Source organism: Bacillus sp. E214 (assembly GCF_008087365.1).
Taxonomy (GTDB): Bacteria; Bacillota; Bacilli; order Bacillales; family Pradoshiaceae; genus Pradoshia.
Genome location: NZ_VENN01000009.1, coordinates 1 through 55945, shown reverse-complemented (window position 1 = coordinate 55945; position 55945 = coordinate 1). Strand labels below are relative to the sequence as shown.

At 40.2% G+C, this 55945-nt stretch carries 73 protein-coding genes, 1 rRNA gene and 2 other annotated features (1 of these 76 cut by a window edge); of the genes, 72 read left to right on the top strand and 2 right to left on the bottom strand.

What is annotated here, in order from left to right:
• The 69 genes from radA to FHY47_RS17755 all read left to right on the top strand — a co-directional run.
• Positions 1–934, top strand: the 3' portion of a protein-coding gene (radA, locus tag FHY47_RS18095) for a DNA repair protein RadA (protein ID WP_066103066.1). It extends 446 nt beyond the left edge of the window; 934 of the gene's 1380 nt are visible here — the last part of the coding sequence; the start codon falls outside the window, past its left edge; its stop codon occupies positions 932–934.
• 4 nt (positions 935–938) lie between these two features.
• A complete protein-coding gene (gene disA / locus FHY47_RS18090) occupies positions 939–2009 on the top strand; it encodes a DNA integrity scanning diadenylate cyclase DisA (protein ID WP_066103063.1) in 1071 nt (356 codons plus the stop codon).
• A 195-nt stretch (positions 2010–2204) separates the two neighbouring features.
• A complete protein-coding gene (locus FHY47_RS18085) occupies positions 2205–3299 on the top strand; it encodes a PIN/TRAM domain-containing protein (protein ID WP_066103060.1) in 1095 nt (364 codons plus the stop codon).
• 33 nt (positions 3300–3332) lie between these two features.
• Entirely contained in the window at positions 3333–4034 is a 702-nt protein-coding gene (ispD, locus tag FHY47_RS18080; protein WP_140462333.1) for a 2-C-methyl-D-erythritol 4-phosphate cytidylyltransferase, read from the top strand.
• A complete protein-coding gene (gene ispF / locus FHY47_RS18075; RefSeq protein WP_066103055.1) occupies positions 4027–4503 on the top strand; it encodes a 2-C-methyl-D-erythritol 2,4-cyclodiphosphate synthase in 477 nt (158 codons plus the stop codon). Before ispD ends, ispF begins: the two co-directional genes overlap by 8 nt.
• Positions 4504–4583: 80 nt before the next feature.
• Positions 4584–6041: a glutamate--tRNA ligase gene (gltX, locus tag FHY47_RS18070; RefSeq protein WP_066103052.1), complete on the top strand. Its 1458-nt coding sequence runs from the start codon at positions 4584–4586 to the stop codon at positions 6039–6041.
• A 42-nt stretch (positions 6042–6083) separates the two neighbouring features.
• Positions 6084–6325 (top strand) — a binding site (T-box leader).
• 181 nt (positions 6326–6506) lie between these two features.
• Complete coding sequence (gene cysE / locus FHY47_RS18065) at positions 6507–7172, top strand: serine O-acetyltransferase (protein WP_066103049.1); 666 nt, start codon at positions 6507–6509, stop codon at positions 7170–7172.
• Positions 7153–8550, top strand: a complete 1398-nt coding sequence (gene cysS, locus FHY47_RS18060) for a cysteine--tRNA ligase (protein WP_066103047.1) — start codon at positions 7153–7155, stop codon at positions 8548–8550. The genes cysE and cysS overlap by 20 nt, the downstream gene beginning before the upstream one ends.
• A gap of 5 nt (positions 8551–8555) precedes the next feature.
• Entirely contained in the window at positions 8556–8975 is a 420-nt protein-coding gene (locus FHY47_RS18055; RefSeq protein ID WP_066103044.1) for a Mini-ribonuclease 3, read from the top strand.
• Positions 8972–9715 carry a 23S rRNA (guanosine(2251)-2'-O)-methyltransferase RlmB gene (gene rlmB, locus FHY47_RS18050; RefSeq protein ID WP_066103041.1) on the top strand — a complete coding sequence of 248 codons (744 nt, stop codon included), beginning with the start codon at positions 8972–8974 and terminating at the stop codon, positions 9713–9715. Before FHY47_RS18055 ends, rlmB begins: the two co-directional genes overlap by 4 nt.
• Positions 9716–9717: 2 nt before the next feature.
• On the top strand, positions 9718–10230 hold the full coding sequence (locus FHY47_RS18045; RefSeq protein ID WP_066103038.1) for an NYN domain-containing protein: 513 nt from the start codon (positions 9718–9720) through the stop codon (positions 10228–10230).
• A 90-nt stretch (positions 10231–10320) separates the two neighbouring features.
• On the top strand, positions 10321–10938 hold the full coding sequence (gene sigH, locus FHY47_RS18040; protein WP_066103081.1) for an RNA polymerase sporulation sigma factor SigH: 618 nt from the start codon (positions 10321–10323) through the stop codon (positions 10936–10938).
• Between the two features lie 105 nt (positions 10939–11043).
• The gene (rpmG, locus tag FHY47_RS18035) at positions 11044–11196 is read left to right on the top strand and encodes a 50S ribosomal protein L33 (protein ID WP_077248002.1); all 153 of its coding nucleotides are present in this window, start codon (positions 11044–11046) and stop codon (positions 11194–11196) included.
• A 43-nt stretch (positions 11197–11239) separates the two neighbouring features.
• Entirely contained in the window at positions 11240–11422 is a 183-nt protein-coding gene (gene secE / locus FHY47_RS18030) for a preprotein translocase subunit SecE (RefSeq protein WP_066103034.1), read from the top strand.
• A gap of 219 nt (positions 11423–11641) precedes the next feature.
• Entirely contained in the window at positions 11642–12175 is a 534-nt protein-coding gene (nusG, locus tag FHY47_RS18025) for a transcription termination/antitermination protein NusG (protein ID WP_066103031.1), read from the top strand.
• Between the two features lie 178 nt (positions 12176–12353).
• Positions 12354–12779 carry a 50S ribosomal protein L11 gene (rplK, locus tag FHY47_RS18020; RefSeq protein ID WP_066103028.1) on the top strand — a complete coding sequence of 142 codons (426 nt, stop codon included), beginning with the start codon at positions 12354–12356 and terminating at the stop codon, positions 12777–12779.
• Positions 12780–12872: 93 nt separating this feature from the next.
• Positions 12873–13562 carry a 50S ribosomal protein L1 gene (gene rplA, locus FHY47_RS18015; protein ID WP_066103025.1) on the top strand — a complete coding sequence of 230 codons (690 nt, stop codon included), beginning with the start codon at positions 12873–12875 and terminating at the stop codon, positions 13560–13562.
• Between the two features lie 60 nt (positions 13563–13622).
• Positions 13623–13767, top strand: a sequence feature (ribosomal protein L10 leader region).
• A 30-nt stretch (positions 13768–13797) separates the two neighbouring features.
• Positions 13798–14304 carry a 50S ribosomal protein L10 gene (gene rplJ, locus FHY47_RS18010; protein WP_066103022.1) on the top strand — a complete coding sequence of 169 codons (507 nt, stop codon included), beginning with the start codon at positions 13798–13800 and terminating at the stop codon, positions 14302–14304.
• A 60-nt stretch (positions 14305–14364) separates the two neighbouring features.
• Positions 14365–14727: a 50S ribosomal protein L7/L12 gene (gene rplL / locus FHY47_RS18005; protein ID WP_066103019.1), complete on the top strand. Its 363-nt coding sequence runs from the start codon at positions 14365–14367 to the stop codon at positions 14725–14727.
• A 128-nt stretch (positions 14728–14855) separates the two neighbouring features.
• Positions 14856–15464, top strand: coding sequence for a class I SAM-dependent methyltransferase (locus FHY47_RS18000; RefSeq protein ID WP_066103016.1), 609 nt, complete (start codon positions 14856–14858; stop codon positions 15462–15464).
• A 249-nt stretch (positions 15465–15713) separates the two neighbouring features.
• On the top strand, positions 15714–19277 hold the full coding sequence (rpoB, locus tag FHY47_RS17995) for a DNA-directed RNA polymerase subunit beta (RefSeq protein ID WP_066103012.1): 3564 nt from the start codon (positions 15714–15716) through the stop codon (positions 19275–19277).
• 39 nt (positions 19278–19316) lie between these two features.
• Entirely contained in the window at positions 19317–22913 is a 3597-nt protein-coding gene (rpoC, locus tag FHY47_RS17990; RefSeq protein WP_148631316.1) for a DNA-directed RNA polymerase subunit beta', read from the top strand.
• A 175-nt stretch (positions 22914–23088) separates the two neighbouring features.
• Entirely contained in the window at positions 23089–23337 is a 249-nt protein-coding gene (locus FHY47_RS17985) for a 50S ribosomal protein L7ae-like protein (protein ID WP_066103006.1), read from the top strand.
• Positions 23338–23439: 102 nt separating this feature from the next.
• Positions 23440–23862: a 30S ribosomal protein S12 gene (gene rpsL / locus FHY47_RS17980; protein ID WP_049672552.1), complete on the top strand. Its 423-nt coding sequence runs from the start codon at positions 23440–23442 to the stop codon at positions 23860–23862.
• Between the two features lie 44 nt (positions 23863–23906).
• Entirely contained in the window at positions 23907–24377 is a 471-nt protein-coding gene (rpsG, locus tag FHY47_RS17975) for a 30S ribosomal protein S7 (RefSeq protein ID WP_066103004.1), read from the top strand.
• 48 nt (positions 24378–24425) lie between these two features.
• Entirely contained in the window at positions 24426–26504 is a 2079-nt protein-coding gene (gene fusA, locus FHY47_RS17970; protein ID WP_066103001.1) for an elongation factor G, read from the top strand.
• Positions 26505–26627: 123 nt separating this feature from the next.
• Positions 26628–27815 carry an elongation factor Tu gene (tuf, locus tag FHY47_RS17965; RefSeq protein ID WP_066102999.1) on the top strand — a complete coding sequence of 396 codons (1188 nt, stop codon included), beginning with the start codon at positions 26628–26630 and terminating at the stop codon, positions 27813–27815.
• Between the two features lie 269 nt (positions 27816–28084).
• Positions 28085–28747, top strand: a complete 663-nt coding sequence (locus FHY47_RS17960) for a hypothetical protein (RefSeq protein WP_066102996.1) — start codon at positions 28085–28087, stop codon at positions 28745–28747.
• Positions 28744–29994, top strand: coding sequence for an efflux RND transporter periplasmic adaptor subunit (locus FHY47_RS17955; RefSeq protein ID WP_140462331.1), 1251 nt, complete (start codon positions 28744–28746; stop codon positions 29992–29994). Before FHY47_RS17960 ends, FHY47_RS17955 begins: the two co-directional genes overlap by 4 nt.
• A 324-nt stretch (positions 29995–30318) precedes the next feature.
• Positions 30319–30627 carry a 30S ribosomal protein S10 gene (gene rpsJ / locus FHY47_RS17950; protein ID WP_066102989.1) on the top strand — a complete coding sequence of 103 codons (309 nt, stop codon included), beginning with the start codon at positions 30319–30321 and terminating at the stop codon, positions 30625–30627.
• A 44-nt stretch (positions 30628–30671) separates the two neighbouring features.
• The gene (rplC, locus tag FHY47_RS17945; protein WP_066102983.1) at positions 30672–31301 is read left to right on the top strand and encodes a 50S ribosomal protein L3; all 630 of its coding nucleotides are present in this window, start codon (positions 30672–30674) and stop codon (positions 31299–31301) included.
• 26 nt (positions 31302–31327) lie between these two features.
• A complete protein-coding gene (gene rplD / locus FHY47_RS17940) occupies positions 31328–31954 on the top strand; it encodes a 50S ribosomal protein L4 (protein ID WP_066102980.1) in 627 nt (208 codons plus the stop codon).
• A complete protein-coding gene (rplW, locus tag FHY47_RS17935) occupies positions 31954–32238 on the top strand; it encodes a 50S ribosomal protein L23 (RefSeq protein ID WP_066102977.1) in 285 nt (94 codons plus the stop codon). Before rplD ends, rplW begins: the two co-directional genes overlap by 1 nt.
• 26 nt (positions 32239–32264) lie before the next feature.
• Entirely contained in the window at positions 32265–33095 is an 831-nt protein-coding gene (gene rplB, locus FHY47_RS17930; protein ID WP_066102974.1) for a 50S ribosomal protein L2, read from the top strand.
• A 60-nt stretch (positions 33096–33155) separates the two neighbouring features.
• Positions 33156–33434: a 30S ribosomal protein S19 gene (gene rpsS / locus FHY47_RS17925; RefSeq protein ID WP_066102971.1), complete on the top strand. Its 279-nt coding sequence runs from the start codon at positions 33156–33158 to the stop codon at positions 33432–33434.
• 20 nt (positions 33435–33454) lie between these two features.
• Positions 33455–33796, top strand: a complete 342-nt coding sequence (gene rplV, locus FHY47_RS17920) for a 50S ribosomal protein L22 (RefSeq protein WP_066102967.1) — start codon at positions 33455–33457, stop codon at positions 33794–33796.
• 3 nt (positions 33797–33799) lie between these two features.
• Entirely contained in the window at positions 33800–34456 is a 657-nt protein-coding gene (gene rpsC / locus FHY47_RS17915) for a 30S ribosomal protein S3 (RefSeq protein WP_066102964.1), read from the top strand.
• A 1-nt stretch (position 34457) separates the two neighbouring features.
• Positions 34458–34892, top strand: coding sequence for a 50S ribosomal protein L16 (gene rplP, locus FHY47_RS17910; protein WP_066102961.1), 435 nt, complete (start codon positions 34458–34460; stop codon positions 34890–34892).
• Positions 34882–35082: a 50S ribosomal protein L29 gene (gene rpmC, locus FHY47_RS17905; RefSeq protein ID WP_066102959.1), complete on the top strand. Its 201-nt coding sequence runs from the start codon at positions 34882–34884 to the stop codon at positions 35080–35082. Before rplP ends, rpmC begins: the two co-directional genes overlap by 11 nt.
• A 21-nt stretch (positions 35083–35103) precedes the next feature.
• Positions 35104–35367 carry a 30S ribosomal protein S17 gene (gene rpsQ / locus FHY47_RS17900; protein WP_066102957.1) on the top strand — a complete coding sequence of 88 codons (264 nt, stop codon included), beginning with the start codon at positions 35104–35106 and terminating at the stop codon, positions 35365–35367.
• A 44-nt stretch (positions 35368–35411) separates the two neighbouring features.
• Positions 35412–35780, top strand: a complete 369-nt coding sequence (rplN, locus tag FHY47_RS17895; RefSeq protein ID WP_066102954.1) for a 50S ribosomal protein L14 — start codon at positions 35412–35414, stop codon at positions 35778–35780.
• A 39-nt stretch (positions 35781–35819) separates the two neighbouring features.
• Positions 35820–36131 carry a 50S ribosomal protein L24 gene (rplX, locus tag FHY47_RS17890; protein WP_066102951.1) on the top strand — a complete coding sequence of 104 codons (312 nt, stop codon included), beginning with the start codon at positions 35820–35822 and terminating at the stop codon, positions 36129–36131.
• A 26-nt stretch (positions 36132–36157) separates the two neighbouring features.
• Positions 36158–36697: a 50S ribosomal protein L5 gene (gene rplE, locus FHY47_RS17885; RefSeq protein ID WP_066102948.1), complete on the top strand. Its 540-nt coding sequence runs from the start codon at positions 36158–36160 to the stop codon at positions 36695–36697.
• Positions 36698–36721: 24 nt separating this feature from the next.
• Positions 36722–36907: a 30S ribosomal protein S14 gene (gene rpsN, locus FHY47_RS17880; RefSeq protein ID WP_053591330.1), complete on the top strand. Its 186-nt coding sequence runs from the start codon at positions 36722–36724 to the stop codon at positions 36905–36907.
• A gap of 29 nt (positions 36908–36936) precedes the next feature.
• On the top strand, positions 36937–37335 hold the full coding sequence (gene rpsH / locus FHY47_RS17875) for a 30S ribosomal protein S8 (RefSeq protein ID WP_066102945.1): 399 nt from the start codon (positions 36937–36939) through the stop codon (positions 37333–37335).
• 33 nt (positions 37336–37368) lie between these two features.
• Positions 37369–37905: a 50S ribosomal protein L6 gene (gene rplF, locus FHY47_RS17870; RefSeq protein ID WP_066102944.1), complete on the top strand. Its 537-nt coding sequence runs from the start codon at positions 37369–37371 to the stop codon at positions 37903–37905.
• A gap of 32 nt (positions 37906–37937) precedes the next feature.
• Positions 37938–38300 (top strand): 50S ribosomal protein L18, encoded by a 363-nt coding sequence (rplR, locus tag FHY47_RS17865; RefSeq protein WP_066102942.1) that lies wholly within the window; start codon positions 37938–37940, stop codon positions 38298–38300.
• A gap of 23 nt (positions 38301–38323) precedes the next feature.
• Entirely contained in the window at positions 38324–38824 is a 501-nt protein-coding gene (rpsE, locus tag FHY47_RS17860; protein WP_066102939.1) for a 30S ribosomal protein S5, read from the top strand.
• A 13-nt stretch (positions 38825–38837) separates the two neighbouring features.
• A complete protein-coding gene (gene rpmD / locus FHY47_RS17855) occupies positions 38838–39020 on the top strand; it encodes a 50S ribosomal protein L30 (protein WP_066102935.1) in 183 nt (60 codons plus the stop codon).
• A gap of 32 nt (positions 39021–39052) precedes the next feature.
• Positions 39053–39493 (top strand): 50S ribosomal protein L15, encoded by a 441-nt coding sequence (gene rplO / locus FHY47_RS17850; RefSeq protein WP_066102932.1) that lies wholly within the window; start codon positions 39053–39055, stop codon positions 39491–39493.
• A complete protein-coding gene (gene secY, locus FHY47_RS17845; protein WP_066102930.1) occupies positions 39493–40785 on the top strand; it encodes a preprotein translocase subunit SecY in 1293 nt (430 codons plus the stop codon). Before rplO ends, secY begins: the two co-directional genes overlap by 1 nt.
• A 56-nt stretch (positions 40786–40841) precedes the next feature.
• The gene (locus tag FHY47_RS17840) at positions 40842–41495 is read left to right on the top strand and encodes an adenylate kinase (protein WP_066102927.1); all 654 of its coding nucleotides are present in this window, start codon (positions 40842–40844) and stop codon (positions 41493–41495) included.
• Entirely contained in the window at positions 41492–42238 is a 747-nt protein-coding gene (gene map / locus FHY47_RS17835) for a type I methionyl aminopeptidase (RefSeq protein ID WP_066102924.1), read from the top strand. Before FHY47_RS17840 ends, map begins: the two co-directional genes overlap by 4 nt.
• A 16-nt stretch (positions 42239–42254) precedes the next feature.
• Positions 42255–42560 (top strand): KOW domain-containing RNA-binding protein, encoded by a 306-nt coding sequence (locus FHY47_RS17830; protein WP_140462330.1) that lies wholly within the window; start codon positions 42255–42257, stop codon positions 42558–42560.
• Complete coding sequence (gene infA / locus FHY47_RS17825; RefSeq protein ID WP_040372572.1) at positions 42560–42778, top strand: translation initiation factor IF-1; 219 nt, start codon at positions 42560–42562, stop codon at positions 42776–42778. The genes FHY47_RS17830 and infA overlap by 1 nt, the downstream gene beginning before the upstream one ends.
• A 38-nt stretch (positions 42779–42816) precedes the next feature.
• A complete protein-coding gene (rpmJ, locus tag FHY47_RS17820) occupies positions 42817–42930 on the top strand; it encodes a 50S ribosomal protein L36 (RefSeq protein ID WP_017473641.1) in 114 nt (37 codons plus the stop codon).
• Positions 42931–42952: 22 nt separating this feature from the next.
• Positions 42953–43318: a 30S ribosomal protein S13 gene (gene rpsM / locus FHY47_RS17815; RefSeq protein WP_066102920.1), complete on the top strand. Its 366-nt coding sequence runs from the start codon at positions 42953–42955 to the stop codon at positions 43316–43318.
• A 22-nt stretch (positions 43319–43340) separates the two neighbouring features.
• Positions 43341–43730: a 30S ribosomal protein S11 gene (gene rpsK / locus FHY47_RS17810; RefSeq protein WP_049672521.1), complete on the top strand. Its 390-nt coding sequence runs from the start codon at positions 43341–43343 to the stop codon at positions 43728–43730.
• 182 nt (positions 43731–43912) lie between these two features.
• Complete coding sequence (locus FHY47_RS17805; protein WP_066102914.1) at positions 43913–44857, top strand: DNA-directed RNA polymerase subunit alpha; 945 nt, start codon at positions 43913–43915, stop codon at positions 44855–44857.
• A gap of 48 nt (positions 44858–44905) precedes the next feature.
• Positions 44906–45268: a 50S ribosomal protein L17 gene (gene rplQ / locus FHY47_RS17800; protein ID WP_066102910.1), complete on the top strand. Its 363-nt coding sequence runs from the start codon at positions 44906–44908 to the stop codon at positions 45266–45268.
• Between the two features lie 371 nt (positions 45269–45639).
• Positions 45640–46476 carry an energy-coupling factor ABC transporter ATP-binding protein gene (locus FHY47_RS17795; protein WP_066102907.1) on the top strand — a complete coding sequence of 279 codons (837 nt, stop codon included), beginning with the start codon at positions 45640–45642 and terminating at the stop codon, positions 46474–46476.
• Entirely contained in the window at positions 46452–47318 is an 867-nt protein-coding gene (locus tag FHY47_RS17790) for an energy-coupling factor ABC transporter ATP-binding protein (protein ID WP_148631314.1), read from the top strand. The genes FHY47_RS17795 and FHY47_RS17790 overlap by 25 nt, the downstream gene beginning before the upstream one ends.
• A complete protein-coding gene (locus FHY47_RS17785) occupies positions 47315–48112 on the top strand; it encodes an energy-coupling factor transporter transmembrane component T family protein (RefSeq protein ID WP_140462329.1) in 798 nt (265 codons plus the stop codon). Before FHY47_RS17790 ends, FHY47_RS17785 begins: the two co-directional genes overlap by 4 nt.
• Positions 48113–48128: 16 nt before the next feature.
• Positions 48129–48869 carry a tRNA pseudouridine(38-40) synthase TruA gene (truA, locus tag FHY47_RS17780; protein WP_140462328.1) on the top strand — a complete coding sequence of 247 codons (741 nt, stop codon included), beginning with the start codon at positions 48129–48131 and terminating at the stop codon, positions 48867–48869.
• A gap of 186 nt (positions 48870–49055) precedes the next feature.
• The gene (gene rplM, locus FHY47_RS17775; protein WP_066102895.1) at positions 49056–49493 is read left to right on the top strand and encodes a 50S ribosomal protein L13; all 438 of its coding nucleotides are present in this window, start codon (positions 49056–49058) and stop codon (positions 49491–49493) included.
• A gap of 20 nt (positions 49494–49513) precedes the next feature.
• On the top strand, positions 49514–49906 hold the full coding sequence (gene rpsI / locus FHY47_RS17770) for a 30S ribosomal protein S9 (protein WP_066102893.1): 393 nt from the start codon (positions 49514–49516) through the stop codon (positions 49904–49906).
• A gap of 475 nt (positions 49907–50381) precedes the next feature.
• The gene (locus FHY47_RS17765) at positions 50382–50822 is read left to right on the top strand and encodes a DUF2521 family protein (protein ID WP_066102892.1); all 441 of its coding nucleotides are present in this window, start codon (positions 50382–50384) and stop codon (positions 50820–50822) included.
• A gap of 76 nt (positions 50823–50898) precedes the next feature.
• The gene (gene cwlD / locus FHY47_RS17760; RefSeq protein ID WP_066102889.1) at positions 50899–51615 is read left to right on the top strand and encodes an N-acetylmuramoyl-L-alanine amidase CwlD; all 717 of its coding nucleotides are present in this window, start codon (positions 50899–50901) and stop codon (positions 51613–51615) included.
• Between the two features lie 86 nt (positions 51616–51701).
• Positions 51702–52751 carry an Mrp/NBP35 family ATP-binding protein gene (locus FHY47_RS17755; RefSeq protein ID WP_066102886.1) on the top strand — a complete coding sequence of 350 codons (1050 nt, stop codon included), beginning with the start codon at positions 51702–51704 and terminating at the stop codon, positions 52749–52751.
• Positions 52752–52786: 35 nt separating this feature from the next.
• Here FHY47_RS17755 and gerD read toward each other — a convergent pair whose 3' ends face one another.
• Positions 52787–53377, bottom strand: a complete 591-nt coding sequence (gerD, locus tag FHY47_RS17750) for a spore germination lipoprotein GerD (RefSeq protein ID WP_066102883.1) — start codon at positions 53375–53377, stop codon at positions 52787–52789.
• A gap of 139 nt (positions 53378–53516) precedes the next feature.
• On the opposite strand from gerD, the gene FHY47_RS17745 reads away from it, so the two are divergent.
• Positions 53517–54158: a KinB-signaling pathway activation protein gene (locus FHY47_RS17745; protein WP_066102880.1), complete on the top strand. Its 642-nt coding sequence runs from the start codon at positions 53517–53519 to the stop codon at positions 54156–54158.
• 15 nt (positions 54159–54173) lie between these two features.
• On the opposite strand, the gene FHY47_RS17740 is transcribed toward FHY47_RS17745, so the two are convergent.
• Positions 54174–54986: a polysaccharide deacetylase family protein gene (locus tag FHY47_RS17740; RefSeq protein WP_140462325.1), complete on the bottom strand. Its 813-nt coding sequence runs from the start codon at positions 54984–54986 to the stop codon at positions 54174–54176.
• 144 nt (positions 54987–55130) lie between these two features.
• On the opposite strand from FHY47_RS17740, the gene FHY47_RS17735 reads away from it, so the two are divergent.
• Positions 55131–55373, top strand: a complete 243-nt coding sequence (locus FHY47_RS17735; protein ID WP_066102874.1) for a hypothetical protein — start codon at positions 55131–55133, stop codon at positions 55371–55373.
• Positions 55374–55626: 253 nt separating this feature from the next.
• A 16S ribosomal RNA gene (locus FHY47_RS17730) occupies positions 55627–55945 on the top strand; the annotation flags it as partial.

Below are 55945 nucleotides of genomic sequence, written 5' to 3'. Positions count from 1 at the left end.
CTATGTTTATTCTGAAACAGATATGGGGATGATTGAACAAGCTATCAATGAAATGAACCCTAATTTTGTCATAATCGACTCTATTCAAACAGTATTCCATCCTGATGTAACATCTGCTCCAGGCAGTGTATCACAGGTTCGTGAATGTACAGCTGAATTAATGAGACTGGCTAAGACAAAGGGAATTGCAATATTTATTGTTGGCCATGTTACAAAAGAGGGTAATATTGCCGGACCGAGACTATTGGAACATATGGTGGATACCGTGCTCTATTTTGAAGGGGAACGTCATCATACTTATCGTATTTTAAGGGCAGTCAAGAACAGATTTGGTTCTACAAATGAAATGGGTATTTTTGAAATGAAGGAAGAAGGATTAGAGGAAGTTTTGAATCCTTCGGAGATATTCCTCGAAGAACGTTCTCAGGGCGCAGCGGGTTCAACTGTCGTAGCTTCGATGGAAGGAACACGGCCCATACTTGTAGAAATACAAGCCCTCATTTCTCCATCTATCTTCCCTAATCCAAGAAGGATGGCAACAGGAATTGACCATAATCGTGTCTCTTTGTTAATGGCTGTTCTGGAGAAAAGAGTTGGTCTCTTACTTCAAAACCAAGATGCATATTTAAAGGTCACCGGTGGAGTAAAGTTGGGTGAGCCTGCTGTAGATTTGGCTGTAATTGTCAGTATAGCTTCAGGCTTTAAAGACGTACCTACTAGAGCAACGGATTGTATTGTTGGTGAAGTTGGATTAACCGGTGAAGTTAGAAGGGTATCGCGGATAGAGCAAAGAGTAAAGGAAGCAGCGAAGCTTGGATTTGAGCGTATTATCGTGCCTGCCAATAATTTGGGTGGCTGGAAACCTCCGTCAGAAATCAAAGTGATTGGAGTCAATTCGGTAAGCGAAGCTTTAAAATATGCATTAGGGGGTTAAGGTAATGGATAAAAAGGCAGCAGAAAAAGCCAAGGCGCAAATCATTCAATTGGTATCCCCAGGCACACCCTTTAGAGAGGGCCTCGATAATGTTTTGCGTGCCAATACGGGTGGATTAATTGTGGTTGGATATAACGATAAAGTTAAAGCCCTTGTAGATGGAGGATTTAAAATCGGCTGCCCTTTTTCACCCAGTTATCTATATGAATTAGCTAAAATGGATGGAGCCATTATCCTTAATGAGAAAGTAGAGACCATTATGCTTGCGAATGCCCATCTTGTACCAGATAAAACGATACCTTCAATGGAAACCGGAATGAGACATCGAACAGCCGAGAGAATTGCTAAAGAGACGAAGGCATTGGTAATAGCCATTTCTCAACGAAGAAATATCATTACTCTTTATCAAGGAAACTTTCGATACGTGCTGAGGGAATTGTCTGTGATATTAACAAAGGCTAATCAAGCGATGCAAACACTTGAACGATATCGTTCTGTTTTGCAGGAAAGTATTCATAATTTAAGTAAGCTGGAATTTGAAGAGATGGTAACATATGCGGATATTCTATATGTAATGCAGAGGCTTATAATGGTTATGAGAATTAAAACCGAGCTTTTGATTTATATGAATGAATTAGGTGTTGAAGGAAGGCTGCTGCGTTTGCAATTACATGAAATGCTGCATGTGGTGGAACAGGAGGTAATGCTTGTCTTAAAGGATTACACAATTGATTCGGAGGGCCTTAAGCCAGAACAGGTTTTTCAGGCATTTGTTGATTTATCCTATTCAGAATCTGTTGAGGACACAGCTATTATGAAAACTCTTGGATATACAGGGTTTGTACCGATGGAACAGATCGTCTCACCCTGTGGGTATCGGGCCCTTCATAAGATACCAAGGCTGCCCTTTAGTATCATCCATAATCTCGTAAAGAGGTTTGGCAAGCTATCTAATTTGTTGAATGCAAGCGTAGCGGATTTGGATGACGTAGAGGGTATAGGAGAAGTAAGAGCTAAAAAAATCCACCATGGGCTGAGACATATAAAAACAGAAATTGGGCAGCACAGCTTATAAGATAAGATAAAATATGGAAGTTCTGACATCTGTCTGACGTATAATCAGGTTATAATAATAGATAATGCATAAAAAGGCTGATATATGCTTTTTGTTACAGTGTAATTACATCTTCTTTACAGCAAGTTAATTAATGGGTAAAAACTATTAAAGCAGGAAAGTCCTCGTTTATAATTATTAATGGGAGGTGAAGGAATGTTAAAAAGAATTATACAACTGTGTTTCTTAATCGTAGGAGGAGCTATAGGAATCATCGTATTGCCAGATTTATTTTCATTAATTACTGATAATTCATTTATTACTAATCCTATTTTTACTGGTTTCGCAGGTGCAATTATTTTTTATATCATTACTTTCTGGATGGTTGATCATGTAGTACATTTCATTAAATGGGTGGAAGAACAATTAATTATTGCTCCCATCACGGATATTATATTTGGAAGTATGGGGCTTTTACTTGGCCTTCTATTGGCCTTCCTTATTGGTCTTCCGCTGAATTCAATTCAGTTACCGATCATCAACACAGTCGCTCCAATTCTCTTGACTTTAATATTTGGTTATTTAGGCTTCCAGGTGGGCTTTAAAAAACGGGATGAGCTAACCAACCTTGTGACTAACTCGGTTAAAACAAGGAAAAAAGGTACAGAGCAAGATGGCGATACAGAAGCTGCTCCATCCAATATAAAAAGGAAAGTTCTCGATACAAGTGTAATTATCGACGGACGTATTGCAGATATTTGTAAAACTGGCTTTTTGGAGGGACCTATCGTTATTCCGCAATTTGTGCTTGGTGAATTGCAGCATATTGCTGATTCTTCTGATGCATTGAAAAGAACAAGGGGAAGAAGAGGGCTCGATATTCTGAATAAAATCCAAAAAGAGCTTCCAATTGAAGTCGAGATGTATGAAGGTGACTTTGAAGACGTACAGGAAGTAGATAGTAAGTTGGTCAAATTAGCCAAGGTATTGGACGGTATTGTTGTAACAAATGACTTCAATTTGAATAAAGTCTGTGAGTTCCAAAATGTCCAGGTATTAAATATTAATGATTTAGCAAATGCAGTTAAACCGGTGGTTATTCCTGGTGAAGAAATGCTCGTCCAAGTTATCAAGGATGGGAAAGAGCAAAATCAGGGTGTAGCGTATCTGGATGACGGAACGATGATTGTGGTTGAAGAAGGCCGAAATTATATCGGTAAGAAGATTGAGGTCATTGTTACATCCGTTTTACAGACTTCGGCTGGACGTATGATATTTGCGAAACCAAAATTATTGGAAAAAGCATTATAAGAGAAATAGCTATCGATGATATAGGAGTAGAAGATGGATTATGAAGTGATTATCCCTGCAGCTGGGCAAGGGAAAAGAATGAAGGCAAGTAAAAATAAGCTTTGGATTGAACTGAAAAATAGCCCGATTATCGCACATACCTTGTCTGTGTTTGGCACGGATAAGCATTGTAAACAAATTATTTTGCCAATCAATCCTGCTGAAAAAGAAGAATTTAATAGGCTGATCAAAACATTGTCACTACCGACTCCTATTGTATTGATAAATGGCGGCAGCGAGCGGCAATATAGTGTCAGTAATGGGTTGAAAGCCTTAAGTGACGAGGCAGAAATCGTCCTCGTGCATGATGGAGCAAGACCGTTTATTAATCATTCTATGTTAAGAAATTTAATTGCTGATGCAAAAGAGTTCGGTGCAAGTGTGTTAGCTGTACCTGTTAAGGATACGATTAAACAAGTCAGAGATACCATGGTAGAGAAAACAATCGATCGATCAAGCTTGTGGGCAATTCAAACCCCGCAAGCTTTTCGTGTGTCTCTGTTAAAAGAGGCACATGAGGCAGCGGTTAGCGCAAATTACCTTGGAACAGATGATGCGAGTTTGGTTGAGCAGATTGGGAAGAGAGTAGCCATAACAGAAGGAAATTACGATAATATTAAAATTACCACACCAGAGGATCTATATTTTGCTGAAGCGATTCTGGAGAAAAACTTAAAAGGAGACCGTCATGTTTAGAATAGGACAAGGTTTTGATGTACATCAATTAGTAGAAGGACGACCATTGATTATTGGGGGTATTACTATTCCTAATGATAAAGGATTGCTTGGGCATTCTGATGCGGATGTTCTGCTCCATACTGTAGCAGATGCATGTCTGGGTGCTGTCGCAGAGGGAGATATCGGCAAGCATTTTCCGGATACTGACCCGGCTTTTAAAGATGCCGATTCTAAAAAGCTTTTAACTCATGTATGGAAACTTGTAAAGCAAAAGGGATATAAGCTAGGCAATATTGATTGCACAATCATTGCAGAGCGGCCGAAAATGCGCCCTTATATCGATCAAATGCGTGAAGTGATAGCCGGTCTACTTGAAGGTGACATGGAACAAGTAAACGTAAAAGCTACTACAACTGAAAAGCTTGGATTTCCAGGCAGAGGTGAGGGCATAGCGGCTCAAGCTACGGTTCTTTTAATAAAAGAATAGAACTGGTGGTTTTAAACCAGATTAAAATAGTGGTAAAATGAATCCTACTTAGGTACTTTATCATTTGGGAGGAAATATTAATGACTAGCAGTATACGTGTTCGGTACGCTCCAAGTCCAACTGGACATCTTCATATCGGTAATGCCAGAACAGCTTTATTTAACTATTTATTTGCACGCAGCCAGGGTGGCAGCTTTGTTATAAGGATTGAAGATACAGACCAAAAAAGAAATATTGCCGGTGGAGAAGAAAGCCAATTAAAGTATTTGAAATGGCTGGGCATGGATTGGGACGAAAGTGTCGATGTACCTGGTGCATATGGACCTTATCGCCAATCAGAACGTACTCATATTTATGAGGAATATTATCGTGATCTTATTAAAAGAGATATGGCTTATAAATGCTATTGCACAGAAGAAGAACTAGAACAAGAACGTGCGGAACAGATGGAACGTAATGAAACTCCGGCTTATTCGGGTAAATGTCGCCATCTGACAGAAGAAGACCATGCAAGGCTCGAAGCGGAAGGCAGAAAGCCAAGCATTCGCTTTGTTGTTCCAAAAGGTAAAGTATACACATTCAATGATATGGTTAAAGGTGATGTATCGTTTGAATCTGATGGCATTGGAGACTTTGTCATTATTAAAAAAGATGGAATTCCTACGTATAACTTTGCAGTAGCAATTGATGATCATTTAATGGAAATATCTCATGTACTTCGCGGAGATGACCATATCACCAATACGCCTAAGCAATTGATGGTTTATGAAGCCTTTGAATGGGATCCTCCTGTTTTTGGCCATATGACATTGATTGTCAATGAGAGCCGTAAAAAATTAAGTAAGCGTGATGAATCCATTATTCAGTTTATCGAGCAATATGAAGAACTTGGCTATTTGCCTGAGGCTCTGTTTAATTTTATTGCGCTTTTAGGATGGTCTCCAAGCGGTGAGGAAGAAATCTTCTCGAAGGAAGAATTTATCTCAATCTTTGATGCAGACCGATTATCTAAATCACCAGCTTTGTTTGATAAACAAAAGCTTACGTGGATGAATAATCAATACATGAAAAAGGTTGATACGGAACGAGTGCTTGAATTGGCGTTGCCTCATTTACAGCAAGCAGGTCTTGTACCAACTGAAATGTCTGAGGAAGAACATCATTGGGTACAAAAGCTTATAGCTTTATATCAGGATCAAATGAGCTACGGAGCAGAAATCGTGGACCTATCAAGCATCTTCTTTAAGAAAGAGATTGTTTATAATGATGAAGCGAAGGAAATACTGGGAGAAGAACAGGTTCCTGAGGTATTGAAGGCCTTCCTTGATGAAGTAAAGAGTATGCCTGAATTTGTTGACAGTGAGATTAAGGCAGCAATTAAACGAGTGCAAAAAGAAACAGGCCATAAAGGCAAAAAATTATTTATGCCTATCCGTGTAGCGGTAACCGGACAAGCTCACGGTCCTGATCTGCCAAAAGCAATCGAGCTTTTCGGCCGCAATCGAGTGATTTCTCAATTAGAAGAACTTTTACGTTAACATTTTAACCGTAATATAATATAGTATAATTAAACATTCATACTTAAAGTGATGAATGGGGATAAGTAGGATTAAAGAAGATGTTTATTAGAGAATAACCATCATTGGCTGGAAATGGTTATAACCTCTCTTAATCTGAATGCACCCCTGAGCCCTTCTTTGAACGCCTGGTAATTTAGGTCAGTAGAGGAAGGCGGCATACCCACTGTCGTTAAAAAGGGGAAAGTTGGAGCTCGATACTTAAGCTCAAACAGAGTGGAACCGCGCCTATAAGCGTCTCTGTCTTTTGGACAGGGCGCTTTTTTTATGCAGAAAAATGGCCGATGATGGGAGAAACAGGATGTTTATTATACGATCTTTAGGAAGGATAAGTTACCGTGTTTCCATCTTTCGTAAAGTACATCTCTAGAGAAGAGAAAAGTACTGCTTGTTTTTGCTTTTATGCGTTTAAGGAGGGGTAACATCATGTGGAAACGGTTAAAAGAAGATATAGACGTTATATTTGAACAGGATCCTGCAGCAAGATCGACAATTGAAATCATCCTGACGTATTCAGGTTTACATGCTATCTGGAATCATCGAATTGCACATTTTTTTTATAAGAGAAATTTCAAATTTATTGCCAAGGTCATCTCCCAGTTTAGCCGATTTTTAACCGGTATAGAGATACATCCGGGAGCGACAATCGGCAGGCGCTTTTTTATTGATCATGGCATGGGTGTCGTTATTGGAGAAACTTGCGAGATTGGTGATAATGTGACTGTATACCAGGGGGTTACACTTGGAGGTACAGGTAAAGAGTCAGGCAAACGTCATCCAACAGTTGAGGATAATGTATTGATTGCAACGGGGGCTAAAGTGCTCGGCTCCATCGTCATAGGGGAAAACTCGAAGGTTGGAGCGGGTTCAGTGGTTTTAAAAAATGTCCCTGCCAACTCAACGGTAGTCGGCATTCCCGGTAAGGTAGTTATCAAAGATGGCGTACGATTAAAACAAGATTTAAATCATCGGGACCTTCCTGACCCTGTAGAAGATCATTGCAATCGAATGGAACAGGAAATTGATATATTAAAGAAAGAGATAATGGATTTGCGAAAGGAGTTAAATAAACGTGAGCGTTCAAATTTATAATACACTGACAAGAAAAAAGGAAACCTTTCAGCCGATTGAAGAGGGAAAGGTTAAGATGTATGTGTGCGGTCCGACTGTATACAACTATATTCATATAGGGAATGCGAGACCGGCGATTGTATTTGATACGGTCCGCAATTACTTACAATATAAAGGCTATGATGTAAAGTTTGTTTCTAATTTTACAGATGTTGATGACAAGTTAATCAAAGCAGCTCGTGAACTGGGAGAAGATGTACCGGCTACAGCTGACCGGTTCATTAAAGCTTATTTTGAGGATGTTGGAGCACTTGGATGCAAAAAAGCTGATGTGCATCCAAGGGTAATGGAAAATATGGACTTAATCATTGAATTTATTCAGGCCCTAATAGATAAAGGAATGGCTTATGAATCCAGTGGGGATGTGTACTACCGTACAAGAGATTTTAAAGATTATGGAAAGCTTTCGCACCAGTCCATTGATGAGCTGCGGGTAGGCGCGAGAATAGAAGTAGATGAGCGGAAACAGGATGCACTTGATTTCACTTTGTGGAAAGCGGCTAAAGATGGTGAAATTTCTTGGGATAGCCCATGGGGCAAAGGAAGACCGGGTTGGCATATAGAATGTTCTGCGATGGCTAAAGAATACTTAGGTGATACGATTGATATTCATGCTGGAGGACAGGACTTAGCATTCCCTCACCATGAAAATGAAATTGCACAGACAGAAGCTTTAACCGAAAAGCCATTCGCAAATTATTGGATGCATAATGGCTATATTAATATTGATAATGAAAAAATGTCTAAATCTCTCGGTAATTTTGTAATGGTACATGATATTATTAAGCATCATGATCCGGCAGTATTAAGATTCTTTATCCTGTCCGTTCATTACAGAAATCCAATTAATTACAGTGAAGAGTTATTAGAGTCAACGAAGATTTCATTGGACCGCTTGCGAACTACTTACGAAAACTTAAAACACCGCCAAACGGCAAGCACCAATATTACTCATAACGATGCGGAATGGTTCGAGAAAATCGGAGAATTACATGCAATGTTTGAAGAAGCAATGGATGATGATTTCAATACCGCAAATGCTATTTCGGTATTGTTTGAACTATCAAGGCAAGGAAATTATTATCTGTTAGAAAAAGTGACCTCCGATGCAGTTATTGAAGCATTTTTAAATGAGTTTCGTATTTTATTTGATGTACTCGGTATTAAGCTTGAGGTTGAACAATCGCTTGATGCTATGGTAGAAAAATTAATTGAAGAACGTAATCGGGCAAGAAAAGAACGTAATTTTACTCGCTCTGACGAGATTAGAGATGAGCTAAAAGCAATGAATATTATTTTGGAAGATACTGCCCAAGGTACACGCTGGAAACGGGGATAAAAAGAATGCTTGAGGACTTAAAGGAATTAGATGTAACGGCTTTGGGAAGTCTGGCTCTGGCCTATATTGGAGATGCGGTATATGAAGTATATATTCGCCATCATCTGCTATCTATTGGACAAGTAAAACCAAACAGGCTTCATAAAGAAGCAACGAAGTATGTATCTGCTAAATCACAGAGTGCAGTCGTACATTATTTATTAAATGAGCATCTTCTAACTGAAGAGGAAGAAGCTGTTATCCGCAGAGGGAGGAATGCTAAGTCAGGCACAATCCCAAAAAATACAGATGTGCAAACATATAGATACAGCACAGCTTTTGAAGCATTAATTGGTTATCTATATGGGAGCAAGAAACAGGAACGTCTTGATGAAATTATAGAGTTGGCGATTCAATTTAAAGAGAGGAGTGAAGTGCAGAGATGAGCGATGATTTAATTATGGGACGTAATACCGTCTTAGAGGCATTGCGATCGAAACGCGATATTCATAAGATTTGGATTGCAGAAGGAGCTACGAAAGGGCAGATTCAGCAGGTAATCGCGGTTGCAAAAGAAAATAAAATTATGATACAAACAGCACCAAAGAAAAAACTGGATCAAATGATTGAGGGGAATCACCAGGGAGTTATTGCTCAGGTGGCGGCCTATCAATATGCAGAAATTGACGACATGTTTAAGCTGGCGGAATCCAGACAGGAAGACCCATTCATTCTGTTGCTTGATGAATTGGAGGATCCGCACAATTTGGGTTCTATCTTAAGGACAGCTGATGCATCCGGTGTTCATGGTATCATTATTCCCAAGCGGAGAGCGGTTGGGTTAACAGCTACAGTTGCTAAATCATCGACCGGGGCAATTGAGCATATCCCGGTTGCACGCGTAACGAATTTATCACGCACGATAGAAGATTTAAAGGAACGCGGTGTATGGATTGCTGGTACAGATGCGAAGGGAAGCCAGGATTATCGGTTGATGGATGGAACGATGCCTCTTGGGATTGTAATTGGTAGTGAAGGGAAAGGAATCAGCCGGGTAATCAAGGAAAAATGCGATTTCTTATATCACTTGCCAATGGTGGGGCATGTTACCTCTCTCAATGCAAGTGTGGCAGCCAGCTTGCTAATGTATGAAGTATATCGAAAGCGATATCCGTTAGAGGGATAAAGATGGAAACCATACTGGTGGTAGATGGCTATAATATCATAGGTGCATGGCCTGATTTGCGCAAGCTGCGCGATCAGGACCTTGCTGCCGCTAGAGACCGTTTAATTGAAATGATGGCTGAATTTCAAGGTTTTTCCGGACACCGGGTTATAATTGTATTTGATGCTTACTTCGTACAGGGAATGGAGAAAAAGTATAGAAATTCAAAAGTTGATGTTATTTTTACAAAGGAAAATGAAACAGCTGATGAATGTATCGAAAGGCTGGCTTCTAAATTAATAAAAATAAATACTCGTGTGTATGTTGCGACATCAGATTACACGGAGCAGCGAACCATCTTTGCGCAGGGGGCTTATCGGAAATCTGCCCGTGAACTGTTGCAGGAGATGGAATATGTAGAAAAAGAGATTGAAAAAAAGGTCGTGCAAACAAAGGATGAACAGCCTGTATCAAGGATCCCGTTGAGTCGAGAAGTGTCGGAAATGTTCGAAAAATGGAGGAGAGGAAATCTGTGAGGGCATTGACGCTATAAAAGCGCTTACTGTATAATATTGCTATCTTTGGTATCTTACGGAGGGATCGGTGTGGCAATTTCTATCGGGGTAATGCTGGATGATGATTATGGTCATATGGAAGATGAACTGTTAGTCGACCGGGTTCATCAAGGGGACAGCGGGGCCCTGGATTTTTTGATCCACAAATACAGAAACTTTGTAAGGGCTAAAGCGAGAACCTATTTTTTAATAGGTGCAGATAAAGAAGATATTGTTCAGGAAGGTATGATTGGTTTATTCAAGGCCATCCGAGATTATAAGGAGGACAAGCTTACATCCTTTAAAGCGTTTGCTGAGCTCTGTATTACCAGGCAAATTATTACTGCAATTAAAACTGCGACAAGGCAGAAACATATACCGCTCAATTCCTATGTCTCTTTGGATAAGCCTATCTATGATGAAGAGTCAGATCGCACATTGATGGATGTTATAACAGGTGTTAAAGTTATGGATCCAGAGGAATTAATTATTAATCAAGAAGAATTTGATTATATTGAGCTTAAAATGAGCGAGCTGCTAAGTGATCTGGAACGAAAAGTCCTGTCTCTGTATTTAGATGGACAATCCTATCAAGAGATATCAGAGGAATTGGATAGACATGTTAAATCAATTGATAATGCATTGCAAAGAGTAAAGCGTAAATTGGAACGGTATCTAGAAGTTCGCTAGTTTAGTATATTCATAGGGTTATATCTTTAACCCGCTTATTGACAGACAATTTCCTACATGATAAATTTGTATTGGACTTGTTAATTAAAATAAAGGTGCATTTTTATGAATAAAAAAGTTATCATCGCATGTACAAAATGCGGTTCAAGGAACTATTCAACGAATCATAACCAGTCTAACCAAGAAAAGGTGCGACTGGAGCTAAATAAATTTTGTAAAACTTGTAATACGCACACACCTCATAAACAAACAATCTAATGATTTGGATTGTAAAACTGTATTGGCTGGAGGTTTCAAATTAATGCGACGCATTCTAGAATTCTTCCGAGGCGTTTCTCGAGAAATGAAAAAGGTAAGCTGGCCTAAGAAAAAAGAGCTTACAACCTATACGATAACTGTTTTATCAACAGTCATCATTATGGCAGTGTTTTTTGCGGTTATTGATCTAGGGTTATCCGAACTTATTCGTGTCATTCTTAAATAGTGAATAAACAGCACAAAACATGGTATAATGAAAACTAGCATAAGAAAAGACTTGAAAGCCCGGAAACGGGTTTTTTAATTTGTCTAAAAAATAGATTCGATACTTAGCAGGAATCTGCTGGATTTAAAATTTGCGCAAAAATTAAAAAATAACAGCTGACAAGATATATTTGAATATCACTGTTTGCAAGGAGGGAAGGACGTTTAGTCCTAATAGAATATGGAGAAAAATTGGTATGTTGTTCATACGTATTCCGGATATGAAAATAAAGTTAAAGCGAACTTGGAAAAACGTGTAGAGTCAATGGGTATGCAAGATAAGATCTTCCGTGTCATTGTTCCGGAAGAAGAAGAAACTGATTTCAAAAATGGTAAGAAGAAAGTAGTTAAGAAAAAGGTATTCCCAGGATATGTACTCGTGGAAATTGTTATGACAGACGATTCTTGGTATGTTGTCCGCAATACACCAGGTGTAACTGGGTTTGTAGGTTCGACTGGATCAGGTTCTAAGCCGGTTGCGTTAATGCCTGAAGAAGCAGCAGTGATTCTGAAAAGAATGGGTATGGACGAAAAAAGAATTGAAATCGATTTGTTTATTGGCGATTCAGTTAAAGTTAAGGAAGGTCCTTTCGCTGAATTTGCTGGTACAATAGAAGAGTTGGACAAGGCTAAGGGTAAACTGAAAGTTCTTGTTAATATGTTTGGCCGCGATACCCCGGTTGAATTGGATTTTGACCAGGTGGAAAAATTATAATCCTGAAAAACTTGCCTTTCATATTAAAAAGTGATAATATTTCTAGGGTCAGTATGTCTCAAGACAGAGACCTGAACTAATGGTAAATTCTTTATGAGTGAAATAAAGAATGATTGTATATTTGAGTGGGAGGGCAAAGCCCAATTACCACATCACGGACGATAAGGAGGTGTGTCTCGTGGCTAAAAAAGTAATTAAAATCGTGAAATTGCAGATTCCTGCAGCTAAAGCTAATCCAGCTCCACCGGTTGGTCCAGCATTGGGTCAAGCAGGTGTTAACATCATGGGTTTCTGTAAAGAGTTTAATGCTCGTACAGCAGAACAAGCAGGTCTAATCATTCCTGTTGAAATCACAGTATTTGAAGACCGTTCTTTCACTTTTATTACAAAAACTCCTCCAGCGGCTGTTCTTCTTAAGAAAGCAGCAGGAATTGAGTCTGGTTCTGGTGAACCAAACCGTAATAAAGTGGCAACAGTTAAGCGTGACAAAGTACGTGAAATCGCTGAATCCAAAATGCCTGACTTAAATGCAGCAAGTGTTGAATCAGCTATGCGTATGGTAGAAGGTACTGCACGCAGTATGGGAATTGTCATCGAAGACTAATTGTTGTATGGAGGTTGCGAATGTACGGTACATCGCAACCTTTTTCGTGGGAGGTCAATTCCGTTAAAACCACAATATTAGGAGGATATAATAATGGCTAAGAAAACTAAAAAATACGCTGAAGCTATTCAGCTTATCGATCGTACAAAAGCTTATTCCGTAACAGAAGCAATTGAATTAGCGAAGAAAACAAGCTTCACTAAATTTGATGCAACTGTAGAAGTAGCATTCCGTCTTGGAGTTGATCCTAAGAAAGCTGATCAACAAATCCGTGGAGCGGTTGTACTTCCAAACGGTACTGGTAAAACACAACGTGTATTAGTATTTGCTAAAGGTGAAAAGCTTAAAGAAGCTGAAGCTGCAGGTGCTGATTATGTTGGAGATACTGACTACATCAACAAAATCCAACAAGGTTGGTTTGACTTTGATGTTATCGTAGCAACACCTGATATGATGGGTGAAGTTGGTAAATTAGGTCGTGTATTAGGACCTAAAGGTTTAATGCCAAACCCTAAAACAGGAACTGTTACATTTGATGTTGAAAAAGCAATCAATGAAATTAAAGCTGGTAAAGTAGAATACCGTGTTGATAAAGCAGGTAACATTCATGTTCCTATCGGAAAAGTTTCCTTCGAAGATAGCAAGCTAGTTGAAAACTTCACTACAATTTTTGAAACTCTTCAAAAAGCGAAGCCGGCAGCAGCTAAAGGAACTTATATGAAGAATGTAGCTGTTACTACAACTATGGGACCTGGAATCAAGGTAGATCCATCTTCTTTCTAAGCTAAAAAATAAAATTTGACAACAGGGTAGTTATTTAATATAATTACAAATGTTGTTATAAATAATTTAACATTTATGCCATAGACAGCAGGTGCGGTTAAAGCTTAATTTCCTGCCGAGGTATTCGATCATAATAGAACTATTTTGTTCGGACTATCATCGTACCTCCATGTCTGTCATGATATGGAGGTTTTTTTACGGGTGTGAATGGTAACATTCTACAGGAGGTGTTAATATGAGCAATGCGAATAATGTTAATGCAAAGAAACAAATTGTTGATGAAATCGCTGGTAAACTGAAAGACAGTGTATCCACAGTTGTTGTTGACTACCGTGGTTTAAACGTTGCTGAAGTTACAGAACTTCGTAAACAATTACGCGAAGCTGGCATCGAGTTCAAAGTTTACAAAAACTCCATGACTCGCCGTGCTGCTGATCAAGTTGAACTTTCTGACCTTAACGAAGCTCTTACTGGACCAAATGCGATTGCATTCAGTACTGAGGACGTTGTAGCTCCGGCTAAAATCTTGAACGACTTCGCTAAAAAACACGAAGCTCTAGAAATTAAAGCAGGTGTAATCGAAGGAAACGTTGCAACTGTTGAAGAAGTTAAAGCTCTTGCAGAACTTCCATCTCGCGAAGGTTTGCTTTCTATGTTGCTCAGCGTGCTTCAAGCACCTATCCGCAACTTGGCACTTGCTACAAAAGCAGTGGCAGAACAAAAAGAAGAACAAGGAGCTTAATTGCTTCTTGATTAGAAATACGTATACAACGATTTATTAAAAACTAAGGAGGAACTTATAATGACTAAAGAACAAATCATTGAAGCAGTTAAAAATATGACTGTTTTAGAACTTAACGATCTTGTAAAAGCAATTGAAGAAGAATTTGGCGTAACTGCAGCTGCTCCTGTAGCTATGGTTGGTGCTGCTGGCGGAGAAGCTGCAGCTGAAAAAACTGAATTTGATGTTGTTCTAGCTAGCGCTGGAGATCAAAAAATCAAAGTTATCAAAGTAGTACGTGAAATCACTGGCCTTGGTCTTAAAGAAGCTAAAGAAGTTGTTGATAACACTCCTAAAGCTATCAAAGAAGGCGTTTCTAAAGACGAAGCTGAAGAAATCAAAGCTAAACTTGAAGAAGTTGGCGCTGGTGTAGAAGTTAAGTAATTTTACACACATCATATGAAAAGGCTCGCTGCAAATACAGCGGGCTTTTTCTGACTTTAGAAATAAAAGTTGGAATTTAGGTTTTCGTTAAAACGATCCGAAATGCAATTGGTCAGGAGGGATCTGGGTTGTCAGATCATTATTATTCCCGCAATCCTCAGGTTGATAGTAATCCTGATGAATGGAGCTATACTTTAAGAGGGAAGACATTTCGTTTTAAAACAGATGCTGGTGTTTTTTCTAAACGTGAGGTTGATTTTGGTTCAAGATTGTTAATCGAGGCCTTCGTGGAACCTGAGGCTTCCGGCAAACAGCCAATCATTGATGTCGGCTGTGGATATGGCCCGATAGGTTTATCTTTGGCTGATTCTTTTTCTGACAGAACAATTCATATGGTAGATGTGAATGAAAGAGCTCTCCATTTGTCAGGGGAAAATGCTCGAATCAATGAGATCAAAAATGTTAAGATTTATGAGAGTTCTGTTTATCAAAATGTTACGGAAACTGAGTTTGCAGCGGTTGTTTCGAATCCGCCCATCAGAGCCGGAAAAAAAGTAGTTCATGAAATACTTGAAAGAAGTAAGAGTGTTTTACAGGATGGCGGCGAGTTGTGGATTGTCATTCAAAAGAAACAGGGAGCTCCATCCGCAATGGCTAAAATGGAAGATGTTTTTGGAAACGTGGAGGTCATTATAAAGAAAAAAGGGTACTATATTTTGAAGTCTAAAAAAGTTTGACTTGACAATATGCCTATGTTAATATTAAAAAATGCATATATATAATTTGGGACACCCTGCACATTTTGGTAAAGAAATAAATAAATGTGTATATGTTCTGGAAAATATGGAAAAAATAAACCAATACTATGCGTTTTTGAAATTGAGGTTTTCAGATTGAAACCCTTTTTCTTTTTTGTTCTATCAGCTTGTATAGGGCTGTTGGAATATAAATTCTATCATAAACGCTTTATTTGAGGGGTGAATCAGTTGACAGGTCAACTTGTTCAGTATGGACGACATCGCCAACGCCGGAGCTATGCGCGCATTAGCGAAGTGCTCGAATTACCGAATTTAATTGAAATTCAAACCTCTTCCTATCAATGGTTTCTTGATGAGGGCTTAAGAGAAATGTTCCAGGACATTTCCCCTATCGAGGATTTTACAGGAAATCTGTCTCTTGAGTTTATCGATTATAGCCTCGGAGACCCGAAATATCCTGTGGAAGAATCTAAGGAGCGGGATGTAACCTACTCCGCCCCATTACGGGTTAAAGTAAGACTTGTAAACAAAGAGACGGGAGAAGTTAAAGACCAAGATGTCTTTATGGGTGATTTCCCTCTCATGACGGAAACGGGAACGTTTGTTATAAACGGTGCCGAACGTGTTATCGTATCCCAATTAGTACGATCCCCGAGTGTATACTACAGCGGGAAGGTTGATAAAAACGGAAAGCGTGGATTCACAGCTACCGTAATTCCAAACCGCGGAGCATGGTTGGAATATGAAACTGACGCGAAAGATGTAGTTTACGTAAGAATCGATCGTACAAGGAAGTTGCCGGTAACGGTTCTTTTGCGTGCTCTTGGATTCGGCTCTGATCAAGAAATCATCGATCTAATCGGTGATAACGAGTACATCCGTAACACATTGGAAAAAGATAATACTGAAAGTACAGAAAAAGCTTTGCTTGAAATCTATGAGCGTCTTCGCCCAGGTGAACCACCTACGGTCGAAAATGCGAAAAGTTTGCTTGTATCACGTTTCTTTGATCCGAAGAGATATGATTTGGCAAATGTAGGACGCTATAAAATTAACAAGAAACTTCATATAAAAAATCGTCTTTTCAACCAAAAAGTAGCTGAAACTTTGGTGGACCCTGAAACAGGAGAAATCTTAGTTGAAAAAGATACTTTGTTGGATCGCCGTACTCTCGATAAAATCATCCCTTACTTAGAAAATGGGATTGGCTTCAAAACGTACAACCCTGTTGGGGGAGTCGTGGAAGAAGATGTACTGGTTCAAAATGTAAAAATCTATGCACCGAGCGATGCTGAAGGTGAAAAAGTAATTAATGTTATCGGCAATGCTTATGTAGAAAAGAAAGTTAAAAACATTACACCTGCTGATATTGTATCTACTATCAGTTACTTCTTTAACTTACTGCATGGTGTTGGCGACACAGATGATATCGATCATTTAGGTAACCGACGTCTGCGTTCAGTTGGTGAGCTATTGCAAAACCAATTCAGAATTGGTTTATCCCGTATGGAGCGTGTGGTTCGTGAGAGAATGTCCATCCAGGATACAAACACAATTACACCGCAGCAGCTTATTAACATTCGCCCGGTTATAGCTTCTATTAAAGAATTCTTTGGAAGCTCCCAGTTGTCTCAGTTTATGGATCAAACAAATCCACTTGCTGAATTGACACATAAACGGAGATTGTCTGCACTTGGACCTGGTGGTTTAACAAGGGAACGTGCCGGAATGGAAGTTCGTGACGTTCACTATTCCCACTATGGACGTATGTGCCCAATTGAAACACCTGAGGGACCAAACATTGGTTTGATTAACTCACTATCTACATTCGCAAAAGTAAACCCATACGGTTTCATTGAAACGCCATATAGAAGGGTAGACCCTGCGACAGGCAAAGTAACTGATCGAATGGATTACTTGACTGCTGATGAAGAGGATCTTTATGTAGTGGCACAGGCAAATGCCCCGCTAACTGAAGATGGTGGATTTATGAACGAGGAAGTTGTAGCTCGTTTCCGTGGTGAAAATACAGTTGTTAAACGTGATCGCGTTGACTATATGGACGTATCACCTAAACAGGTTGTATCAGCTGCAACAGCTTGTATCCCGTTCCTTGAAAACGATGACTCCAACCGTGCCCTTATGGGAGCGAACATGCAACGTCAAGCGGTTCCGCTTATTCGTCCTCAGGCTCCAATTGTTGGTACAGGTATGGAATATGTATCCGGTAAAGATTCCGGTGCTGCTGTAATTTGTAAGCACGATGGAATCGTAGAACACGTGGAAGCCAGAGAAATCTGGGTAAGACGTGTTAGTGAAGTAGATGGTGAAGAGGTAAAAGGTAATCTTGATAAATACCGTACCCTTAAATTCATCCGTTCTAACCAAGGAACATGTTATAACCAACGTCCGATCGTTAAATCGGGTGACCGTGTTGTTAAAGGAGAAATTCTTGCAGATGGTCCGTCCATGGAGCTTGGCGAATTGGCATTAGGCCAAAACGTACTTGTTGCCTTCATGACATGGGATGGTTATAACTATGAGGATGCCATCATTATGAGTGAACGTCTTGTTAAAGACGATGTATATACTTCTATTCATATCGAAGAATATGAATCTGAAGCTCGTGATACTAAACTTGGACCGGAAGAAATTACACGTGACATTCCAAACGTTGGGGAAGATGCCCTGCGCAACTTGGATGACCGTGGAATCATTCGCATCGGTGCCGAAGTTAAAGACGGTGACCTTCTAGTTGGTAAGGTAACTCCTAAAGGGGTTACGGAGCTGACTGCAGAAGAAAGATTGTTACATGCAATCTTTGGTGAGAAGGCTCGTGAAGTTCGTGACACATCTCTCCGTGTACCGCATGGCGGTGGAGGAATTGTCCATGATGTTAAAGTCTTTACACGTGAAGACGGTGATGAACTGCCACCAGGTGTGAACCAGTTGGTACGTGTATACATCGTTCAGAAACGTAAGATCCATGAAGGAGATAAAATGGCCGGTCGTCACGGTAACAAAGGGGTTATCTCCCGAATTTTACCTGAAGAAGATATGCCTTTCCTTCCGGATGGAACACCTGTCGATATCATGTTGAACCCATTAGGGGTACCATCACGTATGAATATCGGTCAGGTATTGGAATTGCACTTAGGTATGGCTGCAAGACAGCTTGGAATCCATGTGGCAACTCCTGTATTTGACGGTGCGCGTGAAGAAGATGTTTGGGATACAATCGAAGAGGCTGGTATGTCTCGCGATGCGAAAACAATTCTTTATGACGGCAGAACTGGAGAACCATTTGATAACCGTGTTTCCGTTGGTGTCATGTATATGATCAAACTGGCACACATGGTTGATGATAAACTTCATGCCCGTTCAACAGGACCTTACTCACTTGTTACGCAACAACCATTGGGTGGTAAAGCTCAATTCGGTGGTCAGCGTTTTGGTGAGATGGAGGTATGGGCACTTGAAGCATATGGTGCTGCATACACACTTCAAGAAATCCTTACAGTTAAATCTGATGATGTTGTTGGTCGTGTGAAAACTTATGAAGCAATTGTAAAAGGTGACAATGTACCTGAACCGGGCGTTCCGGAATCTTTCAAGGTTTTAATCAAGGAACTTCAAAGTTTAGGTATGGATGTTAAGATTCTTTCTGGTGATGATAAAGAAATTGAAATGCGTGATCTGGAAGATGATGACGATATTCACCAAGCAGATACATTAACCATAGATCCTGATGTGAAAAGTCCCGAATCAGAAACAGTTGGTACAATCGAGTAACCTTAGTGATATTGGGATACGGAAAGGGAGGTAGGCCCCTTGTTGGATGTAAACAATTTTGAATATATGAAAATAGGCCTTGCTTCACCGGATAAGATTCGCTCTTGGTCTTTCGGAGAAGTGAAAAAGCCAGAAACTATAAACTACCGTACACTTAAACCTGAAAAAGATGGGTTGTTCTGTGAGCGCATTTTCGGTCCTACAAAGGACTGGGAATGCCACTGCGGTAAATATAAAAGAGTACGCTACAAAGGTGTAGTTTGTGACCGTTGTGGTGTTGAAGTAACTAGAGCTAAAGTGAGACGTGAGCGTATGGGCCATATTGAATTGGCTGCTCCGGTTTCTCATATTTGGTACTTTAAAGGAATTCCAAGCCGTATGGGTCTTTTGCTTGACATGTCTCCGCGTGCCTTGGAAGAAGTAATTTATTTTGCTTCTTACGTTGTTACAGAAGCAGGAGATACTGCTTTAGAGAGAAAGCAGCTTCTATCTGAAAAAGAATACCGTGCATACCGTGATAAATACGGTAACAAGTTCCAAGCTGGGATGGGTGCAGAATCCATTAAAAAGCTTCTTCAGGATATCGATCTTAACAAAGAGGTAGAATCCTTGAAAGAAGAGCTTAAAACAGCTCAGGGACAACGCCGTACACGTGCGATTAAACGTCTTGAAGTATTGGAAGCATTCCGTCATTCAGGTAACGAACCTTCTTGGATGATTCTGGATGTACTTCCGGTTATTCCTCCTGAGCTTCGTCCAATGGTTCAATTGGATGGCGGCCGTTTTGCAACATCTGACTTGAATGACCTGTATCGCAGAGTAATCAACTGTAACAATCGTTTGAAACGTCTGCTTGATTTAGGTGCTCCAAGCATCATTGTTCAAAATGAAAAGCGTATGCTTCAGGAAGCAGTTGACGCATTGATTGATAACGGTAGACGTGGCCGTCCTGTAACAGGACCTGGTAACCGTCCGCTTAAGTCTTTGTCTCATATGCTTAAAGGTAAACAAGGTCGTTTCCGTCAAAACTTACTCGGTAAACGTGTTGACTATTCTGGTCGTTCCGTTATCGTTGTAGGACCAAACTTGAAAATGTACCAATGTGGTTTGCCGAAGGAAATGGCAATCGAACTATTCAAGCCTTTCGTAATGAAAGAACTTGTTGAAAAAGGATTGGCTCATAACATCAAATCAGCTAAGAGAAAGATCGAAAGACATTCTCCTGATATTTGGGATGTGCTTGAAGAAGTAATTAAGGAGCATCCGGTTCTATTAAACCGTGCCCCGACACTTCACCGTCTAGGAATCCAGGCGTTCGAACCAACATTAGTTGAAGGTAGAGCTATTCGACTTCACCCGTTAGTATGTACAGCGTATAACGCTGACTTTGACGGTGACCAAATGGCTGTTCACGTACCTTTATCTGCAGAAGCACAAGCGGAAGCCCGCCTATTGATGCTAGCTGCGCAAAACATCCTTAACCCTAAGGATGGTAAACCGGTTGTAACTCCATCACAGGATATGGTTCTTGGTAACTATTATCTGACAATGGAAAGACCAGGTGCAGTTGGAGAAGGTATGATCTTCAACGACACTAATGAAGCAGTACTTGCCTATCAAAACGGATATGTTCACTTACACACTCGTGTAGCTGTTCATGCTAGCTCTTTAAATAACGAAACGTTTACGGAAGAACAGAATAAGCAATTATTGCTTACTACTGTTGGTAAATTGATATTCAATGAAATTCTTCCTGAAACTTTCCCTTATATTAACGAACCAACAAGATCCAATCTGGAAGAAAAAACACCAGAGAAATATTTTGTTGAAAAGGGAGCAAATGTGAAGGAAATCTTAGCGAATCGTGAGAGAATCCAACCATTTAAGAAGAAAATTCTTGGTAACATTATTGCTGAAGTCTTTAAACGTTTTAAAATAACAGAAACATCCAAAATGCTTGACCGCATGAAGGATCTAGGATTTAAATATTCGACTCGTGCAGGTATTACTGTAGGGGTTGCAGATATCGTCGTTTTACCTGAAAAACAAGAAATTCTTGAAAAAGCTCAAGGTAAAGTAGACAGTGTCATGAAACAATTCAGACGTGGTTTAATCACAGAAGAAGAACGTTATGACCGTGTTATCTCAATCTGGAGTGAAGCGAAGGATGATATCCAAAGCAAACTGATGGCATCCTTACATCACTTGAATCCAATCTTTATGATGAGTGATTCCGGAGCCCGTGGTAACGCATCTAACTTTACGCAGCTTGCGGGTATGCGTGGATTGATGGCCAACCCGGCTGGTCGTATTATTGAGCTCCCAATCAAATCAAGTTTCCGTGAAGGCTTAACAGTATTGGAGTACTTCATCTCCACTCACGGTGCGCGTAAAGGTCTTGCCGATACAGCATTGAAAACAGCCGATTCCGGTTACTTAACAAGACGTCTGGTTGATGTTGCACAGGATGTTATCGTTAGAGAAGACGACTGTGGAACAGATCGCGGCTTAGAAGTAAGAGCTTTGAAAGATGGTACAGAAACAATTGAAAGCCTTGAAGAACGTCTTGTAGGACGTTATGCAAGGAAGAAAGTTAAACATCCTGAAACAGGCGAAGTTCTGATTAATGAGAACGAAATCTTCACTGAAGATCTTGCTCAAAAAATCGAAGAACTTGGTATTGAAGAAGTGACAATTCGCTCTGCGTTTACATGTAACACTCGCCATGGTGTATGTAAAAAATGTTACGGACGTAACCTTGCAACTGGTCAAGAGGTTGAAGTTGGTGAAGCAGTCGGTATCATCGCGGCTCAATCCATCGGTGAACCTGGTACACAGTTGACAATGCGTACTTTCCATACAGGTGGGGTTGCTGGAGACGATATTACACAAGGTCTTCCGCGTATTCAGGAGTTGTTTGAAGCACGTAACCCTAAAGGGCAGGCAGTTATTGCTGAAATCGAAGGTACGGTTACAGCGATTAACGAAGTCCGTGACAAACAACAGGAAATCACAATTCAAGGTGCAGTGGAAAGCCGCTCTTATACAGCTCCGTACTCTGCGCGCTTGAAAGTGAATGTAAATGACACAGTTGTTCCTGGTCAGGAACTTACAGAAGGTTCTATTGATCCAAAAGAACTTCTTAAAGTTACAAATGTACGTTCTGTACAGGAATACCTGTTAAAAGAAGTGCAAAAAGTATACCGCATGCAAGGGGTAGAAATTGGCGATAAACACGTAGAGGTTATGGTTCGTCAAATGCTTAAGAAAATTCGTGTTATCGATGCCGGAGAAACCGATGTATTGCCAGGAACATTACTGGATATTCATCAGTTCACAAAAGCAAACCATGAGGCGTTGCTTCAAGGTAAAAATCCTGCTACGGGACGCCCGCTATTGCTTGGTATTACAAAAGCATCTCTTGAAACGGATTCCTTCCTGTCCGCCGCATCCTTCCAGGAAACTACTCGTGTCCTTACAGATGCAGCGATTAAAGGAAAACGTGATGAATTGCTTGGACTTAAAGAGAACGTTATTATCGGTAAGTTAATACCTGCTGGTACAGGTATGCATCGTTACCGTAAAGCTGTTCCGGTTCTAACTGAACAAAAGGAAGAAACGGTTCCAGCTGAGTAACCAATCTACATCAGAAGAGGTAGCCGGATGATCAATCCGGCTAATCTTCTGTATATATAAAGTAAATAAGGGTAACAAATTAATTTTTTTCGTGCGATTGTTGACATTTATGTTTTATAAATGGTACTATAGCAAAGGTGCTCCTATTAACCTGTTACTTTGGAGGATATTAATGATGTCTTATGAAAAAGTATCTCAGGCAAAGAACCTGATAATAGGGACGAAACAAACAGTGAAAGCTCTCCGAACAGGAAATGCCGAAACAGTTATTATTGCTCTTGATGCTGATTCAACAATCACATCAAAAGTAATTGATGCTGCTAAAGAGTATTCCGTTCCAATCGATTATGTAGACTCGATGAGGTTGCTCGGAAAAGCATGCAAAATAGATGTTGGAGCAGCAGCTGTTGTCATTATGAAATAGAAAACTGTTTTTGCAGTTGATGCAAAAACTTTGTTTTTACCCTTTTATGAACCACCTGGATGTGTGGGACTAGGGGAACCAATTTTGAAGGGAGGAAACATCATGCCAACTATTAACCAATTGGTACGTAAGCCACGTAAATCTAAAGAAGAAAAATCAAAGTCTCCAGCTTTGAATAAAGGTTACAATAGCTTCAAGAAATCCCAAACAAACGTATCATCTCCACAAAAACGTGGGGTATGTACTCGTGTTGGTACAATGACTCCAAAGAAACCAAACTCCGCGTTACGTAAATATGCGCGTGTACGTTTGACTAATGGAATCGAGGTTACTGCTTACATTCCTGGTATCGGCCACAACTTGCAAGAGCACAGTGTTGTATTAATCCGTGGAGGACGTGTAAAAGACCTTCCAGGGGTACGTTACCACATCGTGCGTGGCGCTCTTGATACTGCAGGCGTTAACAACCGTATGCAAGGTCGTTCTAAATACGGTACGAAAAAACCTAAAGCAGCTAAAAAATAATTTTAAAACCAAAATAATTACTTCTTTGAAAGGAGGAACAAAATATGCCTCGTAAAGGACCTGTTTCAAAAAGAGATGTATTACCTGATCCGATATATAATTCCAAGCTTGTAACAAAATTGATCAACAAAATGATGATCGATGGAAAAAGAGGGACTTCCCAAAAAATCCTTTATGCTTCTTTCGATATCGTAAGAGAGCGTACTGGTAACGATCCAATGGAAGTTTTCGATCAAGCTTTAAAAAATATCATGCCAGTTCTAGAAGTTAGAGCACGCCGTGTAGGTGGAGCTAACTACCAAGTACCAGTTGAGGTTCGCCCTGACAGACGTACTACTCTAGGACTTCGTTGGTTAGTAAACTATGCTCGTCTTCGTGGTGAAAAAACTATGGAAGAGCGCTTAGCTAACGAAATCATGGATGCAGCTAATAACACTGGCGCTTCTGTTAAGAAACGCGAAGATACACATAAAATGGCTGAAGCTAACAAAGCTTTCGCTCACTATCGTTGGTAAAATCAAAACTACTAAAAATCTATATCCACAAGGAAGGAGAAAGACCCAATGGCTAGAGAGTTCTCCTTAGAAAAAACTCGTAATATTGGTATCATGGCTCATATCGATGCTGGTAAAACGACGACTACTGAGCGCGTTCTTTACTACACAGGTCGTATCCACAAAATTGGAGAAACTCATGAAGGTGCATCACAAATGGACTGGATGGAGCAAGAACAAGAGCGTGGAATCACGATCACATCTGCTGCAACAACAGCAGCTTGGAAAGAACACCGTGTAAATATCATCGACACACCAGGACACGTAGACTTCACAGTTGAAGTTGAACGTTCCCTTCGTGTACTTGATGGTGCGGTAGCAGTACTAGATGCACAATCCGGTGTTGAACCACAAACTGAAACAGTTTGGCGCCAAGCTACAACTTACGGAGTACCACGTGTTGTTTTTGTTAACAAAATGGACAAAATCGGTGCGGATTTCTTATACTCCGTAAAAACTTTACATGAACGCCTTCAAGCGAATGCACACCCAATTCAGATACCAATCGGTGCTGAAGATGACTTCGAAGCAATCATTGACCTAGTGGAAATGAACGCAGTATTCTATGGTAACGACCTTGGTACTGATATCGAAGTTCGTGAAATTCCTGAAGAGCACATGGCAATAGCAGAAGAATACCGTGAGAAGTTAATAGAAGCAGTAGCAGAACTTGACGAAGAATTAATGGAAAAATACCTTGGCGGTGAAGAAATCACTAAAGAGGAATTGAAAGCAGCTATCCGTAAAGGTACTGTAAACGTTGAATTCTACCCAGTTATCTGTGGTTCTGCATTCAAAAACAAAGGTGTTCAGTTAATGCTAGATGCTGTAATCGACTACCTTCCATCTCCATTAGATGTACCTGCAATCAAAGGTATTCTACCGGATACAGATGAGGAAGTTGAACGTCATGCTGATGACAGCGAGCCATTCTCTGCGCTTGCTTTCAAAGTTATGACTGACCCTTATGTTGGTAAATTAACATTCTTCCGTGTATACTCTGGTACTTTGAGCTCCGGTTCATACGTACAAAACTCTACTAAAGGAAAACGCGAGCGTGTAGGACGTATCCTGCAAATGCATGCGAACTCCCGTCAAGAGATCTCAGAAGTACACGCTGGGGATATCGCCGCTGCTGTAGGTCTAAAAGATACTACAACTGGAGATACTCTATGTGAAGAAAAGAACCTGGTTATCTTGGAATCCATGGAATTCCCTGAGCCAGTTATCTCTCTTTCAATTGAACCTAAATCTAAAGCAGACCAAGACAAAATGTCTACTGCTCTTCAAAAGCTTCAAGAGGAAGATCCAACTTTCCGCGCTCATACTGACCAAGAAACTGGTCAAACTATCATCGAAGGTATGGGTGAGCTTCACTTAGATATTCTTGTTGACCGTATGCGTCGTGAGTTTAAAGTAGAAGCTAATGTTGGTGCACCTCAGGTTGCTTACCGTGAGACTTTCCGTACACCTGCACAGGTTGAAGGTAAGTTTGCTCGTCAATCCGGTGGACGTGGACAATACGGTCACGTTTGGATCGAGTTCTCACCTAATGAAGAAGGTAAAGGCTTCGAATTTGAAAATGCTATCGTTGGTGGTGTAGTACCACGTGAATACGTTCCTGCTGTACAAGCTGGTCTAGAAGACGCTCTTGACCGCGGTGTACTTGCTGGCTACCCATTAATCGATATTAAAGCAAAACTATTTGATGGTTCTTACCATGACGTTGACTCCTCTGAGATGGCATTTAAAGTAGCAGCATCTTTAGCACTTAAAAATGCAGCGAAAAAATGTAATCCAGTTATCCTTGAGCCAATGATGAGCGTTGAAGTTGTTATCCCTGAAGAGTACATGGGTGACATCATGGGTAATATCACAGCTCGTCGTGGACGTGTAGAAGGTATGGAAGCACGCGGTAACGCACAAGTTGTACGTGCTATGGTACCTCTATCTGAAATGTTCGGTTACGCAACAACATTGCGTTCCAACACTCAAGGACGTGGCGTGTTCTCTATGACTTTCGATCACTACGAAGAAGTTCCTAAGAGCATCGCTGAAGAGATTATCAAAAAAAATAAAGGTGAATAATTGATTTTCATTCTTTATTAAAGTATAACTACTTATGTAAGCCAAGATAGAAGACATTGTCAACTGTCTTGGCACATAGTATAAAATAACAATTTTCTTATATTAAAGGAGGAAATTCCTAAAATGGCAAAAGCTAAATTTGATCGTTCTAAACCACATGTTAATATCGGAACAATCGGTCACGTTGACCATGGTAAAACAACTTTAACAGCTGCAATCACTTCTGTACTTGCAAAAGTAGGTGGAGCTGAAGCTCGCGCTTACGACCAAATCGATGGTGCTCCAGAAGAAAGAGAACGTGGTATCACAATCTCTACTGCACACGTTGAGTATGAAACTGAAACTCGTCACTATGCACACGTAGACTGCCCAGGACACGCTGACTATGTTAAAAACATGATCACTGGTGCAGCACAAATGGACGGCGGTATCTTAGTAGTATCTGCTGCTGACGGCCCAATGCCACAAACTCGTGAGCACATCCTTCTTTCTCGTCAAGTAGGTGTACCTTACCTTGTTGTATTCATGAACAAATGTGACATGGTTGATGACGAAGAACTTCTTGAACTAGTTGAAATGGAAATCCGTGACCTTCTTTCTGAATACGAATTCCCTGGCGATGATATCCCAGTAATCAAAGGTTCTGCTCTTAAAGCTCTTGAAGGAGAAGCTGAGTGGGAAGAAAAAATCAACGAGCTTATGGCTGCTGTTGACGAATACATCCCAACTCCAACTCGTGACACTGACAAACCATTCATGATGCCAGTAGAGGACGTTTTCTCTATCACTGGTCGTGGAACAGTTGCTACTGGCCGTGTTGAACGTGGTCAAGTTAAAGTTGGTGACGTTATCGAAATCATCGGTCTTGCTGAAGAACCAAAATCTACAACTGTAACAGGTGTAGAAATGTTCCGTAAGCTTCTTGATTACGCTGAAGCTGGTGACAACATCGGAGCTCTTCTTCGTGGTGTAGCACGTGAAGAAATCCAACGTGGACAAGTACTTGCTAAACCAGGTACTATCAACCCACACACAAAATTCAAAGCAGAAGTTTACGTATTGTCTAAAGAAGAAGGCGGACGTCACACTCCATTCTTCTCTAACTACCGTCCACAATTCTACTTCCGTACAACTGACGTAACTGGTGTTGTAAACCTTCCAGAAGGAACTGAAATGGTTATGCCTGGAGACAACATCGAAATGTCTGTTGAACTAATTGCTCCAGTTGCGATCGAAGAAGGAACTAAGTTCTCTATTCGTGAAGGCGGACGTACAGTAGGCGCAGGCGTAGTTGCTAGCATTACTGAATAATTCTTACTTATTAAAACAGGCGGGTGTACAACCGCCTGTTTTTTTGTTTTGTTTTTTCCTGCGAAATGTGGGAAGTTGGATACGTTAATTTGTTCATATTAGGATTCATTCCCCAGCAAATATCTACCCTTATCTATTAATACAACCTCATATACACAATTCTCCACGCTGTTTACAAAAAATTGAAATTATTTAACACCCATAAACTTCCTACGATGTAAAAAATCAGATACAATAGATATATGCAAATTTTTAGTGGGGGACAAAGGATGATAGGAACGTTAAAATCTATGCTTCACCCTCGAGAAACAAACATCGAGATGAGAAGCGTAATGACAAAAACTCATTACATACTTTGGTTTGGTGGATTACTTCTATTTAGTACGATTTTATTTGGGGTCTATGGATATCTAGGGTTGGGCAGCGAAAACTTGTCAGTATATATGGAGACTGTAAAAGAAAACAGATGGGAAATGACCAAGGTTTTATACTTCATTGGCAAACTAGCTGCTGGTCTCTTATATCCGTTATTATTCACACTATATTTTACAGTACTATTTTGGATCGTATTTGAGGACCTCTCATTTCGAGGAGTGTGGAAGCTTCAGCTTATTCCTTTAATAGTGATGCTCATAGCGAAAACAATAGAACTAATATTTATGCTGTTACTCAGGGTACCTGAACACTCATCACCATTTAGTCTAGGGATCATGACGCAAATGCTAACACCACAGATCTTTTGGGTAGAATTAGCTGCAAATATTACTATATTTGTACTGTTGGCAGGCTATCTTCAATATCGAATTTTCCACAAGTCACTTGATTATAGTAAAAAGAGAGTGATTATAACTGTATCATTATCCTGGATAATATATATATTGCTGGATGGTGCAACGGATACATTATTTAGAATCATGAAGGTGATTATATGAATTTTAGCATTAGGGAAAAAAAATGGTCTCTTGTATCCTTAGCTGTATTTTTGTTTATACTTACAAATACAATTATTATTTACAAAATAGATAAAATTGATCGTACAGTCCTTATTACAGACCCTTATATCACGAAAAAAGGTACATTAAAGGAAACGCTTCAAACGGAAGGGAAGGCTGAGCCTTCTGAGATATATAAGATTTATTATGAAGAACCTAGAGGGATGCTCGATGAGATCCTGGTGGAAGAGGGAGAGGATGTCCAAGTAGGAACGCCATTGCTAACCTACATTATAGATAACGATAGCAGCGATGTTATAAAACAATTAGAAAATGCTAACAAACGTCTCTCTATGAAAATAGATAAATTAAATGAAGATATATCCGTGCTCCAGTCAGAAGTCCAAGAGTATGAAAGCTTGCAGACTGTTGAAGAAGAGGAGAAAGAACCGGATTTAGATAACACACGAATATTGGAGTATGAGATAAAAAACATAGAATATGAAATTAAGATGATCGAGCTGCAAATTGAGGATAATCAAACACAGATAGATATGGCCAACAGTGCTGAAGATCAAATTACAATAGAAAGTAAAATTGATGGAACTATTGTGCATAGGAATGATTTTAGCAGAACAGCAGATAATCCGTTATTGACTATTATGAATCAAGCCTCTTTAGTAGTGGACGTTTTGGTTGGGGAAGATGACATCCAGCGAATAAAACTGGATCAGGAGGTCATCATTAAACCAAAGCATTTGGATTCAAAATTGATTACTGGCAAGGTAATAAAAATAAGTGATGTTCCGTTTAGTGAGGATCATAAGAAAGATAAAAGCTTCTATAATATATCGATTCAACCAGAAAATCTAAGTGAATCATCAGAAGAAAGTACAGAGAGTCAGATTTTAATCGGATCACATGTGGCTGCTGATATCACATTGAAGGAACTTAACAATGTAGTAGTTCTTCCAAAGAAAACTTTGGCAGGAAATCATGTGGTGCTTCTTGAAAAGGGAAAGCTGAAACAAAAAAAGATTACGGCAGGATTAGAATTCGATGAAAAGGTAGCCGTAACCAAAGGGCTTAAAGAAAAACAACGTATACTTCCTGCAGCTGATGCGAGCATTAAGGGTGATACAAGGTACATAAAATTCGTGGACTTTGATCACATAAATAAGAAGGCTTATAAACAATTTAATAATGAAGAGAGATTGTGGTTACTGGCACGAGGTCTCATACAATAATCAGTTGGTGAGTGGTGAGAGAGGAACAAGCTTCCCTCTCTTTTGTTATTTACATGTAAGAGAAAGCTAGTATATTTATGGAAAGAAGAACGATAACTTGAAAAAGTAGAAGTGAGATTGTATACTAATATTCGTGTGATAGAAGAAATTATTTTTAACTGTTGCATACCCAGAAAGTATAATGTATAATAGACAATGTTGGTCTTTTCATTGCGATGATGTGGAAGGTTGCTGACACACCCGGCCGCTTTGCCATGGCGCGTGTGTAAGGAGATTTCCACGGAGAATGTCTATTACAAAATAGGCGATAAAGGAGGGAAAATAATGGCAAAACAAAAGATTCGCATTCGTTTAAAAGCATATGATCACAGAATTCTTGATCAATCTGCTGAGAAAATTGTAGAAACTGCAAAACGTTCTGGTGCAGCTGTTTCCGGTCCGATTCCACTTCCGACTGAGAAAAACGTGTACACGATCCTACGTGCGGTTCATAAATACAAAGATTCTCGTGAGCAATTCGAAATGCGCACACACAAACGTCTAATCGACATTGTAAATCCTACACCACAAACTGTAGATTCACTAATGCGTTTAGATTTGCCGTCTGGCGTAGATATCGAAATCAAATTATAATCGTTCTATAAAAATAAAAAAGAAAACACTAGGAGGTGTGACTCATGACCAAAGGAATCTTAGGTAGAAAAATCGGTATGACTCAAGTATTCGCTGAGAACGGTGAACTTATCCCGGTAACAGTTGTTGAAGCAGTACCAAACGTTGTTCTTCAAAAGAAATCTGTTGAAAATGATGGCTACGAAGCTATCCAACTAGGTTACGAAGATCTTCGCGAAATGCTTTACAACAAACCACAACAAGGACACGCTGCTAAAGCGAACACTGCTCCTAAGCGCTTCGCTCGCGAAATTCGCGATGCAGATCTCAATAACTATGAGGTAGGTCAAGAAGTCAAGGTAGATCTTTTCGCTGAAGGCGAAATCGTTGATGTAACAGGAATCTCAAAAGGTAAAGGTTTCCAAGGACCAATTAAGCGTCACAACCAATCTCGTGGCCCAATGTCTCACGGATCTCGTTACCATCGTCGTCCTGGTTCAATGGGACCAGTTGCTCCAAACCGCGTATTCAAAGGCAAAAAACTTGCTGGACGTATGGGTGGAACTCAAATCACTGTACAAAACCTTGAAATCGTTAAGGTTGATGCAGAACGTAACGTAATCCTTATCAAAGGTAACGTTCCTGGACCTAAAAAAGCTTTACTTAAAATCAAAAGCGCGGTTAAAGCGAACTAATCTATCGAGAAAGGAGGAAAATCGCAATGCCGAAAATTGCTCTTTTAAACCAAGCTGGTTCTCAAGTAGGCGATATCGAGCTTAACGAATCAGTATTTGGTATTGAACCAAATGAGAGTGTTGTAACTGAAGCAATCCTTATGCAAAGAGCGTCTTTGCGCCAAGGAACTCATAAAGTTAAAAATCGTTCTGAAGTAAGTGGCGGTGGCCGTAAACCATGGCGTCAAAAAGGAACTGGACGTGCTCGTCAAGGTTCTATCCGTTCCCCACAATGGCGTGGTGGTGGTGTGGTATTCGGACCAACACCAAGAAGCTACTCTTACAAACTTCCTAAGAAAGTACGTCGTTTAGCTATTAAATCTGTACTTTCCGCTAAAGTGAACGAAGAAAACGTAATCGTTCTTGATGCTTTAACTTTTGAAGCACCAAAAACTAAAGAATTCACAGCTGTATTAAAAGGCTTGAATACTGAAAACAAAAAAGCGTTGATCGTAACTGCGGATGTAGACGAAAACGTTGCACTTTCCGGTCGTAACATTCCGGGAGTAACAATCGTTGAAGCTAACGCTATTAACGTATTGGATGTTGTAGGGCATGAGAAGTTAATCATGACTAAAACAGCTGTTGAAAAAATAGAGGAGGTGCTTGGATAATGGAAGCACGTGATATTATTAAGCGCCCCGTCATTACTGAAAGCTCAGCTGACATCATGGCCGATAAAAAATACACTTTTGAAGTTGACGTAAGAGCTAATAAAACTCAAATCAAAGATGCTGTTGAAGAAATCTTTGAAGTTAAAGTTGAAAAAGTTAACGTTATGAACTACAAAGGTAAATTCAAACGCATGGGTAAACATGCTGGATATACAAACAAACGCCGTAAAGCGATTGTTAAACTAACTGCTGATAGCAAAGAAATCGAATTCTTTGAAGCATAATTTCTAAAGAAAAGGAGGGACACAACATGGCGATTAAAAAGTATAAACCTACCAGTAATGGTCGTCGCGGAATGACTGTTTCCGATTTCGCTGAAATTACAACGGATCAACCGGAAAAATCATTATTAGCACCTTTACACAGAAAAGGTGGCCGTAACAACCAAGGTAAGTTAACTGTTCGTCATCAAGGTGGCGGTCACAAGCGCCAATACCGTATCATTGATTTCAAACGTGATAAAGATGGCATTCCAGGACGCGTTGCTACTATCGAGTACGATCCAAACCGTTCTGCTAACATTGCACTAATCAATTATGTTGATGGGGAAAAACGTTACATTCTTGCTCCGAAAAACTTGGTGGTAGGCATGGAAATCATGTCTGGACCAGAAGCGGATATCAAAGTAGGTAATGCTCTTCCATTAATTAATATCCCAGTGGGTACTGTTATCCACAATATCGAGTTGAAACCTGGCAAGGGAGGACAATTAGTTCGTTCTGCAGGTACTTCTGCTCAAGTTCTAGGTAAAGAAGGACGCTACGTACTAGTACGTCTTAATTCCGGAGAGGTTCGTATGATACTTGCTACTTGCCGTGCAACAATCGGTCAAGTTGGTAACGAGCAACACGAACTTATCAACATCGGTAAAGCGGGACGTTCTCGTTGGTTAGGTAAACGCCCTACTGTACGTGGTTCTGTAATGAACCCAGTAGATCACCCACACGGTGGTGGTGAAGGTAGAGCACCTATCGGACGTAAGTCTCCAATGACTCCATGGGGCAAACCAGCTCTTGGATTCAAGACTCGTAAAAAGAAAAACAAATCAGACAAATTTATTGTTCGTCGTCGTAAAAAATAACGCGGTTGTACTACGGTTCGCGTGTAGAACCGTAGAGCAATCACGAAGGGAGGCACAAACATGGGTCGCAGCCTAAAAAAAGGACCATTTGTTGACGATCATCTCATCAAGAAGGTTGAAGCATTGAATGAAGCTGACAAGAAACAAGTTATCAAAACTTGGTCAAGACGTTCTACAATCTTCCCACAATTCATCGGACACACAGTTGCTGTATACGATGGACGCAAACACGTACCAGTTTATGTAACGGAAGACATGGTAGGCCACAAGTTCGGTGAATTCGCACCAACTCGCGCTTACAAAGGTCATGCCGGAGACGATAAGAAAACAAGACGTTAATCAGAGAGGAGGGCATAAATATGCAAGCAAAAGCTGTTGCTAGAACAGTTCGTATTGCTCCTCGTAAAGCTCGTTTAGTATTAGATCTAATCCGAGGTAAGCAAGTAGGCGAAGCAGTTGCTATTCTTAACTTAACTCCGAAAGCAGCTTCCCCTGTTATCGAAAAAGTATTAAAATCTGCTGTTGCAAACGCAGAACACAACTACGATATGGACGTTAACTCGCTTGTCATTTCTGAAGCCTATGCTAACGAAGGACCAACACTTAAACGTTTCCGTCCACGTGCAATGGGTCGTGCAAGCGCGATTAACAAACGCACAAGCCACATCACAATCGTTGTATCAGAAAAGAAGGAGGGATAATCCGTGGGTCAAAAGGTAAATCCGGTCGGTATGCGTATCGGGATCATCCGTGATTGGGAATCCAAATGGTTCGCAGAAAAGGACTACGCTAAACTTTTGCACGAAGACATTAAAGTACGTGAGTACATTATGAAACGTCTTCACGATGCATCTGTTTCTAAAATCGAAATCGAACGTGCTGCAAACCGCGTGAACATTTCTATCCACACTGCAAAACCTGGTATGGTTATCGGTAAAGGTGGTACAGAAGTTGAAGCGCTTCGTAAAGCACTTAATCAATTAACTGAAAAACGTGTTCACATCAACATCATTGAAATCAAGAGAGCTGATTTGGACGCTAAATTAGTAGCGGAAAATATCGCGCGTCAATTAGAAAACCGTGTATCTTTCCGTCGTGCACAAAAACAAACTATCCAACGTGCAATGCGCGCTGGTGCAAAAGGTATCAAAACTCAAGTATCTGGACGTTTAGGTGGAGCTGATATCGCTCGTGCTGAACACTACAGTGAAGGAACTGTTCCACTTCATACTCTTCGCGCTGACATCGACTATGCTACAGCAGAAGCGGACACTACTTACGGAAAGCTTGGAGTAAAAGTATGGATCTATCGTGGAGAAGTCCTTCCTACCAAGAAGAAGTCTGTGGAAGGAGGAAAATAATATGTTATTGCCTAAACGCGTAAAACATCGCCGTGAACACCGCGGAAAGATGAGAGGCCGTGCAAAAGGCGGTACAGAAGTAGCATTCGGTGAATACGGTCTACAAGCTCTTGAGGCTTCTTGGATCACAAACCGTCAAATCGAAGCAGCTCGTATCGCAATGACTCGTTATATGAAACGTGGCGGTAAAGTTTGGATTAAAATTTTCCCTCACAAACCATACACTGCAAAACCTTTAGAAGTACGTATGGGTTCCGGTAAAGGGGCACCTGAAGGTTGGGTAGCAGTAGTAAAACCTGGTAAAATTATGTTCGAAATCGCTGGAGTATCTGAAGAGGTAGCACGTGAAGCCCTTCGTCTTGCAGCTCACAAACTTCCAGTAAAATGCAAGTTTGTAAAACGTGAAGAAATTGGTGGTGAAGCAAATGAAATCTAATGAGATCCGTGATTTAACCACTGCCGAAATAGAACAAAAACTTAAAGCACTTAAAGAAGAGCTTTTTAACCTTCGCTTCCAGCTTGCTACAGGACAATTAGAAAATCCTGCACGTATTCGTGAAGTTCGCAAAGCGATTGCACGTATGAAAACAGTTGTACGTGAAAGAGAGCTCAACGTAAACAATTGATAATGAGAGGAGGTTCACACAATGAGTGAACGCAACCAGCGCAAAGTATACACTGGCCGTGTTGTTTCTGACAAAATGGATAAAACAATCTCTGTTGTCGTTGAAACAAAGAAAACACATCCTTTGTATGGCAAACGCGTGAAATACTCCAAAAAATATAAAGCTCATGATGAAATGAATGAAGCAAAAGTTGGCGATATCGTTAAGATTATGGAAACTCGCCCATTATCCGCAACTAAACGCTTCCGTTTAGTAGAAGTTGTAGAAAAAGCGGTTATCATTTAATATAAATGTTTCGGATTTAGTAATTCCGAAGGGAGGTTACGCAGATGATTCAACAGGAATCTCGTTTGAAAGTAGCTGACAACTCTGGTGCTCGTGAAGTACTTACAATCAAAGTTCTTGGCGGTTCCGGTAGAAAAACAGCTAATATTGGTGATGTAATCGTATGTACGGTCAAACAAGCAACACCAGGAGGCGTTGTTAAAAAAGGTGACGTTGTGAAGGCAGTTGTTGTTCGTACTAAACGCGGCGTTCGTCGTACAGATGGTTCATACATTCGATTCGACGAAAATGCATGCGTGATTATTCGTGATGACAAGAGCCCTCGTGGAACACGTATTTTTGGACCTGTTGCTCGTGAACTTCGCGACAGCAACTTCATGAAAATCGTTTCACTAGCTCCTGAAGTTCTTTAATAAACAGTGATATAGACTTTTCAAGGAGGTGCGAATCTCGTGCATGTAAAAAAAGGTGATAAAGTAGTAGTCATCTCCGGCAAGGATAAAGGGAAACAAGGCGTAGTTCTTGAAGCATTCCCTAAGAAAGATCGTGTTCTTGTTGAAGGTGTAAATATTGTAAAGAAACACGCTAAGCCTTCTCAAGCGAACCCACAAGGTGGTATTTTCGAACAAGAAGCAGCGATTCATGTTTCTAACGTTATGATTATTGATCCTAAGACTGGTAACCCTACTCGTGTAGGCTATCAAACAGTCGACGGCAAAAAAGTACGTGTAGCAAAAAAATCAGGTGAATCTTTAGATAAATAAGTCATAAACGAAGGGAGGTACAACAAGTGAACCGCCTTAAGGAAAAATATCAAAAAGAAATTACTCCTGCTCTAATGAGCAAGTTTGAATACAATTCAGTAATGCAAGTTCCTAAACTTGAAAAAATCGTTGTGAACATGGGTGTCGGCGATGCCGTTTCAAACGCGAAAGCATTGGACACTGCTGTAGAAGAATTAGCAACTATCACTGGTCAAAAACCAGTTGTAACTAAAGCTAAGAAATCTATCGCTGGTTTCCGTCTTCGTGAAGGCATGGCAATCGGTTGTAAAGTAACTCTACGCGGAGAGCGTATGTATGAGTTCCTTGATAAATTGATTGCAGTTTCCCTACCACGTGTACGTGACTTCCGTGGAATCTCCAAAAAAGCATTCGACGGTCGTGGTAACTACACATTAGGTGTTAAGGAACAGTTGATTTTCCCTGAAATCGACTACGATAAAGTAAACAAAGTCCGCGGCATGGACATTGTTATCGTAACGACAGCTAATACTGACGAAGAAGCTCGTGAGCTTCTAACTCAATTCGGAATGCCATTCCAAAAGTAATCGCTAAATAAGGGAGGCGAAAAAGTGGCTAAGAAATCAATGATCGTGAAACAACAACGTACACCAAAGTTTAAAGTACAAGAGTACACACGTTGCGAACGCTGCGGCCGTCCGCATTCTGTATACCGCAAATTTAAACTTTGCCGTATTTGTTTCCGTGAACTAGCATATAAAGGACAAATTCCAGGCGTTAAAAAAGCTAGCTGGTAAAACCCGAAAACGGGAAGGAGGTTATCATTGTGGTAATGACAGATCCAATTGCAGATTTGCTAACTCGCATTCGTAATGCGAACATGGTTCGTCACGATAAATTGGAAGTTCCAGCTTCCAAAATGAAAAAGGATGTAGCTGATATCTTGAAACGTGAAGGTTTCATCCGTGACGTAGAATTTATTGAAGATAATAAACAAGGTATCTTGCGTATCTTCTTAAAATATGGTGCTAACAACGAGCGCGTAATTACTGGTATCAAACGTATCAGTAAACCAGGTCTTCGTGTATACGCAAAAGCAGGAGATGTTCCTCGCGTATTAAACGGTCTTGGAATCGCAATCGTATCTACTTCTCAAGGTGTTATCTCTGATAAAGAAGCACGCGCTAAGAAAATTGGCGGAGAAGTAATCGCGTACGTATGGTAATAAACATTTCACTGATGAATGGAGGTGCACGAAATGTCCCGCGTAGGTAAAAAACCTGTAGAAATTCCAGCTGGAGTTACAGTTACTTTGAACGGAAATACAGTAACTGTTAAAGGACCAAAAGGTGAATTGACTCGTACTTTTCACTCTGATATCGAAATCAAAGTTGAAGATAATATCGTAAATGTATCCCGTCCAACTGATGAAAAACTTCATCGTTCATTGCACGGTACTACACGCGCTATCATCGCTAACATGGTTGAAGGTGTCTCCCAAGGCTTCGAAAGAAATCTTGAGTTAATCGGGGTTGGTTATCGTGCTCAAAAACAAGGTAAGAAACTTGTATTGAATGTAGGATACTCTCACCCAGTTGAGATCGAACCAGAAGAAGGAATTGAAATTGAAGTTCCTGCTAACACAAAAATCACAATCAAGGGTACTGACAAGGAGCGCGTTGGAGCTTTAGCTGCTAACATCCGCGATGTACGTCCTCCTGAACCTTACAAAGGTAAAGGTATCCGTTATGCTGGCGAACAAGTTCGTCGTAAAGAAGGTAAAACTGGTAAGTAAAGGCCCTAAAGCTTAGGAAAGGAGTGTCGTAAATGATCACGAAGGCTAACAAAAACGCTACTCGTAAGAAAAGACATGCACGTGTCCGCGCTAAATTAGCGGGTACACCGTCTCGTCCGCGTTTAAATGTTTTCCGATCCAATAAGCACATTTATGCACAGCTTATTGATGATGCTAATGGTGTTACTTTAGCTAGTGCATCAACACTTGATAAAGAAATTAGCCTTGAGTCCACTAGTAACGTGGATGCAGCTAAAAAAGTTGGCGAAGTAATCGCTAAACGTGCTGTAGAAAAAGGTGTTTCCGAAGTTGTTTTTGACCGTGGAGGATACTTATATCACGGACGTATACAAGCACTTGCAGATGCTGCACGTGAAAACGGATTACAATTCTAATAGACAAAGGAGGGACATATTAGATGCGTCGCATTGATCCAAATAAATTAGAACTTGAAGAACGCGTAGTTACAGTCAACCGCGTAGCGAAAGTTGTTAAAGGCGGACGTCGTTTCCGTTTCACAGCGCTAGTGGTTGTCGGAGATAAAAATGGGCATGTAGGATTCGGTACTGGTAAAGCACAAGAGGTGCCAGATGCAATCCGTAAAGCTGTTGAGGATGCGAAGAAAAACCTGGTTACTGTACCAATGGTTGGAGTTACAATTCCTCATGAAGTAATCGGACGTTTCGGATCTGGTGAAATCTTAATGAAGCCAGCTTCTGAAGGTACTGGAGTTATCGCTGGTGGACCAGTTCGTGCCGTGCTTGAATTAGCAGGTATCGCTGATATCCTTTCCAAATCTCTAGGCTCTAACACACCTATCAATATGGTACGTGCTACTATTGATGGCATTAAACAAATGAAAAGTGCGGAAGAAGTTGCAAAATTGCGCGGTAAATCTGTAGAGGAACTGTTAGGATAAGGAGGGAAATCAAATGGCTAACAAATTAGAAATTACCCTCACGCGTAGCTTAATCGGTCGTCCTGAAGATCAACGCGTAACAGTAAATACTCTTGGTCTTAAAAAAATGCACCAAACTGTAGTGCATAACGACAATGACGCTATTCGCGGTATGATTAACAAGGTATCTCACCTTGTTACTGTTAAAGAAATCTAAGCTTACTAACGTTTATATAAGGAGGTGCCAGCATGAAACTTCATGAATTAAAACCTGCAGAAGGTTCTCGTAAAGAACGCAAACGCGTAGGCCGCGGTATTGGTTCAGGTCATGGTAAAACTGCCACTAAAGGACACAAAGGTCAAAACGCCCGTTCCGGCGGTGGAGTAAGACCAGGATTTGAAGGGGGTCAAACTCCTTTATTCAGACGTTTACCTAAACGCGGATTTACAAACATTCATCGTAAAGAATACGCAGCAGTTAACCTTGAAAAATTAAATCGCTTTGAAGATGGTACTGAAGTAACACCTGAATTGTTAATCGAAACAGGTGTTGTGAAAAGCGAAAAAGCAGGAATCAAAATTCTTGCAAAGGGTAATGTAGAGAAAAAATTAACAGTTAAAGCACACAAATTCTCTGCAGCTGCTAAAGAAGCGATTGAAGCCGCAGGCGGTAAAACTGAGGTGATTTAATGTTCCGTACATTGCGTAATTTCATGCGAGTGAAAGATATCAGGAATAAAATTCTCTTTACTCTTGCAATGCTGGTTATCTATCGCATCGGGTGCTTTATACCTGTTCCCGGTGTGAATGCAGACATTCTTGCAATGAACGATGAGTTAAGTGTATTTGGAGTTTTGAACTTCTTCGGTGGAGGAGCTTTAAGTAACTTCTCTATCCTTGCAATGGGGATCATGCCATATATTACGGCTTCGATCATCATCCAGCTATTGCAAATGGATGTAGTTCCTAAATTTGCAGAATGGGCAAAGCAAGGTGAAGTTGGAAGGCGTAAATTAGCTCAGTTTACCCGCTATGGAACCATAGTTCTTGGATTTATTCAAGCACTTGGAATGTCATATGGTTTTAATAACATGGCTAATGGAGCTTTGATTGATAATCCAGGAATTACGACATATCTGTTAATAGCTACTGTATTAACAGCCGGTACCGCATTTCTATTGTGGCTCGGTGAACAAATCACTTCTAAGGGAGTAGGAAACGGAATTTCGATCCTTATCTTCGCGGGTATCGTATCGGCAATTCCTTCTACGCTCAACCAGGTTTATGCATCCATGTTCGAAGATGCTGGAGATGCATTATTCCTTAATATAGCAATTGCTGTATTGATTGTACTTGCAATCATCGCTGTAGTTGTTGGTGTAATATTTATTCAACAGGCAAACAGAAAAGTACCTATTCAATACGCTAAGCAGGTTTCAGGTAAAAGTCCAGTCGGTGGACACAACACACATTTACCTTTAAAAGTAAACTCTGCTGGTGTTATTCCGGTTATCTTTGCAGTTTCCTTTATTATTACTCCGCCAACAATTGCATCATTTTTCGGTGAGAATAGTGTAACAACATGGATTACTAAAACATTTGATTACACACAACCCGTTGGAATGATCCTTTACGTTGCTTTGATTATTGCATTCTCCTATTTCTATGCTTTTATTCAGGTTAATCCGGAGCAATTGTCCGAAAATCTGAAGAAGCAAGGTGGATATGTACCAGGAATACGTCCAGGCAAAGCCACTCAGGAATACTTCACGAGAGTATTATACCGATTGACTTTTGTTGGGGCTCTATTCCTTTCATTCATCGCAGTGCTTCCTGTAATATTTATCAAGTTAGGCAATCTTCCATCATCTGCCCAAATAGGTGGAACGAGTCTCTTGATTATAGTTGGGGTAGCCTTGGATACAATGAAGCAATTAGAATCGCAACTTGTAAAAAGACATTACAAAGGTTTTATTAAATAAAAGGTTTCGGGGACTATTATGCTCCCCAAGCCTATTATTGTTTAGGGGGAAAAAGTGTGAATCTTGTATTAATGGGACTGCCAGGAGCCGGTAAAGGTACTCAGGCAGAAAGAATAGTAGAAGAATACAACATCCCTCATATCTCTACTGGAGATATGTTTCGGGCAGCTATGAAAGAGGAAACACCACTTGGTTTAGAAGCTAAATCATATATGGATAAAGGTGAACTGGTACCGGATGCAGTTACAATCGGTATCGTACGTGAACGTTTAGCTAAAGATGATTGCCAAAAAGGCTTTTTGCTAGATGGATTTCCACGCACAGTTGCTCAGGCTGAAGCACTTGAACAGCTTTTAGCTGAAATGGATCGTCAATTAGACTATGTCATTAATATACAAGTCAATAAAGATAGCTTGTTAGAACGATTGACAGGCCGCCGCATCTGTAAAGATTGCGGAGCTACCTACCACCTAGTATTTAATCCTCCTGCCAAAGAAGGCGTGTGCGACCGCTGTGGTGGAGAGTTGTACCAAAGAGCTGATGATAACATCGATACGGTGCAAACCCGTCTCGAAGTAAACATTCAACAGTCGCAGCCACTGATTACCTTCTATGAAGGAAAAGGATATTTACGAAATCTTGACGGACAACAACCGATTGATAAAGTCTTCGCGGATATAGAAGAGCTTCTCGGGAGCTTGTCTCGATGATCATTTGTAAAACCCAACGCGAGATTGAAATCATGCGTGAAGCTGGGCGTATTGTTGCTCTGACACATCAGGAACTGCAAAAATACATTAAACCCGGTGTTTCAACAAAGGAACTGGATGCTATTGCGGAAAAGTTTATACGCAAACATAATGCAATTCCGTCCTTTAAAGGGTATAATGGTTTTCGTGGCAGTGTTTGTACATCCGTTAACAACGAACTTGTACATGGCATTCCTGGGGATAAGACATTAAAAAACGGCGACATTATCAGCATTGATATTGGTGCACAACTTAATGGCTATCACGGCGATTCAGCATGGACCTATCCAGTTGGAGACATTGATGATGAAACCAGGAGACTGCTTCAAGTAACAGAAACATCCCTCTATAAGGGGATTTCGGAAATAAAGCCAGGCCAACGTCTCTCTAATATCTCACATGCTATTCAAACATATGTCGAGGAAAACGGCTTTTCTATAGTAAGAGAGTATGTCGGACACGGTATCGGTCAAGACTTACATGAAGCACCGCAATTGCCTCACTTTGGTCCGCCGAATAAAGGCCCAAGATTGAAGCCGGGAATGGTGCTGTGTGTTGAGCCAATGGTGAATGCAGGAAGCCGCTATGTTCAAACATTAGCCGACAACTGGACAGTTGTTACAGTTGATGGGAAGAACTGTGCTCATTTTGAGCATACCATTGCGATTACCGAAGAAGGCTATGAAATCTTAACATTAGTTTAAATGTAGGTGATCTTGATTGGTCCAAAAGGATAGATCTCCCCGGTTGGGACAATTTGTTCGGGTCACTCAAGGCAGGGATACCGATCAATATGCCATAATTGTAAAAATTATAGATGAAAAGTTTGTTTGTATTGCTGACGGAGACAAGCGTAAGTTTGATTCTGCCAAGCGTAAAAACATACTTCATCTTCATTTGTACGAAGACTGGTCTCAGGAAGTGGAGAGCAGTTTAGGGGAAACAGGTCGCGTAACGAACGGAAAGCTCCGTTTCGCTTTGACTTATTTTATGAAAAGCCAAGAGAAGAAGGGAGAAGAACTGTAATGGCAAAAGATGATGTTATTGAAGTTGAGGGTACAGTTACTGAGACTTTACCAAACGCTATGTTTAAAGTTGAATTAGAGAATGGCCATACTGTCCTTGCCCATGTATCAGGCAAAATCAGAATGCATTTCATTCGTATTCTGCCAGGTGATAAAGTGACGGTAGAGCTATCTCCTTATGACTTGACCCGCGGAAGAATTACGTATCGTTTTAAATAATCTCGGTTGCACTCCGCATTTTATAAGGAGGGAAAACAATGAAAGTCAGACCATCAGTAAAACCAATCTGCGAAAAATGTAAAGTTATCCGTAGAAACGGTAAAGTAATGGTTATTTGTGAAAACCCAAAACATAAGCAAAAACAAGGGTAATATTTGAAGGAGGTGCACATAAATGGCACGTATTGCAGGTGTAGATATTCCTCGTGAAAAACGAGTTGTTATTTCTTTAACTTATATTTTCGGTATTGGTAGACCAACTGCTGAAAAAGTACTTGCAGAAGCTGGAGTTTCTCAAGATACTCGCGTACGCGATCTTACTGAAGATGAATTGAACAAAATCCGTGATATTATCGATGGATACAAAGTAGAAGGTGACCTTCGACGTGAAGTTTCCTTAAACATCAAACGTTTAATGGAAATCGGTTGCTACCGTGGATTACGCCACAGAAGAGGACTTCCTGTTCGTGGACAAAACACTAAAAACAACGCACGTACTCGTAAAGGCCCACGTAAAACTGTTGCTAACAAGAAAAAATAATAAGTAAGGAGGTTTTGTCGATATGGCACGCAAAACGAACACACGCAAACGCCGCGTGAAAAAGAATGTAGAGTCAGGTATTGCTCACATTCGTTCTACTTTCAACAACACAATTGTTACAATTACTGATGCACACGGAAATGCTATTTCTTGGTCAAGTGCTGGTGCACTTGGTTTCAGAGGTTCCCGTAAATCTACACCATTTGCAGCGCAAATGGCAGCAGAAACTGCAGCTAAAACTTCTATGGAACATGGTATGAAAACTTTAGAAGTTACTGTTAAAGGCCCAGGATCTGGTCGTGAAGCAGCTATTCGTGCATTACAAGCAGCTGGTCTTGAAGTTACTGCAATTAAAGACGTAACTCCAGTACCTCATAATGGTTGCCGCCCGCCTAAACGCCGTCGTGTATAATATTGTTTGAATAGAATTTATTTCCCTGTCTATAATGGGGTAATATAGTGATTTTTCTTTTCTCAAGGAAATCACAAATATGTTGCGCACATTGGGAGTATATATTGGGGAATTTCGGTTAGATGCAAACCACTACCTTCTTCTAGCCGGGGTTTCGACGTTACGAAGGAGGGTATTGTTGAATGATCGAGATAGAAAAACCAAAAATTGAAACGGTTCAAATCAGCGAAGACGGAAAATATGGTAAGTTCATCGTTGAACCACTTGAGCGTGGATATGGAACAACTTTGGGTAACTCCTTACGTCGTATCCTACTATCCTCATTGCCTGGTGCTGCCGTTACATCTATTCAAATAGATGGTGTGCTCCATGAGTTCTCTACTATTGAGGGTGTAGAAGAAGATGTAACTGCTATTATCCTAAATATTAAGAAACTCGCATTAAAGATTTATTCTGATGAAGAAAAGACTCTTGAAATTGATGTTCAGGGGGAAGGGGCAGTAACGGCTGCAGATATTACACATGATAGCGATGTGGAAATCCTAAACCCGGATTTACTGATAGCTCACCTTTCTAAAAAAGCTCACTTGCGTATGCGCTTGGTAGCTAGAAGAGGAAGAGGCTACACGCCAGCTGATCAAAACAAACGTGATGATCAACCAATCGGTGTAATCCCTATTGATTCCATTTACACACCAGTATCTCGGATGACATATCAAGTTGAAAACACTCGTGTAGGTCAACTGACAAACTATGATAAACTTACAATCGATGTATGGACTGATGGAAGCACTGGTCCAAAAGAAGCTATAGCTTTAGGTGCGAAGATTGTAACAGAACATCTGAATATCTTTGTTGGTTTAACAGACGAAGCTCAAAATGCTGAAATTATGGTTGAAAAAGAAGAAGACCAAAAAGAAAAAGTTTTGGAAATGACAATTGAAGAGCTTGATCTTTCTGTTCGTTCTTACAACTGTTTAAAGCGTGCTGGTATTAATACAGTACAAGAGCTTGCTAATAAGACTGAAGAAGATATGATGAAAGTTCGTAATCTTGGCCGTAAATCACTTGAAGAAGTGAAAGCTAAGCTAGAAGAACTAGGTCTTTCCCTACGTAAAGACGATTAATGAATGAATAGATAGAATCAGTTATTTCAACAAAGGAGGGAAACTTTCATGGCATACAGAAAGTTAGGACGTACAAGCGCACAGCGTAAAGCAATGCTTCGCGATTTGGCTACTGATTTAATTATCAACGAGCGTATCGAAACGACTGAAACTCGTGCGAAAGAATTACGTTCCGTAGTCGAAAAAATGATTACTTTAGGTAAACGCGGAGATTTACATGCACGCCGTCAAGCTGCTGCATACATCCGTCACGAAGTAGCAAACGCTGAAACTGGGCAAGATGCAGTTCAAAAATTATTTGCTGATATCGCGCCTCGTTACGAAGAGCGTCAAGGTGGATACACTAGAATCATGAAAATTGGTCCACGTCGTGGAGACGCAGCACCAATGGTAATTATCGAGTTAGTTTAATGATGTAAGGGTAGGGGTGGACAGAGTATCTGACACCCATATCCTATATTAAATACCTTAATCCAATGATTCTGGTATAAGCTAACTAAAGCATCATGCGTTTACGCATGTGCTTTACTCTTATTTTACTGAATAATCCAAAAAACGATAGAGCGTTACGATAGGCATGAATTGGGTGACGATCCAATTGATGTTTGTCTAGCTCTCGCACCCCTTGTACAGACAAAACGTACGTTGTCTGACATTAAGATAAGTGAATGCTGCTCTTAATTCAGGAAATCCATTGGGATAATCCGGAAGGGGTGCAGCGTTTTTTTATATCCAAAAATAGTTGAGCTAAGCAGAGAATAGAGCAGCACAGGGAGGAAGCTATGAGTAAACCGTTGGCTGAAGTTAGTAATATATCCTTTCAATATGAAGCGAAGACGAATAAAGCTCTGGATAATGTATCGTTTAAAGTCCAGGAAGGTGAATGGCTCGCTATTGTTGGGCATAATGGTTCCGGCAAATCAACATTGGCCAAGCTATTAATAGGGCTCTATTTTGCTAATGAAGGTACGATCATGGTCAATGATATGGTCATGAGCGAAGGCACTGTTTGGGATATCCGACAGCATATTGGAATGGTCTTTCAAAATCCTGATAATCAGTTTGTAGGTACAACTGTGCAGGATGATGTGGCTTTTGGTTTAGAAAACGCCGGCATTGAGAGAGAGGATATGATAAACCGTGTCCAGGATGCATTAAGGAAAGTTCGCATGGATGAGTTTCTCGATCAAGAGCCGCACCATTTATCAGGTGGACAAAAGCAACGTGTTGCAATAGCAGGTGTACTGGCCTTGCGCCCATCTATTATTATTCTGGATGAAGCCACCTCCATGCTTGATCCTTTGGGTAGATCAGAAGTACTTGGCATTATTAGAGAATTGAAGGAAGACAAACAATTGACAGTAATATCGATCACTCATGACTTGGAGGAAGCTGCCCGAGCTGACCGGATGATTGTATTGAATCAGGGGAAAATATTTGCGGAAGGCAGTCCGGCTGAGATATTTAAGTTAGAGGAAGAACTTGTGAAATTAGGACTTGATATCCCGTTTTCTATAAAACTTTCTAAATCATTAAGAGAAAATGGTATCCAGGTTTCTGATCAAATCACCGAAGAAGGGCTGGTGAATGAACTATGCAAATATCACTTGAAGAAGTAGAGCATACCTATCAACTGGGGACGCCATTTGAGCATCGCGCTTTATATGATATTAATGTTCGTTTTCCAACTAATTCTTTTATAGGTGTAATTGGTCATACTGGCTCAGGCAAATCTACTCTCTTACAGCATTTAAATGCCTTGTTAAAGCCAACAAAAGGGAAAGTCACCATTGGAGAAAGAGTTATCTCCGCAGATAAGAAAGAAAAGAATTTGAAAGCCATCCGTCAAAAAGTAGGAATTGTCTTTCAGTTCCCTGAACACCAGCTTTTTGAGGAAACCGTATTAAAAGATATCTGCTTTGGACCCATGAATTTTGGTGTGAGTGAGGAAGATGCCAAAAAACGTGCGTATGCAGCGATCAAATTAGTGGGTCTGGACGATTCGATTATGGAGTCTTCTCCATTCGATTTATCCGGCGGTCAAATGCGAAGAGTAGCTATAGCAGGAGTACTGGCCATGGAACCGGAAGTTATTGTTCTGGATGAACCTACAGCCGGGTTGGATCCAAGAGGGCGAAAAGAAATTATGGATATGTTTCATGCCCTTCATAAGGAAAAGGCTCTTACAACCATATTGGTTACACATAGCATGGAAGATGCAGCAAGATACTCAGACGAACTGATTATCATGCATAGAGGAACGATTGTCAAAAAAGCCTCTCCAAATGAAGTATTCTCTGATCCAGAGGCGTTAATGGATTTAGGACTGGCAGTGCCTGATACCATTCGATTCCAGATGGAATTTGAACAAAAGAGCGGTTTAGTCCTCTCCAAGAAGCATCTGTCATTGGATGATTTGATTAGCGAGATATCAAATCTCCTGGGAGGTGGACAACAATGATGGATAAATTTATAATGGGGCGCTATGTTCCAACTGATTCAGTTGTCCACAGAATGGACCCAAGGGCAAAATTATTATTAGTCTTTTTCTATGTATGCATCGTATTCCTGGCTAATAACTGGATATCGTACGCCATTTTAATTACTTTTACCTTAGTATTGCTAGGATTAACAAAAATTAAACCGCTATTCCTATTACAGGGATTAAAGCCGGTAATCTTTTTAATCATTCTAACATTGCTTATACAACTGTTTTTCACAAAAAGAGGAGAGGTTGTCTTCTCGCTCGCCGGTATTGATATTTATGATGAAGGAATTAAGATGGGGATCTTTATATCCTTGCGTTTTACATTATTAATCTTAGTTACTTCTATCCTGACGCTTACGACAACGCCGATTGAGATAACGGATGGAATGGAATATCTATTGAACCCTTTAAGGAAAATTAAATTCCCGGTTCATGAGCTTGCATTAATGATTTCTATCTCATTACGCTTTATTCCAACGTTGATTGAAGAGACGGATAAAATTATGAAGGCACAAACCTCAAGAGGCGTCGATTTTTCATCGGGCCCGCTGAAGGAAAGATTGAGTGCAGTCGTCCCGCTCCTTGTTCCATTATTTGTAGGTTCTTTTAAACGTGCTGAGGAGCTGGCTACAGCGATGGAAGCAAGGGGATACAGGGGCGGAGAAGGCAGGACCAAATATCGTGCTCTTAAGTGGGAATTTCCTGACATGATCTTAATCATCTCTCTCATCCTCTTATCAATCGCTCTTATCCTCACTAGAAACTAATAGGGAGAGTACTGGAATGATACGTTACAAATGTACAATAGCTTATGATGGGACAAATTTTGCCGGCTACCAAATTCAGCCTGACAAGCGTACGGTTCAATTGGAATTGGAAAAGGTCCTAATGACCATGCATAAGGGAAGAGAGGTCAAGGTGGCTGCTTCAGGGCGTACAGATGCCGGTGTTCATGCCAAAGGGCAAGTCGTTCACTTTGACTCTCCACTTGAGCTGCCTGCGGAAAGATGGAAAAAAGCACTGGGAACTATGCTGCCTGCAGATATAGCCATCGTAGATATCGAGAAGGCAGATCCTGAATTTCATGCCAGGTTTAATGCGGTTGGTAAAGAATACCGTTATAGTATTTCGTTGGCTGAAGTAAAAGATCCCTTTATACGAAATTATGCCTATCACTATCCTTATAAACTCGATTTAGCTATGATGGAGAGAGCGACAGAGTATTTAACCGGGACCCACGATTTTACCAGTTTTTGCTCCGCTAAAACAGAAGTGGTGGATAAAGTAAGAACGGTCAAGTCAATTAATTTTCTTAAAGATGATCAACAATTGGTCATACGTTTTGTTGGAGATGGCTTTCTGTATAATATGGTACGGATTATGGTAGGTACTTTATTGGACGTTGGAATTGGTAAACGTCGTCCGGAGGATATGAAGGATATCATAGCTGCCCAAGATCGCACGAAAGCGGGGAGAACCGCACCAGGACACGGGCTATATTTATGGAAAGTAGATTATAAATAAAATCTAAATTCCATGACAACTAATCCAGGTGTAACATTTTCTTGACAATGGCCGAAAAACGGTATATCATATCCTTTGGTATGTTAAAACCACGAGAATAGCCCCGGAAACTATTTCGTGTTTAGATAGAGCCACAAATTTTATCAAAAAAATGAAACAATGAACTATTTTTAGGAGGGTAAATCAATGCGTACGACGTATATGGCGAAAGCTAGTGATGTAGAACGTAAATGGTACGTTGTAGATGCCGAAGGTCAAACTTTAGGTCGTCTAGCATCACAAGTAGCCTCAATTCTTAGAGGTAAACACAAACCAACTTATACTCCACATGTTGACACTGGTGACCATGTGATTATTATCAATGCATCTAAAATCGAACTGACTGGTAAGAAATTAACTGATAAAATTTACTACCGTCACTCCATGCACCCAGGTGGTTTGAAAACAAGAACTGCTCTTGAAATGAGAACTAACTACCCAGAGAAAATGTTGGAGCAAGCTATCAAAGGTATGCTTCCAAAAGGATCTCTTGGTCGTCAAATGGGTAAAAAATTAAACGTATATGCTGGAGCTGAGCATCCACATCAAGCACAAAAACCTGAAGTTCTTGAGCTTCGCGGTTAATATTAAAGGAGGATATAACATTGGCACAAGTACAATATTACGGTACTGGTCGACGTAAGAGCTCCGTTGCTCGTGTGCGTTTGATTCCAGGTGAAGGCCGCATCATTATCAATGATCGTCAAATCGATGACTACATTCCATTCGCAGCACTTCGTGAAGTAGTAAGACAACCTCTAGTTGTTACTGAAACAACAAACAGCTATGACATTTTAGTAAACGTTAAAGGTGGAGGTTACACAGGTCAAGCAGGCGCTATCCGTCACGGTATCGCTCGTGCATTACTTGAAGTAGATCCAGAATACCGTCCAGGACTAAAACGTGCAGGATTGTTAACTCGTGACCCACGTATGAAAGAGCGTAAAAAATACGGTCTTAAAGGCGCGCGTCGTGCACCTCAGTTCTCAAAACGTTAATTTTGCAATTGCGTTCAAAAGACTCTCAGACATTTGTCTGGGGGTCTTTTTTTGTTATGTTTGGACATATTGACCAACAGACGGCTTAGTTGTGTAAGCGAAGTTTGGTTTGGCTGGAGTGATCCAGATTAGCTCGGTTACGTATGATTAATATTCGGGATGGATTGGCTGGATTATGAGCTAATTCGGCTGGATTAATAATCCGTTTGGCCGGATCAAATAGAAAGTGGCTGGATTCATTAGATATTTGGCAGAATTAAATAAGAAGACGAGTATATTCTAAACAAAGTGGCTCGAAAAGAGACCCTGATAGCACATATCGATCCGATTAACACCTCCTTATATACGATATTTTATAACTTCTCCTTACATTTCCCATTTATCCCATGGCATGAGTCTATGCCATCCATCAAACAATAGAGTATATCTTAACTAAGTTCTATTGATGATTATATTTTGATTTAGAGGTGGTTTAATGAATACAGTTGTAAATCTTGCTGCTTTTCGTAAAGAAAAGCGGTTGAAATATGAGCGTGAGATACTGAAGGATTTTTCGCTTGAACTTTTAGGGAGGCAATATCGCCATCTTGCTAAAGGGTTAAAATGCTTTCCGGGATACTCGATTGAGCCTGCTGAAGAGCATTGCTATGATATTGCAGTGGAGGGATTCCTTCTAGGTGGATATTATAGTAAGTTTAATCGGTATGGAGAGTCGCCAGAGCGGATAAAAGAGAGAGCAAAAAAAGAAATTGATATGCTCTCACAGCAATTGTTTTACTACCTTTATCAATCGGAGGAAAATGGCTCTCCCTTTATACAAGAAACATTGCGCGGTTTGACGGATGAATATGTAACGGCATGGTGGATGGAAGGATACGCAAAAGGAATTAATCGCTATAAAATGAGGATGAAATAGATCTAGCTTGTTCTATCTAAACTCCTTGTCCCATAAGATATAGTAATAGTGGATTATGGGGTAAAGGGGATAAGATATGAATGTTCATAAGAAGGTTCTCACGACCTGTTTTGTGGTTGGGGTAGTTCTTCTGTTTTTAATGATGTCATACAGGATGAACCAGCGTGTATCATTTCAGCAGTGGAATCTGCCCTTGGCTGGAAAAGTTATTGTCATTGACCCGGGACATGGAGGGATAGATGGCGGGGCGACCTTTAATGGTGTAATCGAGAAAAATGTAACATTGCCAATTTCGTTAAGACTAAGGGATTACCTGCAGGAACAAGGTGCCCTTGTTTTAATGACAAGAGAAAAAGATGTAGATCTTGCTGGTTCTGACTCCAGGAGTATACGGGAAAGGAAGCGGACGGATTTAATTACACGAACTAAATTTATAAACAATTCTGAGGCGGATTTGTATATTAGCGTGCATGCCAATGCCTTTCCACAGGTAAATTCGAAGGGAGCCCAAACATTTTATTCACCTAAGTTTTCTGAAAATAAGCAAGCAGCTAAATTGGTCCAAGCGGAGTTTATTCGTAATTTAAAAAATACGAAAAGGCATGCCAAACCAATGGAAAGTGTATATTTAGTCAAGCATGCGAATAAACCGGGAGTTCTGGTAGAAGTAGGCTTTCTTTCAAATGATGAAGAAAGACGCAATTTACAAAACAAAGTGTATCAGGATGATATCGCACTCTCAATCTATACGGGAGTGATTAGATATTTTTTAAAGGAACATGAAGAAGATTGAAAATACAGAATCAATTTAGCAAATGATACCTATTGAATATGTTATACTAATAGCGGTTACAAATACATACAAGGTAGGTGTCGTTCGTGCTTACAGAAGCAAAGGTACGGGAATTACTTGAAGAATTAAAAGATCCATTTTTAAATAAAACCCTTAAAGAAACAAACGGTATTATAGAGATAAAGATTAAAGAGGAAAAGCGGCATGTGAGCGTGAAAATTGCCATTGCTAAAACAGGTACGGCTGAACAGCTGCAAATCCAACAAATGGTTGTAAATACATTAAAGGAGGCTGGGGCGGATACAGTTGGCATTCGTTTTGCTGACTTGCCAGAGGATGCCTTGGCTAAATTCCGTGAGTCTTTGCCGAAAGAAGAAAAAGGATTACTCGATAGTGACACTACCTTTATTGCAATTGCGAGTGGAAAAGGGGGAGTCGGCAAATCTACAGTCTCTGTAAATCTGGCAGTGGCTTTGGCGCGCCTTGGTAAAAAGGTTGGCCTGGTGGATGCTGATATTTATGGTTTTAGTGTTCCGGATATGATGGGGATTGATAAGCGTCCAACTGTTAAAGAGGAACGTATATACCCAGTTGATCGTTTCGGTGTAAAAGTGATCTCTATGGGGATGTTCGTTGAGGATAATGCACCAATTATATGGAGAGGTCCGATGCTTGGAAAGATGCTGAATAACTTTTTCCAGGAAGTAGAGTGGGGAGATTTGGATTATTTGTTGCTTGACCTTCCTCCTGGAACTGGAGATGTAGCCTTGGATGTTCATTCCATGCTGCCAACCTGTAAAGAAATCATCGTTACCACTCCGCACCCTACAGCTGCGTTTGTTGCTGCTAGAGCGGGTGCTATGGCAATTCGCACAGAGCATGAGGTAATTGGTGTTGTTGAAAACATGTCTTACTTTGAGAGTAAAACAACCGGCGAAAGAGAATACGTCTTCGGTAAAGGTGGCGGAGAAAAGCTAGCGGAAGAGCTTAATACAGAATTATTAGGCAAACTTCCTCTTGGACAGCCTGATTGGAATGATGAGGAGTTTGCGCCATCAATCTACGCAGAAGATCACCCGACCGGAAGGATGTTTACAGATATAGCTGAGAAAGTAACTGAAATGGTTAATAAATGATAAGTAAACGCCTCCGTTGAATGGAGGCGTTTTATTTATGTTTGATTTTCTTTCTTATTGTTTGAACTATTCTCTTTAGATTTTTCATCAGCCGCTTTTAGTAGGATATCTTCTATCTTTGCCTTATAGAGCGGGCTATCAATGACCTCTGTTAAGACGGATTGAAGCTCTTTGCGATAGTCCTTACCTTGCATAATTTCTGTGAATTCTTTTCTCATATCCGAATCCTTTAGGACATTTGTTAATAATGCCATATATTCCGGATCAGTCATTAAATCTTTAAGAATCTGTTTATGAGAGGATTCCAGTCCATTTGCAAGAGATTTTACAAACTTCGGATCCTTGAATGCATTCTCCCAGAACTTTTTTTCTTTGTCAGAAGTTAATACTGTCTCAATGGTATTTGAAATATCCTCCTGATTCATAATTAATTCGGTTTTAACTGATTCATCTTGAAGGATATCCTCTATTGCTTTCTTTCCTTCATCTGATTTTAAGACATCTACAATGATTTTTTTAGTTTCACTATAGTTTTCTTCGCTTGATTCTGTATTCGTTTCACTGCAGCTGGTTAAAGTGAACAGGCATAAGATAAGACCAAGAGCACACTTGAATATAGTAGTCATCTATTGAATCCTCCTCTAATAAATCTACATTGATAATATGAATCGAGAATAAAAAAATATACGTGTTTAAATGAATTAATAGATTTTCATGACAACGGTTGGTACAATTTAGTAGAACATACATAGAGGGTGGGGAAAAATGAGCAGTCGATATTGGGTGAAGCTATTTATGAATACCTTGCTGATAGGTGGTGTTACAGCGGGGGTCGTTGGTTTATTTGCAAAATGGAATGAGTTTTCACTTAAGACACCAGTTGAATTACTAGTTGGCTTTTTGTGGATGGCTGGAGTTGGGTTAATATTCAGTGTTATTAGCCAGATGTGTTTTTTTGCGTATTTAACCGTTCATAGACTAGGAATGGAAATGTTTAGATCTGTTTTTGTCTGGCATGCCATTCAATTGGTGCTTACTGTATTTGTATTAGTTGACCTAGCTTATTTACGGTTTGTGTTTTTTGGAAATAAAACAGAAGGTGCCTTTTCATATATATGGTACCCTATCTTAATTTTAGTAGTAGCGTTAATAGTAGGTGTGCTGAAAGTTAAACAAACAAATAAAAGTGCCTTTATACCTACCTTGTTTTTTATGGTTGTAGTAACAGTAATAGAATGGTTCCCGGTGCTTAGGGTAAATGATGAAAGTTATATGTATTTCATGTTAATCCCTTTGCTTATCTGTAACACTTATCAGCTGTTGATTTTGCCAAAATACCATGAGAAATCAAAAGAAGCTGCGAAGGAACGTATGAAACGCACGCAGCAAAAAGCCGCACACTCGTAAAGGAGTGCGGCTTTTTTAGTTTAATTGAAGAGTCTCCCTAATCATTAAATGACTACTGTTTACCATATAGGGTATCCTGCTAATTTCGTGGCTGGTTGATTTAGAGTTGGATATCATTTCAGAGACAGAGAGTAGTTTCAGATTTTTATTAGTCAATTCCTCTTTAATGAGGGGGATCGCTTTAGCGGTTTGTATGGCGGCATCAGAAGCGTGAAGTAAGATGATATCCCCTTTTTTGGCCTGAGCGACATTCTGGGCAATAATCTTTGTCCCTGGGTTTTTCCAATCCATAGAATTGACACTCCAATGAACCATTGTAAGGTTCGACTTCTCGGCAATTTTTAATACTCGTCTATCTACATCCCCAGTAGGAGTCCGTAATAGGAGCGGCTTTTCGATTCCAGCTTTTCGGAAGGCTTCAAGCCCTTTAGATATATCATTTTGGATGCCAGGCTCTTCAAGCTCCGTGTAATCGATATAGGAATATCCTAGAAGGCCAATCTCGTAGCCCTGTTCTTTAATCATCTTAACAATATGGGGATGCCGTTCAACCCAAGAGCCTGCTAAGAAAAACGTGGCAGCATGAATTTTTTCCTGTTTTAAAGCTTTTAGAATATCCTCAGCCTTTTCATCGCCCCAGCCGATATTAAAGGTCAAAGCTACTCCTTTTTCTCCTTTGTATATAATCTTGGGTTTCCCATTGATTGAGAAAGAGGGTGAGACTGCGAGGAATTCCACATAAAAAAATAGGGCTGTGAAGAATGTAATAATTAGTAATAATATTAGCTGCTTTCCTCTGCGTGCATTTGTTACATAAAAAAAGGGCATGTTATTCACCTCATCTAATTAATCAGCTTTTAATGTAATGTATTTGCTGGGTGGGACAAATATTACAGTTAAAAAAATAGCTTGTATAAAATTTAAAGGAATGATGTAACATATCCCTGTTGATCATTAGGTAGGAGGGATATCGTGCTGGGGGTTTTACTGACGGAAAAAGAAGGTATGGAATTAGAGTTTTTAATTAAGAGAGAAATGGATGAAATTCGTACGGATGAAAGAATAAAAATCCATCATCCAATTGTTCAAAGAGCAATTGAAGAAAGATATAAGCTTTTGTTAAAACTCCTAATTAGAATTGCTCCGAAAAGCGAGTATTTAAGGTATTTGAATACACCTATAAAAACAGAAAATAATTTTGATAAAAAGTGTTGACTTGGAATTTAAATGCTGATATATTTATATACGTTGTCACGAACGAAGTCGAAACGAAAGAAATCGACTAAAAAAACTTTTAAAAAAGTTGTTGACAACAAAAAGCGAATTTGATAATATATAAAAGTCGCTGAAACAAGCAACACAGATTGTTCTTTGAAAACTAAACAAAACGAAACGCCAAGCAAGTCTAAAAAACAAGAGATTTTTAAAATCTCGTCAATTTGCTTTAAAATTTAGCTAGATCAAACATCTTTCGGAGAGTTTGATCCTGGCTCAGGACGAACGCTGGCGGCGTGCCTAATACATGCAAGTCGAGCGAATCTGAGGGAGCTTGCTCCCAACGATTAGCGGCGGACGGGTGAGTAACACGTGGGCAACCTGCCCCTAAGATTGGGATAACTCCGGGAAACCGGTGCTAATACCGAATAGTTTCTCTTCTCACATGAGGAGAGAAGGAAAGTTGGCTTCGGCTAACACTTAGGGATGGGCCCGCGGCGCATTAGCTAGTTGGTGAGGTAACGGCTCACCAAGGCAACGATGCGTAGCCGACCTGAGAGGGTGATCGGCCA

Coding starts and splice junctions, on each gene's coding strand:
- cysE (WP_066103049.1), top strand. CDS start 6,507: ATGTGGAAACGGTTAAAAGAAGATATAGACGTTATATTTGAACAGGAT.
- rplO (WP_066102932.1), top strand. CDS start 39,053: ATGAAACTTCATGAATTAAAACCTGCAGAAGGTTCTCGTAAAGAACGC.
- rpsL (WP_049672552.1), top strand. CDS start 23,440: ATGCCAACTATTAACCAATTGGTACGTAAGCCACGTAAATCTAAAGAA.
- rpmG (WP_077248002.1), top strand. CDS start 11,044: ATGAATAAAAAAGTTATCATCGCATGTACAAAATGCGGTTCAAGGAAC.
- FHY47_RS17785 (WP_140462329.1), top strand. CDS start 47,315: ATGATGGATAAATTTATAATGGGGCGCTATGTTCCAACTGATTCAGTT.
- sigH (WP_066103081.1), top strand. CDS start 10,321: ATGCTGGATGATGATTATGGTCATATGGAAGATGAACTGTTAGTCGAC.
- rpsG (WP_066103004.1), top strand. CDS start 23,907: ATGCCTCGTAAAGGACCTGTTTCAAAAAGAGATGTATTACCTGATCCG.
- tuf (WP_066102999.1), top strand. CDS start 26,628: ATGGCAAAAGCTAAATTTGATCGTTCTAAACCACATGTTAATATCGGA.
- rplF (WP_066102944.1), top strand. CDS start 37,369: ATGTCCCGCGTAGGTAAAAAACCTGTAGAAATTCCAGCTGGAGTTACA.
- rpsJ (WP_066102989.1), top strand. CDS start 30,319: ATGGCAAAACAAAAGATTCGCATTCGTTTAAAAGCATATGATCACAGA.
- truA (WP_140462328.1), top strand. CDS start 48,129: ATGATACGTTACAAATGTACAATAGCTTATGATGGGACAAATTTTGCC.
- rpmJ (WP_017473641.1), top strand. CDS start 42,817: ATGAAAGTCAGACCATCAGTAAAACCAATCTGCGAAAAATGTAAAGTT.
- rplQ (WP_066102910.1), top strand. CDS start 44,906: ATGGCATACAGAAAGTTAGGACGTACAAGCGCACAGCGTAAAGCAATG.
- rplP (WP_066102961.1), top strand. CDS start 34,458: ATGTTATTGCCTAAACGCGTAAAACATCGCCGTGAACACCGCGGAAAG.
- rlmB (WP_066103041.1), top strand. CDS start 8,972: ATGAGCGATGATTTAATTATGGGACGTAATACCGTCTTAGAGGCATTG.
- FHY47_RS17790 (WP_148631314.1), top strand. CDS start 46,452: ATGCAAATATCACTTGAAGAAGTAGAGCATACCTATCAACTGGGGACG.
- rplR (WP_066102942.1), top strand. CDS start 37,938: ATGATCACGAAGGCTAACAAAAACGCTACTCGTAAGAAAAGACATGCA.
- rplC (WP_066102983.1), top strand. CDS start 30,672: ATGACCAAAGGAATCTTAGGTAGAAAAATCGGTATGACTCAAGTATTC.
- FHY47_RS17795 (WP_066102907.1), top strand. CDS start 45,640: ATGAGTAAACCGTTGGCTGAAGTTAGTAATATATCCTTTCAATATGAA.
- rpsQ (WP_066102957.1), top strand. CDS start 35,104: ATGAGTGAACGCAACCAGCGCAAAGTATACACTGGCCGTGTTGTTTCT.
- disA (WP_066103063.1), top strand. CDS start 939: ATGGATAAAAAGGCAGCAGAAAAAGCCAAGGCGCAAATCATTCAATTG.
- rplJ (WP_066103022.1), top strand. CDS start 13,798: ATGAGCAATGCGAATAATGTTAATGCAAAGAAACAAATTGTTGATGAA.
- rplN (WP_066102954.1), top strand. CDS start 35,412: ATGATTCAACAGGAATCTCGTTTGAAAGTAGCTGACAACTCTGGTGCT.
- rplA (WP_066103025.1), top strand. CDS start 12,873: ATGGCTAAGAAAACTAAAAAATACGCTGAAGCTATTCAGCTTATCGAT.
- secY (WP_066102930.1), top strand. CDS start 39,493: ATGTTCCGTACATTGCGTAATTTCATGCGAGTGAAAGATATCAGGAAT.
- gerD (WP_066102883.1), bottom strand. CDS start 53,377: ATGACTACTATATTCAAGTGTGCTCTTGGTCTTATCTTATGCCTGTTC.
- rpsS (WP_066102971.1), top strand. CDS start 33,156: ATGGGTCGCAGCCTAAAAAAAGGACCATTTGTTGACGATCATCTCATC.
- FHY47_RS18055 (WP_066103044.1), top strand. CDS start 8,556: ATGCTTGAGGACTTAAAGGAATTAGATGTAACGGCTTTGGGAAGTCTG.
- rpsE (WP_066102939.1), top strand. CDS start 38,324: ATGCGTCGCATTGATCCAAATAAATTAGAACTTGAAGAACGCGTAGTT.
- FHY47_RS17960 (WP_066102996.1), top strand. CDS start 28,085: ATGATAGGAACGTTAAAATCTATGCTTCACCCTCGAGAAACAAACATC.
- FHY47_RS17740 (WP_140462325.1), bottom strand. CDS start 54,986: ATGCCCTTTTTTTATGTAACAAATGCACGCAGAGGAAAGCAGCTAATA.
- fusA (WP_066103001.1), top strand. CDS start 24,426: ATGGCTAGAGAGTTCTCCTTAGAAAAAACTCGTAATATTGGTATCATG.
- rplV (WP_066102967.1), top strand. CDS start 33,455: ATGCAAGCAAAAGCTGTTGCTAGAACAGTTCGTATTGCTCCTCGTAAA.
- secE (WP_066103034.1), top strand. CDS start 11,240: ATGCGACGCATTCTAGAATTCTTCCGAGGCGTTTCTCGAGAAATGAAA.
- rpmC (WP_066102959.1), top strand. CDS start 34,882: ATGAAATCTAATGAGATCCGTGATTTAACCACTGCCGAAATAGAACAA.
- rpsM (WP_066102920.1), top strand. CDS start 42,953: ATGGCACGTATTGCAGGTGTAGATATTCCTCGTGAAAAACGAGTTGTT.
- FHY47_RS17765 (WP_066102892.1), top strand. CDS start 50,382: ATGAATACAGTTGTAAATCTTGCTGCTTTTCGTAAAGAAAAGCGGTTG.
- rpmD (WP_066102935.1), top strand. CDS start 38,838: ATGGCTAACAAATTAGAAATTACCCTCACGCGTAGCTTAATCGGTCGT.
- FHY47_RS17805 (WP_066102914.1), top strand. CDS start 43,913: ATGATCGAGATAGAAAAACCAAAAATTGAAACGGTTCAAATCAGCGAA.
- nusG (WP_066103031.1), top strand. CDS start 11,642: ATGGAGAAAAATTGGTATGTTGTTCATACGTATTCCGGATATGAAAAT.
- rplW (WP_066102977.1), top strand. CDS start 31,954: ATGGAAGCACGTGATATTATTAAGCGCCCCGTCATTACTGAAAGCTCA.
- rpsK (WP_049672521.1), top strand. CDS start 43,341: ATGGCACGCAAAACGAACACACGCAAACGCCGCGTGAAAAAGAATGTA.
- gltX (WP_066103052.1), top strand. CDS start 4,584: ATGACTAGCAGTATACGTGTTCGGTACGCTCCAAGTCCAACTGGACAT.
- rplM (WP_066102895.1), top strand. CDS start 49,056: ATGCGTACGACGTATATGGCGAAAGCTAGTGATGTAGAACGTAAATGG.
- ispD (WP_140462333.1), top strand. CDS start 3,333: ATGGATTATGAAGTGATTATCCCTGCAGCTGGGCAAGGGAAAAGAATG.
- cwlD (WP_066102889.1), top strand. CDS start 50,899: ATGAATGTTCATAAGAAGGTTCTCACGACCTGTTTTGTGGTTGGGGTA.
- ispF (WP_066103055.1), top strand. CDS start 4,027: ATGTTTAGAATAGGACAAGGTTTTGATGTACATCAATTAGTAGAAGGA.
- FHY47_RS18045 (WP_066103038.1), top strand. CDS start 9,718: ATGGAAACCATACTGGTGGTAGATGGCTATAATATCATAGGTGCATGG.
- map (WP_066102924.1), top strand. CDS start 41,492: ATGATCATTTGTAAAACCCAACGCGAGATTGAAATCATGCGTGAAGCT.
- FHY47_RS17955 (WP_140462331.1), top strand. CDS start 28,744: ATGAATTTTAGCATTAGGGAAAAAAAATGGTCTCTTGTATCCTTAGCT.
- infA (WP_040372572.1), top strand. CDS start 42,560: ATGGCAAAAGATGATGTTATTGAAGTTGAGGGTACAGTTACTGAGACT.
- rplL (WP_066103019.1), top strand. CDS start 14,365: ATGACTAAAGAACAAATCATTGAAGCAGTTAAAAATATGACTGTTTTA.
- FHY47_RS17745 (WP_066102880.1), top strand. CDS start 53,517: ATGAGCAGTCGATATTGGGTGAAGCTATTTATGAATACCTTGCTGATA.
- rplD (WP_066102980.1), top strand. CDS start 31,328: ATGCCGAAAATTGCTCTTTTAAACCAAGCTGGTTCTCAAGTAGGCGAT.
- rplB (WP_066102974.1), top strand. CDS start 32,265: ATGGCGATTAAAAAGTATAAACCTACCAGTAATGGTCGTCGCGGAATG.
- FHY47_RS18085 (WP_066103060.1), top strand. CDS start 2,205: ATGTTAAAAAGAATTATACAACTGTGTTTCTTAATCGTAGGAGGAGCT.
- FHY47_RS17985 (WP_066103006.1), top strand. CDS start 23,089: ATGTCTTATGAAAAAGTATCTCAGGCAAAGAACCTGATAATAGGGACG.